This is a genomic window from Sorangium sp. So ce327, from assembly GCF_051530205.1.
Taxonomy (GTDB): Bacteria; Myxococcota_A; Polyangia; order Polyangiales; family Polyangiaceae; genus Sorangium; species Sorangium cellulosum_B.
The window spans coordinates 2,420,518-2,478,188 of record NZ_CP150330.1 but is presented as its reverse complement, the minus strand read 5'-3'; the positions used below and the strand labels follow the sequence as shown (position 1 = coordinate 2,478,188).

Sequence of the window (57,671 nt, the reverse complement as noted above, 5' to 3'; positions counted from 1 at the left end):
CTCCCGTCGCGGGTCGACTGGAACACGAGCTTCCTGCCGTCGGGCGACCAGTAGGCCTCGGCGTTCTCGCCGCCGAAGGTGAGCTGCCGGAGCTCGGCGAAGTGCTTCTCGCGCGGATCGGCGGCGACGCTCTTGCCGGCGCGGATGCGGAAGGGAAGCCACTCGGGCTTCGCCGTGGTCGTCGCCTCCGGGATCTGGCCGAGCGGCTCCTTCGGTCGGGGTTCCGAGGAGGCGCAGGCGGCGAGCAGCAGACAGGCGAGCGGGGCGGGCAGCCTTCGTTTCATGGCGGCGCGACCATAGTACGAAAGCGGCGAGCCGTCGCGGGGAGGCGCCCGCAGCGGGTCAGCCCGAGGCGACGGAACCCCGGACCGGCTACTCCCGGAAGACGGTCACCGTCGTCGGCGTCGTATGGCCACCGCCAACGCAGTTCGGGAAGCTGCCGTCCGACGTCGGAGCGCCGCAGATGTCGTCGCAGTCGCCGAGGACGTCGACGATGCAGCCCTGCGTGTCGACGCCCGCCCCGCCGCACACGCGGCTGATGAGCGTCGAGCCGGGCGACTTGCACGCGAACCGGCGCTGCTCCGGCGCGAAGAGGTCGCCGAAATAGGCCCCCTCCCGTTGAGGGAAGGCATCCCGCTCCGCTTGATCCGAGTCAAGGGCCTTGTGCTTGCCACGCATCGAGAGGGGCACGCTTTGCCCGACATCGTTGATCCTGGCCAGCATGCAGGCCGAGACCCAGCCTTGGCAGTGAGCGTTGCACTTCCCATGAGCTCGGCCCCACTCGAGCGCAAGACCGATGCTCCCCTCGAAGGTATAGGTCTCGCCGTCCAGGGAGACCTGCACGGATTGCCCCGCCGGGAGCGCGCAGCTCGCCACGTACGTCAAGAACTCGCGGGCCAGGGGATCGCGCAGCGCCCTCATGACATCACTGCTGCTCGCGACTGCGTCGCTCGTCAGCGGGTTGCCAGTGAGCGCTTCCGTAGCAAGCGAGTCTGTCGCGAACGCACTCTCCACGAGCGCTTCCTTCGTGAACGCATTCCGCGTCACCATCTCTTGCTCCGCCGTGCCGCCGGCTGCCTCCAGGGGGTCAGCCTCGCCGATACAGGCCGGGAGAACGCACGATAGGCCCAGGAACGAGATTGCGAGTTTGAAACGGTATTGCATAGCCCCCTCCTCACAAATGAAACACGCATCAGGAATTTCCTCAACGACTTTTACGGAGGAACCCTAAAATTCCGCGCCTGCGGTGACGTCGTGAGAACGGCGAGGAAACGGTCGTTCAGGCGCGCTCGTGGGCAGCGCACGGCTCCTGGAAGAGCCGCGAGCAGGGAATCCCACGTGCGACGGAGCGCGAGTTCATGGAGCGTCTCGGTCGCCGAGCCAGCGCGCCGCGAGCGCGAGCGTCTCGCCGTTGTCGAGCGCAGACAGAAACCGTTCCCGGTAGCGAGGATTCGAGATCTGCCCGGCACGGGACATCACGCTGTCGCGTGCCCGCGCGATCGCGTCGAGCGCCTCGGCCTGCCGGCCGCTCGCGAAGAGCGCCTCGGCCCGCACGAGCCGGATCAGCGACTCGCCCTCCTCGACCGCGCCGAGCGACTCCAGGAGGGAGAGCGCGTCGCCGGAGAGGGCGAGCGCCTCCTCGGCGCAGCCCTTCCGGAGCAGGACCCGCGCGGAGAGGGCCCACGCCGCCGCGCGCATCGGGGGCGCGCTTCGCAGGAGCTCCGCAGCCGCGCGGGCCTCGGCCTCGGCGGCGCCGAGATCGCCGCCGAGCAGCGCCGCCTTCCCCAGGTAGGCGCGGGCGATCCCCTCGGCTCGCGGATCGCCCAGCCGCTGGAACGTCGCGATCGCCTCGGCCTGGACCCGCCGGGCCTCGTCGAGATTGCCGCGGGCGCTCATCACGTTGCCCAGGTTGGTGCGGGCGACCGCGGCCAGATCCGTGAGCTCCATCTGCTCCGCCGCGCGCAGCGCGGCGCGCAGCGCGGCCTCGGCCCCCTCGTAGTCCCCGAGCTCCATGGTGATGGCGCCCAGGTTCACCCGCAGCGAGCACGCGTTGCGGCGATCGCCGCTCCGCTCGAACACCTCGAGCGCCGCCTCGATGCCGTCGAGGCAGGCGCCGAGATCGCCGGAGGTCATGGTGCGGATGGCGCGCGCCTCGTAGAGCCTGGCGAGCACCTCGACGTCGAGCGGCCGCTCCTCCTCCCCGCTGCGCTCGAGGGCCTCGATGATCCCGTCCGCCACCGCGTAGCGGCCGCCGAAGGCGAGCCAGTTGGCCCCCTCGACGAGGCAGACGTCCCTCCCGGTCAGCGCGCCCTCACGGGGCGACGCGCCCCGCGCCGTCGCTACCCAGGACTCCACGCGATCGAAGGCCCCCTGCTTGCCAGCGGCCGTGACCACCCAGGTCACGGCGGAGTACCAGGACGGCGAGCCCGGCTCGAACAGCGCGACGGCGTCGAGCGCGCGCTGCTCGGCAACGGCGAAATCGCCACGCCACACGCGGGCCTCCGCGTCGACGAGGAGCAGCCCGCCCGCCTCTGCCTCGGTCGCGCCGCACGCGAGGCCGCGCTCAGCGCGGCGGATCGCGGCGAGGAGATCGTTGCCGCGCAGCGCCTGCTCCGCCGCGCGCCGGTACCACGCCGCCGCGCGCCCCGGCTCGGCGCCGCGCTCGAAGTGCTCCGCGAGCTGCGCCGCGTCGCCCTTCCCCTCCCCTTCGAGCCACTCGCCCGCCAGCCGGTGGCCGAGCCGCCGGTCGTACTCCGTCAGCGCCCCGTACGCCGCCTCCCGCACAAGGCCGTGCCGGAAGCTGTACTCGGCGTCGTCGGCGCCCGCGTCGATCGGAGGGCCAGGCTCGGGCGCCCCGGCACGGCGCGCCGGCGGGGCCTCGCGCGCGGGCCCGCCCCCGGGCCCGCGCGCGGACGACGCGGACGACGTGGAGGAGAGGCTCTCACCAGGCGCGCCGCCCCGGCCAGGCGGCCGCCTCGGGGTGATCACCTCGCGCTCGACGAGCTCGGCGAGCCGGACCGCCACCTCGGCGTCGGCGCCGCCGAGCAGCGCGGCGACGCCGGCGGGCCGGAAGCTCTGGCCGAAGACGCTCGCCGCCCGGAGGACACGCCGCGCCTCGGGATCGAGCGCCTCGAGCCGCGCCTGCACCATCGCCAGCACCGTCTCCGGCAGCGCGGCCCCTCGCCCCTCGGCGGCAGCGCGGATCTGCTCTTCCAGGAAGAAGGCGTTGCCGTCGGCCCGCTCGATCAGCGTGCCGATGATCTCCTCCGTGACGGCGCCGCCGAGCGCCTGGCGAGCGAGCCGCTCGCTGGCGCGGCGCGAGAGCCCCGTGAGCTCGATCTCCTGCACGCCGCGGCCGGCCCACAGCTTCGGGAACATCTCGCGCACCTCGGGCCGGCCGAGCGCCAGCACCATGAGCGGCGCGTCGCGCAGGTTGCGGAGGGCGCTGTTGATCATGCCGACCGTGGGCAGGTCGCCCCAGTGCATGTCCTCGAGGACGAGCAGCACCGGCTGCGCCGCGCACTCGGCGCGCAGGAACTCCTCCCACGCGAGGTGCAGCTGATCGCCCATGAGCACGGAGCTCCGCCGCGCTGCCCTGAGCGCCTCGCTGGCCTCGTCCGGGAAGGGCGTCCCCACGAGCTCGCCAAGGAAGGGCGCGACGTGGGCGCCGCGCTCGCCGTGGTGACCGACGCGCTCGCGGATCCTGCGGTGCACCGCCGCGGCCGGCGCGCCGTCGGCGACGCCGAGCGCGCGGCGGAGCACCTGCGCCAGGAGGCCGAAGGCAGAGCCGGCGCTCATGGGGTCGCCGCGCGCGATCCAGACCGCCATCGGCTCGTCCCGCGCCCGGAGGCGCCGGAGCAGCTCGACGCGCAAGCGCGACTTGCCCATGCCGGCGGGGGCCGTCACCAACACCGCGGACGGGGTCTGCTCCTCGATGCACTGAGCGAAGGTCGCCTCCAGGAGCGACAGCTCGCGGTCACGGCCCACGCACGGCGTCGGCTTGCCGAGGAGGCGCGGCACCGCCTCGAGGTCGTCGCACTCGCCGCGCAGGAGATGGCCCGCGTGATCCGACCCGAGATCGAACCGCGCGCCGAGCAGGCCGGCCGTGACCTCGTCGATGCGGACCACGCCGAGCCGCGCCTCGTCGCCGGCGAGCAGCGCGGCGGCCTGATCGATGAGCTTGCCGATGGGAGAGCGGGCGGTGATCTCGGCGCGCCCCGAGACGAGCGCGACGGGCGCGCCGCCGAGCAGCACCTGCATCGCGAGCGCGCACCGCGCCCCCCGGGCGGCGAGATCGGTCGGCGCGACGAGGCCGGACAGCACAACGACGGGAGAGCGCGCCTCGATGATCTCGAGGCGGCCCTGGTGGCGCTCGGCCAGGGCGCTGAGCGCGCGCACGCGGAGCGCGTCCTCGCCCTCCGACCGGGTAGCGTCGCTGTCGAGCGCGCCGTCGCGGGCGAGGAGGAGGCAGATCATCCGGCGCTCGCCGGTCGTCAGCTCGGGCGTCGGGCCGCCCATGGGCACGGGGAGGCCGCGCCGCGAGGCCGGCGCGAGATCGCCGAGCGACCCGAGCTCGGCGGCCACGGCCGCGCCGTCGCGGGGGCGGTCGCGCGGGGCCTTGGCGAGCATGCGCGTCACGAGGTCGTCGAGCGCGGCCGGGACCTCGCCGCGGAGCTCCCTGAGCCGCGGCGGATCCTCGAGGAGGACCTTCACGAGCACGGAGAGGCCGTCGTTGCCGACGAACGGGGGCCGGCCGGTGAGGCAGCGGTAGAGGATGCAGCCGAGGGCGAAGACGTCGGCGCGGGCGTCGATGGCGACCTCGCCGCGCGCCTGCTCGGGGGCCATGTAGCCGGGGGTGCCGAGCATCACGCCGGGCATGGTGAGCTCCTGGCCGGCGTCCGCGACGCGCACGACGCCGAAGTCGAGCAGGGTGACCTCGTCGACGGAGCCGCCGACGAGCAGGAGGTTGCTCGGCTTGAGGTCGCGGTGGACGATGCCGAGCCGGTGGAGGGCGCCGAGCGTGGAGGCGACGCGCACGCCCAGCGAGCGGCTCTCGGGGACCGTGAGCGGCTCGCGGAGCAAGCGCTCGGCGAGGGTCTCGCCGGAGAGCCACTGCATGGCGAGGTAGAGCTCGCCGCCCTCGGTCGTGCCGTGGGCGACGTACCCGACGACCCCGGGGTGACGGAGCGCGGCGAGCGCGTGAGCCTCCCGGCGGAAGCGGTGCGACTCCTGCGGGCCCGTGCGCTGGAGGATCTTCAGCGCGACCGGCTCGCCCGTGAGCCGATCGCGGGCGCGGAAGATCTGCGCCATGCCGCCGGAGGTCGCGTGCCCTTCGATCTCGAAGCGGTCGGCGACGATGTCACCAGCGCGCATCAGCGGTACCCCCGAGACGACTCAGAGAGCCGCAGCGCTCGCCTGTGGGGTGCTTCGGACGAGCTCATCGCAGCGACCGAGGATATCCAGAACTGCAGCGCTCCCCGTCAGCAAATTGTGCTGTAAGCAAGGCAACGTCAGGAACCGCAGCGCGGTGAGCTCGCGGCGAGGGCGGATCCGAGGTAGTGCGCCTCACCACAACGAACAGCGATGTGCCCGACGTCTGCCCGAGTCGATTAGCCCTGCGGGTGTCCGTCCTTGGCGCCGGAGAGGACCTCATCGACCAGCCTCACCCAGGCGCGCTTTCCGTCGAAGACCGCGACCAGCTCATGCACGGGGGCGGCGCCGGCGGCGACCAGCTCGACCGCATAACGGCGATCACGGACTTGCCGCGCCGCGGCGAGGAGCGCCTGCTCCGGGGTCTCGCCTCGCTGTGGCACCTTGAGCTCCAGCACGATGCCTGGACGGCCCGGCGCGCGCGGCCGCACGAGCAGGTCCGCGCGGCCGAGGCCGGACTCACGGTTCGAGCGAACGTCGTAATCACCCTCGAGCTGCACGAGGAGGCCAAGGATGAAGCCGTGATAGAGAGAGGTTGTCCTTCAGGGCGGCAGAGAAGAAGTTCCGGAAGAACAGCGTCACCTCGTCGAGAAAGCCGTTCAAATAACCGGACTGGGTGGGGGTGTCATCGTCGTTGATCAGGGCTTCCCGAGGAAATACGCGAGGGTATAGATGTTAAGTGTCCTTTCGAAGCGGCGCCGCCGCAGGAGCGCTTGGAAAGTCGTCTGCTGAGCTCATCGGCCTCGCATGTCCGGCGTCCGCGCCGGCCCGATCGCGCCCTTTCCCGGCGCCGCCGCTGCTCCGCGTGGCCGGCCGCGCACCGTCGATCTACCCTACCCAGGTGCGATCCCACGTTCTGGCCGGCTGCCTCGCGGTCCTGATCCCCGCGGCCGCGACGCTCGCGATCCCGCGCGCCGAGGCCGCGGATTTCGATCCGTCCGGCCGCGGCAAGCGGCCCAGACCGAAGGCCCCGAAGCCCGGCGGCGGCAGGCCTGGCCCCGCCGCGCGGCCGCAGCCCGCGAAGCCGCCGCAGGCGAAGCCGGAGCCGGCAGAGACCGGCGACGGGAAGCGGGGCGGCCCGTCGAGCGACGCGCTGATCGCGCGCTACACGGCCATCGTCATGAGCCAGCCGAGCGCGCCCTTCCCGCTCCAGCGCCTCGCCCAGCTCTACCGCGAGCGCGACGGGAACCTGAAGAAGCTCGTCGAGGAGTTCGAGCGCCGCGCCGCGCAGCCGGGGGCCGACGCCTGGGCCTCGAAGGTCGTGCTCGCCGGCGTCTACAAGCAGGACGGGCGCTACGACGACGCCATCAAGACGTACGAGGCCGCCATCGCGGACCGGCCCGGGGAACCGGCGGCGATGATGGCGCTCGCCCAGCTCGAGGCGGATCGCGGCGACAAGGCGCGCGCGCGCGGGCACTACGAGAAGGCGCTGCCGCTGCTCAAGGTCCCCGCGGACGTCGAGCAGACCCGGCGCACGCTGCTCGCGCTCTGCCTCGACCTCTCCGATTTCGAGGCGGCCAAGGCGCAGCACGACGCGCTCGTGAAGAACGCGCAGGGCTCGCTCTTCGTGAAGGCCGAGCTCGGGCGCGAGCTCTCCGCGCGCGGGCACCACGCGCGCGCCGAGGCCGAGTTCCGCGAGCTCGTGAAGGCCGCGGCCGGCGACAACAGGGCGCTCGCGCCGGCGCTGCGCGATCTCGGGCAGGCGCTCGCCAAGCAGAAGAAGATGGACGAGGCGCTCGCCGTGCTGAAGCGGGCGCTCGCCATCGCCGGCAGCGCCGCCGGGGTGCGGGCCGAGATCCTGCTCATCATGACCGACGCGTTCCGCGCCGAGGGCAAGCTCGCGGAGCTCATCGCGATCCTCGAGGCCGAGAGGGGGCAGGACTTCCAGCGGCTCGCGACCCTGGGCGCCCTGTACGAGGAGACCGGCGACGTCGACAAGGCGATCGGGATCTACAGGAAGGCCCTCGCGCTCGACGGCAAGCACATCGACACGCGGCTCCGGCTCGTCCACCTGCTCCAGACCGCCGGCGAGCTCGACGCCGCGATCCGCGAGTACGAGCTCCTGATCAAGGCGGCCCCGGGCAACGCGGACTTCGTCTTCGAGCTGTGCGAGACGCTCATCCAGCGGGGCGACCGGCCCAAGGCGCTCGCGCTGCTCACGCAGCTCGAGGGGCGCGTCGCGGACGAGGCCGAGACGCTCGCGGCCGTCGCCGATTTCTACGAGCGGGTGGAGGAGAAGGACCGGGCCCTCAAGGTGCTCCAGCGGCTCGCCGCGGCCGCGGGCGGCGATCCGAGCCACCTCGTCGACCTGGGCGACCGGTACTTCCAGGCCGGCGACAAGAAGAAGGCGCTGGAGACGTGGGCGCGCATCAAGCAGGTCGTGCCGAGCCGGGCGCGCGCCGCGGCCACGCTCGGGGAGGTGTACCTCGACCACGACATGGTGGCGGAGGCGCTCGCCGCGCTCCGGGAGGCGGCGCAGCTCGAGCCCGCGAACAGCCGCTACAAGAAGGCGCTCGCGATCGCGCTGGAGCGCACGGCGAGCGCGCTCGGCAACGCGGGGCCGCGCTACACGGAGGCGCGCGAGCTCTGGGAGCAGCTGCTCGCCGGGGCGGGCAACGACAAGCTGCTCGCGCGCGAGGCGCGCACCCACATCGTCAGCCTCTGGTCGCTCACCCACGAGCTGCCGAGCCGCGTCGCGCCGCTCGCCGCGCGCTTCAACGCGACCCCGCCCGACCTGGAGGCGGGGCGGCTGCTCGCGGAGGTGCAGCGCAAGCTGCACCGGCTGCCCGACGCCGAGGCCACGCTCCGGCGGCTGGTCCAGGCCGCGCCGGGCGACGAGGACTCGCTCCTCGCGCTGGAGCGCGTGCTCGTGCTCCAGCAGAACCTCCTCGGCGCGATCGACGTGCTGGGCAAGCTCGTCGAGGTGAACCCGAAGCGGGCCCGCGAGTTCTACCAGCGCATGGCGCAGTACGCCGCGGAGCTGTACCGCGACGACGACGCGATCCGGTACGCCGCGCGGGCCGTCGAGCTGTCGCCCGAGGACGCGAGCGGCCACCAGAAGCTCGGCGACATGTACCGCCGGCGGCAGGACTTCCAGCGCGCGATCGCCGAGTACCGGCAGGCGCTCGCGAAGAACGACCGGCTGTTCCCCGTGTACTTCGACCTCGCCGAGCTGCTGCTCACCGCGGGGCAGGCCGAGGAGGCCGACCGGCTCTTCCGCCGGGTGGTGAGGGCGTCGAACGACGAGGAGCTCGTCGCGCGCGCGGCGCGGATGTCGATGCAGGTGAACCTCGGCAGGGGCTCGCTCGAGGTGCTCGAGCGCGAGCTCCTGCCGGTCGCGGTCGGCAACCCCCAGAAGCCGCTCTACCGGCGGCTGCTCGTGGAGCTCTACGGCGCGATGACCTTCCCGCTGATGCAGAAGGTCCGCGGCGAGGGGCGCGCGGCGAGCGCGGCGGCGCGCGCGGAGCTCGCGAAGATCGGCGCCCGCGCGGTGAAGCCGCTGCTCGACGCGCTCGCGGACGAGAAGGAGTCGCAGCAGAAGGTCGCGATCGAGGTGCTGGCCTACGTCGAGAACAAGGGCGCCGGGCCGGCGCTCTACAACTTCGCGGTAGGCCAGGCCGACAAGGGCCTGCGCGCCCGCGCGATGATCGCGTGCGGCGCGCTGCGCGACCCGGCCATGCTGGAGCGCTACGAGCAGATGCTCGCGCCGCGGGACGCGGCGGCGAGCGTGCTGCCGAACGACGCGGTCGCGGTCGCCGCGACGTGGGGCGTGGCGCGGCTCGCGGCGGGCGGCGGGCGGCCGGCGGCCAAGGCGGTGGCGCTGCTCGCGCGGCTCCTGTCGTCGCCGGCGCCGGAGGTGCGGGCGCTCGCGGCGGTCGGCCTCGGGCTGACGCACGACCGGAAGCACGCGGCGGCGCTGTCCGCGGTCGCGAGGGCGCCCGAGGCCGGCTCCGTGCCGCGCGCCGCCGCGGTCCGCGCGCTGGGCGAGCTCGCGGGCGGGGGCGAGGGGCCCGCGCTGTTCATGTCGCTCGCCGACTCGAGCGAGCCGGAGCTCCGCCGCGCGGCGCTGATCACGCTCGCGCGGCTCGGCGGCGGCGGCGCGGGACCCGGAGGCGGCGGCGCCGGCGAGGCCGAGGCGGTCGCCGCGGGCGGGGCCGCCCAGGCGATCGCGGCCGGCGCGTTCTCGTCGGACGAGGGGCTGCGCGCCGCCGCGGTGTCGGCGGCGGTCGCGCTCACGCGGCGCGCGTACCCGCGCGCGCGCGAGCCGCTGCCGGTGCCGGACGGCGCGCTGACGGTGAAGGACGTGCTCGCGGGGCTCGACCCCGATCCGCCCGGCCCGGAGGATCGCGCGGCGGCGCTCGTGGCGCTCGGCCCGGCGCTGCAGAAGGCCGCGGTCGCCGCGGTCGCGACGTCGCCCGAGCGGGCCCTGGTCGTCGCCGACGCGATCCTGTCGCGCGGCGCGGCCGTGTCGGGCGGGGCAGGCGGCGATCCCGGCGCCGGCGGGGGCGTCGCGGCGCTCGGGCTCGCGCCGTTCACGGACGGGCGCGCGGCGCTCGCCCCGGAGCCGAGGCGGCAGGTGGAGGCCGCCGTGGAGGGGATCGCGGCGGCGGTCGTGAGCGGGTTCGTGGCGCTCGTGCGGCACCCGGCGATCGAGGTGCGCACGCGCGCGGTCGAGCTGCTCGCGACCCGGCCCGAGCCGGAGGCGCAGGCCGCGGTGGTCGACGCGCTCGGCGATCCCGAGGAGAGCGTGCGGCGCGCGGCGCTCGCGGCGCTCGGCGCGGTCCGGCACGCGCCGACGATCGCGGCCGTCTCGGAGCTCCTGCGGACCTCGTCGAGCTGGCCGCTGCGCGTGCGCGCGGCGGAGGCGCTGGGTCGGCTCGGCGCGCCGGGCGGGGGCGCGGGCGGCGGCAGGCCGAGCCAGGTAGCCGAGACGCTCGGCGGGGCGGCCCGCGCCGACGCGTACGCCCTGGTGCGCGAGGCGGCGGCCCGCGCCCTCGCCTCCGCGGACCGCGCGGCGGCGGCGCCGGTGCTCCGGCAGCTCGCTGCGAGCGATCCCGAGCCGCGCGTCCGCCAGACCGCGGTCGAGCTGATGCGGAGCGCCGCGCCTTGAGCCGCGCTTCTCCGCCCGGGCCGCGGCGCCGCGCGCTGCGGCTCGCGCCGCTCGCCCTCGCCGGCGCGATGAGCGCCGGCGGGGCGGCCGGCTGCGACGACCTGAGCCGGTTCTCGACGGCCGACGGGGAGGCGTACTGCGGCGCGATCACGCTGGGCGGCGCGTTCCGCGCCGGCCTGAGCCCGCGGGTGCAGATGCGGCTCACGCTCGACGCGGACGCGCTCGACGGGGCGGAGCCGCCCGGCGCGCTGTGGACCTACGAGGCGCCCGACGGGGCCACGGCCGAGCGGCGCCTCCTCGACGGCGCGCCGCTGCGGCCGATCGGCGCGCTCGTCCACGATCCGCTGTCACGGCTGGAGTTCGGGGAGGGCCGGGAGCGCAACGCAATCTACGCGGTCGACGCGTCGGAGCCCGAGACGGAGCCGATGCTCGCGGTGCTGTCGCTGCGCACGGACGCGTCGGTCGAGGTGCGCCTGCTCCGGCCTGGCCGGGCGCCGCTCGCGCCGGGCGAGGCGGATGCGGCGGGGCAGCGGCAGGTGTTTGGCAATTTCAGGCTGACGCGGCGGACAGGGACATGCGGGTTCTAGGGATCGAGACATCGTGTGATGAGACGGCGGCGGCGGTGGTCACCGAGGGAGGCGACGTCCTCTCCGACGTCGTGCGCAGCCAGGTGGCGCTGCACGCGCCTTACGGGGGCGTCGTGCCCGAGGTCGCGGCGCGCGATCACGCGCGCGCGGTGGTCCCGGTGGTGCGCGAGGCGCTCTCGCGCGCGGGCGTCTCGGTGGCGGATCTCGACGGCGTCGCGGTGACGTCGCGGCCGGGGCTCGCCGGGGCGCTGCTCGTCGGCCTGCAGGCCGCGAAGGGGCTCGCGTGGGCCGCGGGCAAGCCGCTCGTGGGCGTCGATCACCTCGTGGGGCACCTGCTCGCGGTGTTCCTGCGGCGGGGCGGCGCGCCGCTCTCCGACGAGCGCGAGCGGCCGTCGTTCCCGTACGTGGCGCTGCTCGCCTCGGGCGGGCACACGGCGATCTACCGGGTGGATGGCCCGGCGATCGGGGCGATCCGGGAGCTCGGCGCGACGCGCGACGACGCGGCGGGCGAGGCGTTCGACAAGGTGGCGAAGCTGCTCGGCCTCGGGTATCCGGGCGGGCCGGTGGTCGATCGGCTCGCGGCCGGGGGCGACGCGGCCGCAGCGGCGGACGCGGTGCCAGCGCTGATGGCGCGCAAGGAGTCGCTGGAGTTCAGCTTCTCCGGCATCAAGAGCTCGGTCGCGCGGCACGTGGCGAAGCGGGGGCGGCCGGAGGGGCAGGCGCTCCGCGACCTGTGCGCGGCCTTCCAGGGGGCCGTGGTCGACGCGCTCGTGCAGAAGACCGTGCGGGCCGCGCGGGCCGAGGGGATCGGGCGGGTGGTCCTCGGCGGCGGGGTCGCGGCGAACCAGGGGCTCCGCGCGAAGATGGCCGCGGCGTGCGAGCGGCGGGGCCTCGCGCTGTTCGTGCCGCCGCTCGCGAGCTGCACGGACAACGGGGCGATGATCGCGTATGCGGGCGCGCTGCGGCTCGCGGCCGGGGAGCGTGACACGCTGGATCTCGCGCCCGAGACGAGGACGGCGCTGCCGCGAGTGACCCGCAAGGGCGGTGGCGCGAGGTGATCGGGACAGGCCGGTAGCGGGAGCGGCGCGCGGGCGCGGAGGACGCGGGTCCTGTGTGCGTGGGGACATGGCGTCCGATGGCGGACGATGAAGTAATGGCTCGTGCTGGGGATTACCTCGGACTTGTACGCTGCGGCGAGCCGTGGTCTGATGCGTTTCTCAGGATTCAGGCCGGTCCGCGCTCGCCGTTCTTCCGGCCGCGCGGGACAGGACAGGGCGGGATAGCCCGCCCGGCGGGTCGCGAGGATTGTAAGCCATGCAGGTTGTTCTACCGATAGTGCTCGGGTTGATCGCGGTGGCGTGCGGCGCAGGCGCCGTGTTCCTGCTGATGCAGGCCACGCAGCTGAAGCGGAAGCTTCAGGACGCGAACCAGCACATCGAGGCGCTCCGGCAGGCCAAGGGCCAGCTGGATCAGCTGCGGGCGCAGTACGGGCAGCTCCAGCAGGCGCTCGAGATCTCGCGGGGCGAGGACCGGCAGAAGGTCGACTGGCTCGACGCCCAGCAGAAGGAGATCGACTGGTACAAGAGCGAGCTCGAGAGCCGGCCGAAGATCACGCAGAAGCGGTACAAGATCCTGACGCTGGGCATCAAGTGGACCGGCAAGACGTCGCTCACGCTCAAGTGGGCGAATCCCCTCGTGGATCTGGGCACGCTGCAGGGGACGAAGATCGAGCGTTACGAGCGGACCGTCAGCCACGTCCTCACGAAAGAGGTGTTGACGGAGCACGTGTTCGAGGTCGGCGACTGGGGCGGCGAGCACATCGTGGACGCGCAGCAGGAGCTCATCATGGAGGAGGTCCATGGGCTCTTGATGGTCGTGGATCTGGCGGGCAAGGACGGACAGAAGGTCGAGCCGTCGCGGATCCAGGAGCAGCTCCGGGAGTTTCAGCCGCAGTCGCTGCAGTTCTTCTTCAGCCCGAAGACGCTGGCCTCGTGCAAGGCGGTTGTGCTCTTCATCAACAAGTCCGATGTCCTGTCCGGGACGCCGGCCGAGGTGGAGCGGGAGGCGCGCGGGTATTACAAGACGCTCATCGACAGCCTGGAGCGGTACAAGAACAACATCGACATTCGCGTGCTCGTCGGGTCGGCGAGCTACGGGCACAGCACGCATCACCTGTTCTCGCACTTCGTGGAGAAGATCCTCCCGAAGAACGCGTATGATCCGCAGCTCCTGCAGCGGATGAAGCAGGACATCAGCGGGCATTCGGCGCTGTCGCGGACCGCGGCGCTCCCTGCCCCGCCGGTGCCGCAGCAGGTCAGGCCCAATGTACGGTAACGAGGGCGCTTCGGGCTATGTGATCCCGCGGTACCGCGCGCCGGCGGACGCGGCGTGGTATCACGTGCTGCACGGGAACATCCCGGGGCACCAGATCGACTTCATGTACTGCCCGGAGGTGCCGCAAGGGCCCCTCACGACGACGCAGTTCAGCCACCTGGCGCGGCTGATGAAGTACATCGAGCCTGCGACGGGGGCGACGCACGCGTTCGCGATTGGCAATCTGTCGAGGGATGACACGCAGCACGAGCCTGGCCACGGGGCGGTGGGGCTCATCTTCGGCTTCCGGATCGGCGGGGCGGTCGACCACGCCGGGCGGGGGAACCCGCCGTTCGCGCACGGGATCGTCGCGGTGGATCGGGACCTCGGGTACACGACGCTGCTCGAGGCAGCGGCGACGTTTTACCGGCACGTGATGAACGCGACGGAGGTCAACTCGTCGGCGGGCATGTTCTACCGCGAGTACGTGAGCGCGGTGCGGGAGGCGCCGGAGCGGGTGGCGCACGTGCTGGAGCGGTATGTCGAGGAGTTCGGGGATCTGCCATATCTCCGGCGGAGCGGCGCGACCTGGGACTGGGTGGCCGACGAGGGGGCGCAGCCGAAGCGGGTGGTGATCGTCCACAAGCCCGACGAGCCCTTCGGGTCGATCGCGCTTGCGGCGGCGAAGATCGCGACGGTGCTGTACCGATCGAACATCAAGTGGACGTCGATCACGAGCGGGCGGGAGGCGGATATCCCGGGCGGCGTATCGGTGCGGTTCGTGCGGGAGCGCGATGTCACGATGGAGGACCGGCACGGGATGCTGATCCGGATCGAGGAGGTCGCGGAGGACGAGGGGGAGATCGCGCGGGGGATGTTCGGGGCGCGGCCGCTGGCCGAGGTGGAGGAGAAGCCGCAGTTCGGCGGCGGGTGGCGCGAGCGGTTCGCGGCGCAGCAGGGCGGGACGGGGCCGGTCGGCGTGGCCGCGCATGGCGTGGGCGGCGCGGGACAAGAGCGGCGGGCGCCGGGGTCGATGCCGCCGTCGCAGCGGGGCGTGGCGGGGCCGGCGGGGCCGACGTCGCAGCAGGTTGGGCCGAAGGGGACGCTGGTCATCGATTCGGAGAAGCTGCTGGGGAGCGCGGCGCTGGCGGCGGGGGTCGAGGCCGGAGGCACGGGGCCCGTGCGGATGGGACAGGCGGCGGCGGGGAACGCCGTGCCGGCGCAGGCGGCGGGCGGCGTTGCGGGGCGGGTGGCGAGCGGCGGGGCGTGGAGCGCGCCGGCGGGGCCGATGCCGTCCGCCGGCTTGGAAGAGCGCGACGAGATCCCGGTCATCGTGGAGAAGCCGGCGTCGTCGCGGACGTGGATCTGGGCCGTCGCGGGGCTCGGCTTCGTGGCCGTGGCGGGGATGGTCGCGGTGCTGGTATCGCAAGGGGCGCCCGGAGGGGGGACGGCAACGCCGGAGGCAACGGGGCCGGGCGTGGCGCCGCCTTCGGGGAGCGCGGCGGCGCCAGGGCCAAGCGCCGAGGCCGGCGCGGCGCCGACGGGGTCGCCCGCCACGACGGCGCGGCCGGAGGCGACGGCGAAGCCGCAGACGGGGCAAGAGCAGCCGGAGCAGGGGGAGCCGCTGCCGAAGACGCAGCCATCGGGGCGGACAAGGAATACCAAGGTAGGTGGGACTGCGCCGGGGCGCTTGGACGCGAAGCCCAGAGGGGGTAAGGTGCCGCCCTCGAGCACTGCTGTCCCGCCTCTCCCCGAAGGGAAGCCTGAGTTCTGATGACTCCGATGATGAGGAAGCAACCGCTGCTGTGGAGCTGGAGCGTGGCCGTGGCGTTGATGACGCAGGCGGCGGGCGCGCAGCAGCCGGCCACCGCGGCCGCCGCCGGCGAGACCGACGCGCTGACGGACAAGGCGCGACAGCTCTACGAAGAGGGGAGACAGGCGGCGGCGGCGGGGAAATGGGCCGATGCGCACGCGTCGTTCCTCGCGGCGTGGGCGATCAAGCCACATTACCAGATCGCGTCGAATCTGGGGGTCGCGTGCCTCAAGCTGGGCAAGCACCGCGACGCAGCGGAGTACCTGGCGCGGTATCTGCGCGAGGCGCCGGCCACCAAGGTGAACGAGCGGCAGAACGCCGAGGCGTCGCTGAAGGAGGCTCTTGCGAAGGTCGCATCCGTGACGGTGCAGGTGACGCCGGCAGGGGCGGAGGTGACGGTCGACGGGGCGGTCGTGGGCAAGGCGCCGCTCGCGGATCGGGTGTTCTTGGTACCGGGCGAGCACGAGATCGGGGCGAAGCTCGAGGGGTACGCGCCAGCGACGCGTCCCATCGCGGCGGTGGCGGGCCGTGCGGAGACGGTGGCGGTGCAGCTGGAGCGCGCGCCGGTCGCTGGCTTGGGAGCGCGTCCCTTCGTGCTGGAGCCGGCGGCGCCGGTGGCGCCGCGCGCTGAGCTGCGGACGCCGTTGCTCGTCACGGGCGGGGTCGTGGCGGGCGCCGGCATCGTGACGGGCGTGGTCTTCGCGGTGCTCGCCGGCAATCGAGCCGATCACGCGGAAGAGGTCAGGAACGAGCTGAAAGCCGAATGGGGCGACGAGAAGAGATGCCCCGAGGGGGACGTTACCAAGTGTAGCGACCTTAAAGACGCAGTATATGACGAGATCGACCTGGGCAACGTCGCATTCTGGAGTCTCGTGGCGGGGGGAACGGTCGGGGTTGGCACGCTGGTCTATGGGCTGGTGACGATGAACGCTGAGCCTCAGAAGACGGTCCCGGGGACACGCGTGGCGCCGCTCCTCGGACCGGGCACTGCCGGGCTTTCGTTCAGCGGAAGGTTTTGAGCTTACGTACTCGAAGGGAGAAGGCCGTACTATGCGTCGTCGCGCCCATCTTGCTGCTGCGATCTTCCTGGGGACGATGGCCATGGGAGCGATAGGGCCTCAATGCGGCCACCCCCCGTGCCTTGACGTAAGTGGTGAGCTGCTGGATGACTGCCAGTCGGACGGAACGGCAGGAGGGCCGCCGGATCCGCCGCCGCAGTGTGTGCCAGGAGAGGGCGAAGGGTGGAAGGCCGACGCGTTGTGTGGTGGGATCTTCGTGAGGCTCGACGGAAACGATGAGAACGCGGGGACGCCGGACGCACCGGTGAAGTCGTTGGGGAAAGCCATCGCCCTCGCGACTGCCCTCCCCGATGCCACGAAGAAGAACGTGTACGCGTGCGCCGAGACGTTCGAAGAGAAGGTCGAGATCCAGGCGAATGTGACGCTGTTCGGTGGACTCGACTGCGAGAACGGCTGGGGATGGATCGGCGATCAGAAGCGGACGACGCTGACGGCCGATGCTGGGACCATCCCTCTCACGATGCATGGGGGCGGAGTGGTTCGGATGGAGGACGTGCATGTCCTTGCTGAATCGGTTCTGACATCCGGAGCGTCGTCCATCGCGGCCGTGGCCGATGGTGTCACCGTCTCGCTGGCGCGCTGCACGATTGAGGCAAGTGATGCCGCGCCTGGCGCCGATCAAAGCCAGGACTCGAACAGCGCCAAGCGCGGTGACGATGGGAACCCAGGTGACGGTGGGTGCATGGCCGCTTTTACCGCGGGCGGTGCCGAGCCATTCAACGACTGCGAAGAGGGGGTCGCGGACTCCTTCGGCGGAGCCGGCGGAACAGGACAACCGAGCAGCGGTGCCAATGGCACCGATGGCTTACCAGATGGCCCGGCCAATGGCGGAGACGGGCAGACGTCAGGAGGAACTTCCTGCATGAACGGCCGGGATAGCGACCCTGGCGCCTCCGGCGATCCAGGCGCTGGGGCCACGGCTCTCGGCACCCTCTCACAAGATGGCTATATCGGCGAAGCCGGCGAGACCGGCCGGCCCGGAACCACGGCGCGGGGTGGCGGCGGCGGTGGCGGCGCTCGCGGTGTTCCCACCAGTCCCACGACCCCGCCACGTTCCTGCCCCGACCCCAATGCCAAGGGAGTCGGCGGCGCCAGCGGCGGCTCGGGCGGCGCGGGCGGCTGCGGTGGTAAGGGAGGCCTCGGAGGCGGCGCCGGCGGCGCGAGCATCGCGCTCATCAGCCTCGACTCCACCCTCCAGCTCCACGACGTCACCCTGAAAACAGGCCTCGGTGGCAAGGGCGGCAACGGCGCTCTAGGACAGCCCGGCGGCGCCGGCGGCATGGGCGGCATGGGCGGCAAGGCGCTATCGGGCGGCTCCGCATCCGGCCTTGACAACGCCTGCGACGGCGGCAACGGCGGCCGCGGCGGTCAGGGCGGTCGCGGCGGGGGCGGCCGCGGCGGTCACTCCATCGGCATCGCCTTTCGCGGCACGCCGCCGCCCATGGACGCGAACGGCCTCCATTTCGAGCTCGGCGAGCCCGGCCTCGGCGGCGAGGGGGACGGGACCAGCGGCGACGGCGACCCCGGAGCCAAGACGCCGACGCTCGATTTCGCCTCCCCGTGACGCCACCGTGCCCCGCGGTGGCCAGGTCTCATGTCCTTGCCCGCACGCGTTCTTTCCCTGGGGACAAATCGTGAGCAAGAGTGCGGCGATGAACCACCGCTCGGCAGCGGCCAGCCTGCTCCTCCTCGGCGTCCTATGCACGTCGCCAGCGGCGGCGCAGGACGGTCCTGTACTGGCACAGAACAAAGCAGCCGCCGTCGCGCTCGCCGAGCAGGGATGGGCCCACTACGAGGCGCAGCGATACGCCGAGGCGCTCCTCGCGTTTCGTCAGGCCGAGGCGAAAACGCACGCGCCCCCGTTCCTGCTCATGGTGGCGCGCTGTTACGTCAAGCTCGGCCGCTTCCTCGAAGCGCGCGATGTGTATCGGCTCGTCGTGGACGAGAAGTTCACGCCCGGCGCTCCGTCTGCTTTCGCGGAGGCGAAAGCCAGCGCGACCAAGGAGCTCGCCGAGCTCGAAGCACGCACCCCGACCGTGGAAATCACCGTCACGGGGACCGTTCCTGCCGGGCTGGAGTTGACGCTCGATGGCCTCCCCGTCCAGCTCGATACCCCTGTGCAGCGCGATCCCGGCGATCACCCCCTGGTCGTCCGCACGCCCGGGCGCCGTCCCTTGACCAAGACGGTTCACCTGACCGAGGGAGCGAGGGAACACGTCAAGCTTGATCAGGCCGCGATCGGTGCGCTGCCGATTGCCGAGCGACCGGAAGGCAAGCGAGGGCCTGCCCCAGACGTGAAGGGGCGCCCCCACGCATCTGCGTCTCCGGCAGCGAGGACGCCGCGCGGCAACTTCCGGACGCCAATTCTTCTGGGCGGAGGGATCGCGGCTGGTGCTGGCATCGCGGCGGGGGCGATCCTCACGGTGATGGCCAGCTCGCGGGCGAGCGAGGCCGAGGACGAGAAGAAGGCGCTGTTCGATCAAGGATACAACGAGTCATCCTGTCGTGGCATGACCATGCCCGGGTGCCAGGATCTCAGGGATACGATCTATGCCAAGGTCGACCTCAGCAACGCGGCGTTCTGGAGCTTCGTGGCGGGGGGAGCGATCGGGGCTGGCACGTTTGTGTACGGGCTCGTGACGAGCAAGCCTGTGGAAGCGGCGCCGAGCGTGCGGGTCGCGCCGCTTCTTGGACCGCGCATTGCCGGACTCTCGCTGAGCGGACCGCTCTGAGCTCTCATTCCCGGACAGGAGGTGTTGGCAACATGCGTCGTCGCTTTTGTCTGGCTGCTGTGCTCTTTCTGGCAACGATGGCCCTGGATGCCAGCCAAACCGGGTGCTTTCCCTATTCTATGAGCAGCGATTGCGGAGATGTCCTTGCCTGCAGCTCGGTGAGCGGCGGAGAGGGAGGACAGCCGCCGCCATCGACGTGCGTGCCGCGCGACCGTGCGGACTGGAACGCGAGCGAGACGTGTGGCGTGTTCGTGTCGGTCCAGGGGAAGGACAGCAATCCTGGAACACCGAGCGAACCGGTCAAGACGTTCGAAAAGGCGATTGAGCTCGCCCTCGCCGAGCCTCGGGCGAGGCGCGTCTATGCATGCGCCCAGACGTTCAACGAGGCGGTCGAGATCGAGGACGACGTGACGCTGTTTGGTGGACTCGACTGCGAGAACGGCTGGGGATGGATCGGCGATCAGAAGCGGACGACGCTGACGGCCGAGGCCGGGACCATCCCTCTCACGATGCATGGGGGCGGATCAGTTCGGATGGAGGACGTGCATGTCCTTGCTGAATCAGTTCTGACATCCGGAGCGTCGTCCATCGCGGCCGTGGCCGATGGTGTCACGGTCTCGCTGGCGCGCTGCACGATTGAGGCAAGTGATGCTGCGCCTGGCGCCGATCAAAGCCAGGACTCGAACAGCGCCACGCGCGGTGACGATGGGAACCCAGGAGAAGGTGGGTGCATGGCCTCTGTTACCGCCGGCGGTGCCGAGCCAGTCAACAACTGCGAAGATGGGGGCGAGGTCTCCGTCGGCGGCGCTGGCGGAGTAGGACAACCGAGCAGCGGTGTCATCGGCAGCGATGGCCTACCGGGTGGCTCGGCCAATGGCGGAGCCGGGCAGACGGCAGGGGGAACTCTCTGCGCCCGCGGCGAGGCCGGCGCAGATGGCATGCCCGGCGGGCCAGGCGCCGGGGCCACGGCTCTCGGCACCCTCTCACAAGGTGGCTACACCGGCGTATCCGGCGTTTCCGGCATGCCCGGAACCACGGCGCAGGGTGGCGGTGGCGGCGGTGGCGCGCGCGGTGTTCTCAGCAGTGGCTCCCCCGGGCGTTCCTGCCCCGGCGGTGCCAGGGGAGTCGGCGGCCCCAGCGGCGGCTCGGGCGGCGCGGGCGGCTGCGGGGGCAAGGGCGGCCTCGGGGGTGCCGCCGGCGGCGCGAGCATCGCGCTCATCAGCCTCGACGCCATCCTCCAGTTCCATGACGTCACCCTGAAGACGGGCGGCGGAGGCAAGGGCGGCAACGGCGCTCCAGGACAGCCCGGCGGCAACGGCGGCGCCGGCGGCGTGGGCGGCAAGGCACCACCGGACTCCTCCGGCCTTGACAACGCCTGCAACGGCGGCGGCGGCGGCCGCGGCGGTCAGGGCGGCCGCGGCGGCGGCGGCCGCGGCGGTCACTCCATCGGCATCGCCTTTCGCGGCACACCGCCGCCCATGGACGCAAACGACCTCCATTTCGAGCTCGGCGAGCCCGGCCTCGGCGGCGAGGGAGACGGAAGCAACGGCGACGGCGCCCCCGGAGCCAAGGCGCCGTCGCTCGATTTCGCCTCCCCGTGACGCCATGTCCCCATCGATGGCCCCTCGTGCGTCTCGCGCTCCCCCAATGGCCCCGCGGTCGCGCCAGCGGCGTCGCTCGGCGCGGCCCGCTTCCAGATGTGTCACCGCTCCACCGAGAGGAGCACAGACACGCTGTCAGCACCCCTGACCTCAGCATCAGCCGCGCGCCGGAGCTTCCGTCCGCAACGCCTGCATCGGGAGAATCCCGGTCGCCACCGCATCGCCGCCTGCCCCGCGCCTCCCTCCGCCAGCCGCCGCCATCCGATCCACCCTCGCTCGCCTTCATCCTCTTCCTCCCCCGCGCCCGGATCCGCTAGCCTCTTCCCTCCTCCCGAACTCCCGCCCATGCACCTCGGCGCCGGCTCCGTCCTCATCGACAAGTACCGCCTCGAGCGCCCGCTCTCCCGCGGCGGCATGGGCTCGGTCTGGGTCGCGCACCACCTGCAGCTCGGCACGCCGGTCGCCGTCAAGTTCATGGACCCGGCCTACGCCAGCTCTCCCGCGTTCCGCACTCGCTTCGAGCGCGAGGCGCGCGCGGCCGCCCAGCTCAGGACCCCGCACGTCGTGAAGGTGCAGGACTTCGGCATTCACGAGGGCGTCCCCTACCTCGTCATGGAGCTCCTCCAGGGCGAGGACCTCAACGCGCGCCTCCTGCGGCGCGGCCGCCTCCCGCTGCTGGAGGCGCATCGCATCCTCGCCCAGACCGGCAAGGCCCTGCGCAGCGCGCACGACGCCGGCCTCGTCCATCGCGACCTCAAGCCCGCCAACCTCTTCCTCGCGCGCGTCGACGGCGAGGACGAGGACATGGTGAAGCTCCTCGACTTCGGCATCGCCAAGGAGACCACCTCGAAGCTCGTCGCCGACGCCTCCACGACGGGCGAGGTCATGGGCTCGCCCCACTACATGAGCCCGGAGCAGCTCCGCGCCGAGCGCGACGTCGACGCGCGCAGCGACCTCTGGGCGCTCGGGGTCATCCTGTTCCGCATGGTCACGGGATACCTCCCCTTCCCCGGCGATGTGCTCGCGCAGGTCATGACCAGGATCCTCGTCGACCCGATCCCCTCCGCGACCCAGCTCGCCCCCGGCCTGCCCCCGGCCATCGACGCCTTCTTCCACCGGGCGCTGGCGCGCGATCGGGCCCACCGGTTCCAGACCGTCCGCGAGCTGGTCGACGAGTTCGCGCGCATCGCGGGCGCGCCGAGGTTCGCGTCGTCCGTCTCGGATGCGCACGGACCGTTCCCCCTGGCTCCCACCGGCTTCGTTCCAGGGGCGGCGACGCCCCTGCCCGGAATGCCACTGGGGCCGGGCGGCACGACCCCCGGCGGGCCGCTCGCCTCTTTCCCGGCACCGCTGGCGGGCTCTGTCTCGGCGGGCACGCTGACTGGTACGATCGATCCCGCCAGACCGTCCGGTGGACGGCGCTCGGTCGCGTGGACGACGTGGCTCATCGCCGCGGGCGCCGCGGCTGCCGTCAGCGGGCTCGGCGTGACGCTCGGAGCGTACTATGGCGGGCAGGCCGAGGCTCCGTCTCCCGCAGACGCCCCGGCGACCGCCGAGCTCGCGGCCTCCGGCCCGGAGATCACCACCCGCGACGCCCCGTCCGCGCCCCCTGCGAGTCGCCTTGCTGCAGAGACGTCGACCGCTGCACCTCTCGTCGTGCCGTCTGCGCCGGCGACGGATGCGGGTTCGGACACCGCCTTAGAGCCATCAGCGCAGGACCCCACGCCGCCCAGCGAACCGGCGGCCGTTCGCGCCGGCGCGCCGGCAGCGGGTCGCACGGGCGCGCCGAGCGACGATCGCGGCCCTGTTGCGCCAGCCGCCGGGACACAGTCCCCGAGCGGCCCCGCCCCCCACAGCACATCCCCTCGGCGGCCGTCTCCGCCGACAACCCCCAGCCCACCGCCGACGTCGAAGCAAGCGAAGCCGCGCTGGGGGATCTGAAGGAAGTCGAAGGGAGGGGAGCAGCGGTCTCCGGCGCTCCGAGAGCACGCTTCTCCCTCCAGGAAGCCCCTGGGCCGAGGCCGTCGCCGCGCAGCACGGCGGCAGGGCGGCGTGCGGCGGAGCCGCTGCACCATCACGCCCTGCGTGGAACGGGTGGACAAAAGCTTCCGTCACGGCGCGGAAGAGGTACGGTTCGCGCTCCAGGGTGGGTAAAGTACGGCTGTACGCGTCTTCCGAACCGCAGCTCCCTGGAGCACCGCTGGACTCCTTATGACGACGAACCGCCCGCTGCTGTGGACCTTGAGCATCGCCGTCGCCTTGCTGGCACCTGCCGCCGGAGCACAGCCGGCGCCCCCTCGGACCGAGGCGCAGGAGAGCGACGCGCTGACGGACAGGGCGCGCCAGCTCTTCGAAGACGGGGTGAAGGCGGCCAACGCGGGAAAGTGGGCCGACGCGCACGCGGCGTTCCTCGCGGCGTGGGTGCTCAAGCCGCACTACCAGATCGCCTCGAACCTGGGCGTGGCCTGCCTCCGGGTGGGCAAGCCCCGCGATGCGGCCGAGTACCTCACGCGCTACCTCCGCGAGGCCCCCGCGACGAAGGTCCAGGAGCGGCAGCGCGCGGAGGCGTCGCTGCAGGAGGCGCGGGCGCAGGTCGCGGCGGTCACGGTCCGCGTCGCGCCGGACGGGGCCGAGGTGACCGTCGACGGAGCCAGCGTCGGGCGAGCGCCGCTCGCGGATCCCGTGTTCCTCGACCCGGGCCGGCACGACGTCGGCGCGAAGCTCGACGGGTACGTCCCGCAGGCGCGCTCGGTCGAGGCGACCGCGGGTGGGACGGAGGCGGTGGTCCTGGATCTGCAGCGCACCCCGGCGCTCGACGCGACGCGCGCCGGCGCGGAACAGAGTGGCTTGCCGGCTCCCGAGGTGCGGCGGGGCGGCGGGAGGACGGCGGTGCTCGTCACGGGTGGGGTCGCGACCGGCGTTGGCGCCGCGGCGGGCGTGCTCTTCACGGTGCTCGCAAACAACAGGGCCGGAGATGCCGAGACGCAGAAGACCGCGCTGCTCGCCGGAAATCGGAACCCGTGCACCGCCCGGCCCGCTCCAGCGGCGTGTACAAAGCAAAGCCAAACGGTCGACGAGAGCGCGCTCTACAGCAACGTGGCGTTCTGGAGCTTCGCGGGGGCCGGGACGGTCGGCCTCGGAACGCTGGTCTATGCCCTCGTGAGCGGCCCCGAGGCGCGCGTGCAGGTGACGCCCAGGGTGGGAATCAACGACGTGGGTCTCTCGGTGGGGGGGGCGTTCTGACGACCGGGATCTGAACTCAAGACGATGGAGAATGACTGATGCCTCGGACTGCCCGTACCGCCGCGCTGCTCGTCCTCGGAACGGCGGCCGCCGGCCTCGATCTGGCTGGCTGCTTCCCGTACTCGAACCACGACGATTGCAAGCACAAGCCCATGTTCTGCAGCGAGAACGGGGGGGACGCCGGGGGCGCGGGAGGCGTGGGCGCCGGAGGGACCGGGGGCGCCGCGGGGAGCGGGGGCGCGGGCGGGAGCGGGAGCGGAGGTGCTGGGGGGAGCGGAGGAGCTGGGGGAGGGCCGCCGCCCCTGGTGTGCGTGCCCAGCGAGCAGGGCTGGACCGCGGATGCAAGCTGCGGCGTGTTCGTGTCGGCCACGGCGAGCGACGGCGGGAACGGGACGCCCGACGCGCCGGTGAAGACGCTCGCCGAGGCCATCGCGCTCGCCATGCAGATCGAGGACGAGAGCGCGCGGCGCGTGTACGCGTGCGCCGAGGAGTTCGAGGAAACGCTCACGGTGACTTCGAGCGTGACCGTCTTTGGCGCGCTCGATTGCACCGCGAACTGGCGGTGGGGGGATGAACCGAAGACCACGCTGAGGGCGACGCCCGGAGCCGTGCCGCTGACGATGCGCGTCATTGGCGGGGCGGTGCACCTGGAGGATCTCCATATCCTCGCTCCGTCGATCGCCGAGAAGGACGCGGGGACCTCCGCCATTGCAGCGATTGCCGATCACTCCAAGGTCGACCTGGTCCGGTGTGTGCTCCAGGCAGGGGATGCATCCTCCGGGGCCTCGGTGGCCGCACCTCCCCCTCCGCGCGAACAGGCGCCCGACGGCAGCGACGGCAATCCCGCTTGCTCCGCTACTACGGTGACAACACCACTGCCGGAGACGAATGATTGCAGCACCACCCTGGATACCACCGACGACTCGCGCGGCGGTCGGGGTGGAAATGGTCTGGATGTCCGCGGGACGTCCGGTGACATTGGCTTTCCAGACGAGAAGAACAACGACAATGCCGGGGGATACAATAGTTCAAGCGCGACGTGCAGCGCGGGCAGGAGGGGTAGCGACGGCGACCCTGGCGTAGCTGGCGCGGGGGCACGCGGCATCGGCCAGCTCTCCAGCACCGGCTACGCCGGTAAACCCGGCGGTGATGGCCAACGCGGGAAGACCGCCCAGGGCGGCGGGGGTGGCGGAGGCTCTCGCGGGAGCACCGAATGCTCCACGATTAATGGCAACGGCGGCAACGGCGGCGCCAGCGGCGGCAACGGCGGCGCAGGCGGCTGCGGCGGTGCAGGCGGCAAGGGCGGCGCTCCAGGGGGGTCCAGCATCGCCGTGGTGAGCCTCAGCTCGATACTCACGTTCCATGAGGTTCACCTGATCGCCGGCGATGGCGGCCGAGGCGGCAACGGCAACACCGGCCAGATCGGCGGGTTGGGTGGGAACGGCGGGGCGGGCGGGGTGGGCCAGAATTTTGGCCCCAACAATTCCATTCGTAATGCCTGCGCCGGCGAGAAGGGAGGCCAGGGAGGCACCGGCGGCAAGGGCGGCGGCGGTCAGGGCGGCCATTCCCTCGGCATCGCCTTCCTGGGCACGTCGGACACCATCCCGTCGCTCGACGGCGCCACAATCGAGTTCGGCGCGGCCGGCGCCGGCGGCGAAGGCAGCGCCGTCGCGCAGGACGGCGCCCCGGGGCTAGCGCTCCTGCTCCTGGACTTCGCGTCTCCACCGCCTACGTCAGAGCCGTAAGGGCCCCCCAGCCTCTCCGCCTCGGTCTGCTCCTCGCCCGCGCAGCGCTCCGACGGCCCTCTGCGACACGCTGAAACTCAACTCGACCGCCCACGGCTCCCATGCACCGCTCCGCCATGAGATCCCGCCGACGACTCCCCCTGGGTCTGCTCCTCGTGCTCGCGCTCCCGGCCGTGCCGGCCACTGCGGTTTCCCAGCCGGCCCCGTCGACCGCGCAGACCAAAGCGGCGGCCCGAGCCCTCGCCGATAAGGCCTGGGAGCACTTCAACGCCGGCCGCTACGAGGAGGCGCTCGCAGCCTTCCGCGAGGCGGACGCGCAGGTCCACGCGCCGCCGTTCCTGCTCTTCGCGGCGCGCTCCTGCGAGCGGCTCGGCCGCCTGCTCGAGGCGCGCTCGCTCTACCAGCGCGTCGTGGACGAGCCGCTCGCCGCCAGCGCTCCACAGGAGTTCCAGCAGGCCCAGGCGGAGGCCCGGGTCGAGCTCACCGCGCTCGCATCCCGCATCCCGACCCTGGAGATCGCGGTCGCGGGCGTGGCGCCGGGCGCGGTGGAAGTGACGCTGGACGGCGAGCGCGTCGTCCAGACCGGGCCGGTGGAGCGCGACCCCGGCGAGCACACGGTGACCGCGACCGTGCGGGGCCAGCGCCCGGTGACGAAGACGATCCGGTTGAGCGAGGGGGGGAAAGAGCGCGTCACCCTCGATCTGGCGCCGCCCCCCGCGCCGGCGGTCGCGACACCAGCCACCTCGCGCGACGCGCGCGAAGACGCAGGGATGGATGTGCGCGGCGCCGCGCTCGTCGGCGGCGGGATCGCGACGGGCGCGGGGGTGGTCGCGGGCGTCGTGTTCACGCTCGTCGCCAACGCCAAAGCGAGCGACGCGAAGCGGCAGTGGCGCGTGGTCGATGCCATAGAGGGCGAAGCCGTCGACTGCAGGTACCCCGCTGGCTTCAACCAGACGCAGGAGTGCGGCGAGCTGAGTTCGCTGGTCGACGATCAATATCTCTTCAGCAACCTGGCCCTGTGGAGCTTCGTCGGCGCAGGCGCCAGCGCGATCGGGACGCTCGGCTACGTCTGGCTCGCTGCGGCGCCGAGCGAGCCGGAGCACCAGGTGCGCCTCGCACCGCTCGTGCTGCCAGGCGGCGGCGGACTCGTCGCCGGCGGCGCTTTCTGAGTCGAGGGACCCATGAACCCACCCATCAAGAGAGGGATACGGCTGGCTGCGCGCGGGGCCTCGACGCTGGTCCTGGCGTCGTTCGCGGTGGCGAGCCAGACAACGAGCTGCCTCGGCCCCGACTGCAGCGAGCTGCATCGATGTGGAGACGAAGGCGGGAGGGGTGGCGAGGCAGACAACGGCGCCGGGGCTGGCGGCGCCGCTGGAACCGGCGGAGCAGGGGCGGGCGGCGCCGCTGGAACCGGCGGAGCAGGGGCGGGCGGCGCCGCTGGAACCGGGGGTGCCGCAGGCGCAGGGGGTGCAGGAGGAGGGCCGCCGCCCCTGGTGTGCGTGCCCAGCAAGCAGGGCTGGACCGCGGACGCGCGCTGCGGCGTGTTCGTGTCGGCCACGGCGAGCGACGGCGGGAACGGGACGCCCGAGACACCGGTGAAGACGCTCGCCGAAGCCCTCGCGCTCGCCGCGCAGAGCGAGGACGAGAGCGGGCGACGCGTGTACGCGTGCGCCCAGACGTTCGAGGAATCGCTCACCGTGACGGTGGGGGTGACCCTCTACGGTGGCCTCGATTGCGATGCACACTGGCAGTGGGGGGAGGCGAACAAGACCACCCTCACCGCGGCGTCCGGGGTTGTGCCCCTGACCATGCGCGCCGAAGACGAGACGGTGCGCCTGGAAGATCTTCATGTCATCGCTCCGTCGATCAATCCGGCCGACGCGGGAACCTCCGCCATCGCAGCGATCGCCGAGAGCTGCGCCGTCGACCTGGTTCGGTCCATCTTCGAGGCGGAAGATGCGGCGTCCGGTGCCCCAGGGGCGTCCCCTCCGCCGCAGCCCGCGCGCCCCCCCCAGGGCAGCCAGGGGAACACTGCGTGCTCGTCGTACAGTGTAATGACCGTTGCGCCGCTGCCCAACGCGTGCGGCACAGAGGGCACCTCCGACGACTCGATCGGGGGGCGGGGCGGGAATGGCTTCGAGACGCGCGGAAGCGATGGCAATAGCGGTTCTCCCGGCGCGGAGAACTATCCCAACGATGGCAAATACGTTGTCGTAAACGAGAGGTGTACCGGGGGCCAGGAAGGCAGAGCGGGTGGTCCGGGCGCAGCAGGTGCAGGGGCAGACGGCATCGGCCAGCTCTCCAGCGCCGGCTACACCGGGTTGCGCGGCAGCGATGGCCAACGCGGAGCGACTGCCCAGGGTGGCGGGGGTGGCGCCGGCATCCTCGGAAGCACCGATTGCCCTGATGTTAACCAGCGTGGCGGGGCCAGCGGCGGCAACGGTGGCGCTGGCGGCTGCGGCGGTGCTGGCGGCAGGGGCGGCTCTCCCGGTGGGTCGAGCATCGCCCTGGTGAGCATCAACGCAACGCTCACGTTCCGTGAGGGCGTCCAGATGATCGCCGGTAATGGCGGCAGGGGCGGCGACGGTGCCGCCGGCCAGGACGGCGGACCTGGCGCGTATGGCGGGCCGGGCGGGATGGGTTCGAGCACGTACCACGCGCGCGAAGGCTGCAACGGCGGACCGGGAGGCCAGGGAGGCTCCGGCGGCCGGGGCGGCGGCGGTCAGGGCGGCCATTCCCTCGCCATCGCCTTCCAGGGCACGCCGGGCAGCGCCCCATCCCTCGAGGGCGTGGAGGTCCAATTGGGCCGGGCCGGCGATGGCGGTGCTGGCAGCGATGGCGACCATATCGGCGATGCCGGTGAGGCCAGCATGCTTCTGGATTTCTCGTCTGAGCAATCGCCGGCGCCATGACGTCCTGCCGGCGTCGCCTCCTCGCTCCGCACCGCGCCCGCGCTCGGCGTTCCGAGCGCATTCCGTGGTGGTCGCCCGGCAACGCTGGCTCCGGTGGTCAGGGCATGACCCTCGCCCACGTCGGCACCAAGGCGGATCGCGAGTAATCCGCTGGAGCTCAACTGGAGCTTCTACCGCTCCCATACGACCCCTTTCTCGAAACCTTCGACCGCTTCTCGACCGGTTCGCACCGGGCGCTCCCCGCCCCCTCGGCGTCCCGCCGCAGCAGCACACCCGGCGGGGGAGCCGCCCGAGAGATCCGCCCCCCAAACGCTCCACCGGCGCCGTACGCAAAAATCGTTCCCTACCGCCCGAACCCGACCCATCTGGTGAACTGGCTTCCATTCACCGTCGCGCGCGGTGTATCGTTCCAGGTCACGAGGGGGAATGAGCGTGGTTCCGACCGATGACGCGGAATCAAGTCGAGGGGCCGTCGCTCCTCGCGGTGTTCCGCGCTCGAATGATCGCCTTGGGATGCCGCCACGAAAGTCGGAGCCACGGTCGCGCCCGCCATTCCATCGAGCCGAGGCCCTTCCTCGGCAGCGGCTCCGCTGTCGCGAGCGCGCTGGCCGGATCTCACACGTGAACAACGACTTCGGATCCGCAGCCGCCGCTCCTCGCTCGTAGACCGTCCGACAATCCCGCCCCCACGCAATGACTCCTATGCGACAAGGATCTATTGAATCCCTACCGATCACCTCGCATTGCCCTTTACAGGCGACCTCGTTCGTATGGCAGACAGCCGACAGACGCCGTTCGCTGACCCTCATCTGCAAAGCGACTTACGAGCTGTCCCCGGGGCAGTCGCCCCTCGCGCAAGAGCAGGACGAGATCTGCGCCGAGGATGTCCCCTGGGAAGGCGACGAGCGGAACAGCCTGCGAGCTCCCAGCGATCTGGTCCCCTTCAAGCGCCGCGCGGACGTCCTGGTCACCGGGCACGTCTATGCACCCCACGGACAGCCTGTCCGCTCTCTGATCGCGCGCCTCTCCGCAGGCACGGTGAACAAGGCCATCGCCGTCTACGGTGAGCGCAGCGTGCAGCCGAGCGGAGAGCTCTCCCAACCCGCCGAGTTCACCCGGTTACCGCTCTGCTGGGAGCGCGCCGCGGGTGGCCGCGGCACGAGCAACCCTGCGGGCATCGCGCCCGCTCCGTTCGGGCCCGCCGGCGGTCCGAGTTGGGCGCCCAACTTCCAGCAGCCCGGGATCTACGTCGCCAGCGCGCACGTTCCCATCCCTCCCTCGGGGATGGGCCCCATCGCTCCTGGGTGGCCTGACCGATCGGAGCGGCTCGGTCGCTCCGCGGCCCTGTGGGATCATCGCAACTGGCACGCTCACCCGCTTCCGGACGACATAGACGCGGCCTACTTCAACAGCGCGCCGCCCGACCAGCAGGTGGACAGGCTCGCGCCGGACGAGCGCATCGCGCTGGAGAACCTCCACCCCGAGCACCCGCGCCTCGTCACGCGGCTCGACGGGGTCGTCCCGCGCGTCGTCCTCCGGCGGCCGCAGCAACCCGAACGATGGCTGGATCTCCGCTGCGATACGCTGTGGATCGACACGGACCGCGGAGTCTGCTGCGTCACGTGGCGCGGCTCGATCCCGTACGAGGCCGCTCGGGGAGCGGAGATCCACGTCACCGCCGACGGCGGTCGCCTCGCCCCTTCCGCCGCGGAGAGCACGGTCTTTCTCGGCAAGAGGGACCTCGATGCGGCCCTGGATCGCGATGAGGGCGCCTCCCCGGGCGGCGTGCCGGAAGCCGCGGTCGAGACGACCGCGATCGGCAGCGCCGCCTCGATGGGGGCGTCGCCCCTCCCCTTCGCGCCTGCCGCTCCTGGGATGCTCGCGGGGATCGCCTCATCGGTCGAACATCGCGAACACCGCGCGGCCGAAGCTGACCCGACAGGTACCGTGCTGGCGCCGCTCTTCGTCAGCACCAGGGAGTTGCCTATCGGGTGGACCGGCGGTCAGGGAGCGCCATCGCCCGCGTGGACGGCCGTGGCGCCTGAACCGACCATGGAGGGTCCGATCGATGCGGCGCCCGAGCAGGAACCGCCGTCCGAGAGCGACGCACCGACGGAACGCCCACCTCCGCCGGCGATGCTGGCGGCGATCGCGCTCGCCGACGAGCAGGCGCCAGCGCCGGGCGACGTCGCAGAGCCGGCCGGGCTCGACGCCGAGCCGGAGGTGTTCGCGATCGAGCGATGGGCCGAGATCTCGGCCGAGATCGACAAGGCGCATCGGTCTCGGGCCGAGGTGCTCGGAGCCCACCAGCTGACAGAGCGCGACTTCACCGCCGTCGAGCGGCACTGGAAGGCCGCCCTCGAGGCCGAGGCGGCGAGCGCCGGCTTCTCGCTGCGATTCAAGCACGACGGAGCGTATGTGGGCGCGCTGGAGCGCCTCCGGGAGCGACCGCTCTCGGTACCGGAGTACGCGCGGATCCTTGCTGCCGGCGGCCGCCGTCAGGTGGTCGAGACGCTCCACGATCTCGAGATGCCCGAGGCGGCTCACCTGCCCATCGTCCGGCTATGGACCGCGAGGCTGGCGCGCGATCCGAAGCTGTCGATCGAGATGATCCAGGCCGTCGCAGCCCTCCGCGAACGAGCGGCGAGCCCGGCGACAACCACGCCCTGAGCAACTGCGGAAGGTACCATGTCCCAGGCCGCCAAGTTCTTCGATCCCGTCCTCGGCATCGACATCCACCTCGTCATCGTGCCGCCCTCGCCGGCACCGGTGCCGCTGCCTCACCCGTTCATCGGGATCGTGTTCGATCCGATCGGGCTGTTGATCTCGGCCGGAATGACCGCCGTCTTCGGCGGCGGCGGGCCCGTCTTCGTGAACAGCGTCCGGATCGGGAACACCGGCACGGACTGCATCGCCATCCCGCATTTTCCGATGCCGCCAGGAGTCTCGTTCCACCCGACGGATGTTCCCGACAACGAGGGGACCCTCGTCACGGGCGCGAAGACCGTCACCTTCGAGGGCTCGTCCGAGGGGCGGATGGGCTCGATGGTCGCGAGCTGCAACTTCCCTCTCAACTTGCCGACGTCGCTGTGCCTCGCCATCCCGCTGGGCGCGCCCGTGGACGTCGGGGGCCCCGAGGCTGTGGACTGGTTCGCGGCGGTGACGCGCGGGATCCGCACCAAGTGGTTCTCCGGCGCGCTCCACAAGGCACTGAACGCCGCCCCGAACTCCAGGTTGAGCAAGCTCATCTGCTTTCTCACCGGCCACCCTGTCGACGTCATGACAGGCGAGGTCCTGACGGATGCCGTGGATTTCGAGCTGCCTGGCCCGCTGCCGTTGAGGTTCGAGCGCAACTACTACAGCCGTGATCGGTATTGCGGCTCGCTCGGTCAGGGCTGGCACCATCCCCTCGACGCGCATGTGACCGAGGAGGGCATCGAGGTCCGGGTGCGCCTCGCGGACGGCCGCGAGCGCACCCACGACCGCCTGCTGCCAGGACAATCGCTGTGGGACGACCTGGACCGGTACACCCTCGCTCGCCATGAAGACGGCTATCGCCTGACCACGTGGGATGGGATCGCGCATGACTTCCGTGCCGTGCCCGGCGGCGCTCCTCGCGGGCAGGCTGGCGATCGTACCTTCCTGCTCGTGCGCATGTCGGACCGCTGCGACAACGCGATCCAGCTCTACTACGAGCGTGGCGTCCTGCGGCAGATCATGGACAGCGCCGGCCGCAGGATCGAGGTCGAGCACACCCGGGAGGGGCGCCTGTCGCGGATCTCCTGCGACGGCGTACCGCTCATGCGCTACGCGTACGATGGGTCCTGCTTGGTCGGCGCGACCGACGCGCTTGGCCACTCGTTGCGGTACAGCTACCGGGGCGGCGTGCTCGTCCGTGAGACCAACAAGAATGGGCTCTCGTTTTACTTCGAGTACGACTGGGAACACCCCGAGGGTTGGTGCCTACGCACCTGGGGCGACGGCGGCATCTACGATCGGCGCATCACCTACGACAAGGCGCGCCACACGACGATCGTGGACGACGGGCGCGGCGGCCGCACGCACTATTTCGGCAACGCCGCGGGACTCGTGGAGCGCGAGATCGACCCGACGGGCGTCGAGAAGCGCTACGAATGGGACCACCACTGCCGCAAGGTGGCAGAGGTCGACGGTCTGGGCCATCGGACCGAGTGGGTGTACGACGAGCGCGGCAACACGATCCTGGAGAGGAACGCGCTCGGGGAGGAGTCGAGGCGGTCCTTCAATGCATTCGGCCTCCCGGAGGCCGTCGTCGATGCGGCCGGAAGCCGCTGGACCATCGGCTACGATGACCGGGGAAAGCCGAGCAAGATCACCGATCCTCTCGGCCACGCTTGCCGCTACCACCACGACTGGCGTGGCCGACTGAAGAAGAGCGAGGACGCTCTCGGACAGGTGTTCGAGCTCTTGTATGACGATCGAGGCGGTTTGGCGCAGACCAGAGATCGGGAGGGGGGCTGCGCCCGCTATGCATGGGATGGGTTTAGCCGGCTCCTGACGTACACCGATCCTGTCGGCAGAAGAACCGTGCTTTCGTGGGACGCGTGCGGTCGGCTGGTCGAGCTCTGCTTTCCTGACGGTGGCGTCGAACGGCGGGCGTACGATGCCGAGGGCAACCTCGTCGAGCGGACCGACACGCTCGGCAACACCACCCGTTACCGGTACGCCGGATTCAACAAGCTTGTCGAGCAGATCGATCCCGAGGGGCACTCGGTCCGCTACCATTACGACGTGGAGGAGAACCTCGTCGGCCTCACCAACGAGCTCGGTGAGACGTACCGCATCGACGTCGATCTGGCCGGTCGCGTGGTGCGCGAGGTGGACTTCGACGGCCGGACCCTGGTGTTCCGGTACGACCGCGCGGGCCGGTGCGTCGAGACGATGAACGGCCAGCAGAAAATCACCAGGGTGGAGCGGGACGCCCTGGGCCGCATCACCCGCCAGTTCCTGCCCGGCCGCCCGACGCTTGAGCAGCCGCTGCCGCCGCCCGAGGAGGTGCTGTTCGTTTATGATGCGCGGGGCGACCTCCTGCGGGCGAGGAACAGCGACGCCGATGTGCTCTTCGAACGAGACGCGCTCGGCCGCGTCGTGGTGGAGCGGGTCGACAACATGGCCGTGGAGAGCCGGTATGACGCGGCGGGGAGGCGCGTGCTGCGACGCACGAGCGCCGGTCACGTCACGGGCTACGATTTCGACGGTAACGGGCTCTTGTGCGGGCTCGCGGTCTTGCCGGACGAGGCGTGGTCGGACTTCAATCCGGTAGCACTTCACGCAGGCGTGCGGCCCGAACGTGCACCCTGGTCGATGCGCATCACCCGCGACGCGACGGGTGCCGAGATCGAGCGAAGGCTACCCGGGGGCGTCGTGGCGCGGTGGGGGTACAATGTTTCGGGCCGGCCTGCAGTGCAAGAGGTCGTGCACATGGACACGCCGGTGCTTCGTCGCGAGTACACGTGGCGCTCCGACGAGCAGATCGCGGCCATCGCGGACGAGCAAAAAGGCATCACCCGATACGAGCACGACCGACGCTCGTATCTGGTCGCAGCCCACCGGTCCGATGGGACGACGCAATACCGGGCGCCGGATCCGGCGGGCAATCTCTATCGGACGCCGGATCGTTCGGACCGCGTCTATGGCCGCGGCGGCATGCTCAAAAAAGCCGACGGGGTAAGGTATGTCCACGACGCCGACGGAAACATGACAGAGAAGGTCCTGTCCGATGGGCAAACGTGGAAGTACCGTTGGGACGGTGCTGGCCAGCTCCGCGAGATAATCCAGCCTAATGGAGAGGTCGTCTCATTCGCGTACGATGCGCTGGGACGGCGGGTGTGCAAGACATCCGGCGGGCAAACGACCACATACTCGTGGGATCGCAACGACATAGTTCACGAACTGCGGGCAGACGCAAGCGTGACCACGTGGGAATTCGAGCCGGAGACGTTCGCGGCGCTGGCACAATTTGAGGGTAACCGGTGTTATGGTGCTGTCACCGATCATCTCGGCACGCCAGTCGCCTTGTTCGATGAAGCTGGCGAGGTCGCTTGGCAGGCGCACCTCGACATCTACGGAACAGCGCAAACCGACATCACGCGCACACGGTGCCCTTGCCGTTGGCCTGGACAGCACGAAGACGAAAACACCGGACTACACCTCAATCGATTTCGTTATTACGATCCCGAATCAGGCAGATACATCAACAAGGATCCAATCGGCCTTTCCGGGAGCTTCCACCTATACAGCTACACACAAGACCCACTCACATGGATCGACCCACTAGGACTAAAGAAATGCGGAGCCGGCGGCTTTCGACACGGAATAGAAGAAGAAGAGATAAAAAACATCAACAGATTACTAGGGGGGATCACTGAAATCAACGGCCACCTCTCGTCGGTCCTAGCAGCCGCAGAGAGAAGAACTGGATTCTGGAACAAGGCAGCCGCAATGGTGCGAGAGATTGCGGGACGTCACATGTTCAACGACGCCAACAAGCGCACCGCACAGGCCGTCGTCGAGGAACTAGTAAAACGAAACGGCATAGTCACCGGGGTAGGCTCAACCGAAATGAGGAACATCATTCATCAGGTAGCAACCGGGAAATTGCGGGAAGTAGAAACCATCGCACGCGCCCTGAGAGGATTTTGAGCGATGAAAGATCACCTATCGCACATGCCAGCTTTGGCAAAGGCGTTGGGAATGCCGACTTTCAGAGACGACGGCGGCCTGGACGCTCTACTTCCATATTTCGAAAAAATGCGACAGGAAGGAGCTGTAGTGATACTAAAGCTCGACGGTCAGCGGCGCGGAGACGACGCCGACGCCTACACTGCTCTAGTCAGCGGGGGCCACCTAGGCGACGACTATATCCGAACCGATTCAAAGTCCTTAACTGACGCAGCAATATTCATCGTAGTCGAATATGCTCGTCAATGCTGGAACCTCAGTTAAATCAATTACACTCAACACATCGCGGCGCACGGAGCACACCGACAATCATGTCACAACACAACAGACAGGAGACCACCCACCAAACATACGGGTCCCATACAGTCTTCGCGCGCTATCAACCGAATCGGCAGTGATTGTCTACACAATGAGCACAACCGACTTCGCCTTCGCCTTCGAGTCCGCCGCCGGCCCCACCGGCCCCTTCTCGCACCTCCGCGTGGTGGCCTTCTCCGGCCGCGAGGCGATCTCGGCGCTCTATCGCTACACGCTCGTCCTCTACGCCCGCGAGCCCGCCGATCCGGTGGATCCCGACGACATCGTGGGCCAGCGCGCCACCCTCCGGCTCCTCACCCACACCGAACCGCTCGTCCGGTACGTGCACGGCGTGATCACCGAGGCGGAGGAGATCGGCCCGGTACCGCACGGCATGCTCTACCAGGTCACGCTGGAGCCGCCGCTCGTGCGCATGGCGCACCGGACGCGCAGCCGCATCTTCCACGAGAAGACGACCCGTCAGATCCTGGAAGCCGTCCTCCTCGGCGAGCCCCTGATGTCCGCGGGCGACACCCCGTTCCAGCCGGGCGACTCCCTCGACGCGCCCTTCGCCCCCGCGGCGGAGCAGTTCGCCCTTCGCGTCCGCGACCTCCGCCGCATCACCGACGTCTCGACCCGACCCTACTGCGTCCAGTACAACGAGAGCGACTTCTCCTTCCTCTCGCGACTGCTCGAAGAAGAGGGCCTCCGCTACCACTTCGAGAACAGCGAGTCGACCTGCCTGCTCGTCCTCTCCGACACCGACGGCGGCGCCCTGCGACCAACCCCACCTCTGCGGCTCGGCCCCGACCTGCTCGGCCGCGCGCTCACCTCCATCCAGCTCGGCCGCCGACTGCGCGCGTCCAAGGTATCGCACACCGATTACAACTGGAAGAAGCCGGTCCTCGCCATGAACGTCGACATCCCCTCCAAAGGCGCCGGGAGCGACCTCTTCGAATCGACATACCCCGGCCTCTATCCGGACGCCCCGGACCAGGGCAAACCGCTCGCCGGCGCGCGCCTCGGCCGACTGCAGAGCGAGGCGCGGTATGCGCTGCTCTCGTCCACCAGCCGCGTGCTCTCCGCGGGCGCCGTGCTCGGCGTGGAGCACCCCGAAAACCGCTACGACGGCGAGTACCTCGCCACCTCGGTCGACGTCCGCGGCGAGTCGCTCGGCGAGCTGCCGCCAGGCTCGCCGGTGGCCCTCTCGGGTGTCCCGTACTCCGCCCGGATCGAGTGCGCGCGCCGCGGCAAGAGCGGCTCCCCCGCCGAATCGGGCTTCCGGCCGGCACGCACCACGCCCAAGCCGCGCATCGTCGGCTCGCAAACGGCGTTCGTCACCGCGGAGCCGTCCACGAAGGGGGCCGAGATCCACGTCGGCGGCCCTCCAGGCGCCGAGATCGGGTGCGTGCGCGTCAAGTTCCACTGGGACCTCGAGGCCGAGCGCCACACCAAGGAGCCCTCGTCGTGCTGGCTGCGCGTCAGCCAGATGTTCGCCGGCGCCGGCGAGGGCGGCGTATGGCACCCCCGCGTCGGGACCGAAGTGGTCGTCGAGTTCCTCGACGGCGACCCCGATCGGCCCATGGTGACCGGGCGCGTGTACAACGGCAAGAACCGGCCGCCCGCCTCAGGCAGCGGCGCGCCCACCGTCAGCACCTTCAAGTCGACGTCCAGCCCGGGCGGCGGCGTTCACAACGAGCTCTCATTTGACGACGCGGCCGGGCATGAGCAGGTCAAGCTGCACGCCGGCAAGGACTACAACGCCGAGGTCGGCCACGATCGGAGCGAGGCCATCACCAACAACAGCACGTCGAGCGTCGGCGTCGACCGCGCCGAGTCCACCGGCAGCAATCGTACGAGCTCCGTCGGGCTGAACAACACGGAGACCGTCGGCGTCACGGAGAGCGTCTCCATCGGCCAGATCCAGAACGTCTCCGTGGGCACGCTCCAGACGATCGGGGTGGGCGTCCATCAGAGCCTCTCGGTGGGAGTGAGCCAGATGGTCAACGTGGGCATCGCGCAGACCGAGAGCATCGGCGTGGCACGCTCCGTGACGGTCGGCGTCAGCGACTCGCTGACCGTCGGCGCCAACCAGTCCATTCACGTCACCGGCCATCGGGGCGACACGGTGATGGGCACCGTGGAGGAAAACGTCATCGGCGCGAAGACGGTCAACATCGTCGGTCCCAGCGTCGAGACGGTCACGGGGCCCCGCTCCCTCACGGTCACCGGCCCAATGAGCCACACCGTGACCGGGCCGGTGTCGCGGATCGGCGCACTGACGATGGACGAGAACGTCGGCGTCAACGCGACCGTGAGCGCCGGTGTCAACCTCACTCTCGCCGGCGGCGCGCAGGCCGCCCTCAGCGCGCCCGTCATCTACGTCACCGCCGCGGGCGAGGTCATCATCTCGGGAGGCGGCGCCTCCATCAAGCTCAGCGGCGCGGGCGTGGAGATCTCGGGCGCGGCGGTCAAGATCTCCGGCGGCAGCGTCGACGTCACCGGCGGCGTCATCAAGCTGAACTGAGGCGGACCATGGACCCGATCACCGTGGCGACGAGGCGCTTCCTGCGCGATCTCGATCGCCTCTGGAAGCAACGCCCGGACCGCATCGCGAGGCTCGTCGCCAGCTCCGGCGACCGGGGCCACGTGGTCAAGGCGATGCGCCTCGCCGAATACGACCCGTCCAACCGGAGACCTCTCTTCGTGTACGACGCTGCGTTCGAAGCCGTCGAGCCCTACTTCGCGGGGCTGTGCGATCGCATCTCGACCGACTACGAGCTCGTCCGCAGAGGTGTCGCCGACGAGGGCGTCACGCTCGCCCGCTTCTCGCCGCCCGCCCGCGCACCCGCGCTCTCACCCGAGGCGCACGCGGTCACGGTGCTCACCGCTGCATCCGAGCGACTGTCATCCCATCTGGACGGCGCGCTCGTCGCCCTGCTCCCGAGATCGATCGCCAACACACCCGCATGGCGCGGGTCGCTCGAGCGGTTGTCTCGGTCGGCGCGGCCGCCCTCCTTGCGCATCGCCGTGCTCGATGCCGAAGAGGGCCCGCTCTCGAGCGTGCTCGGGCCGGAGGGCGCGCGATTCTCGTTCGACCTCGATGAGCTCTTGGATTTCGTCGAGCAGCAGTCAGACCGGAAGTCGGAAGGCCCCCCGGTCCCTCCCGGGCCAGCCCTGACTCCGCAGCAGCGCGCGGACTTCGAGCAGGCGACGGGCCGCACGATGCCCGTGCCCGAGACGGCTGCCGCCATCCAGGCGTGCTTCCTGGAGGGCGCGCGCGCCGCCGCAAAGAACGACTTCAAGGCGACGGCCGAGGCGTATCGCCGCGCTCGCGACCTGTGCCACAGCGAGGGCCTCGCGGCCCAGGAGGCCGGGGCGACGTTCGCTCTCGGCGGCGCCTACCTGGCCGCGGGCGCCCGCCCCATGGCCCAGGCCACCTACGGCCAGGCGGCGTTGCTCGCCGCGCATCAGCAGCTGTGGAGCATTGCATGCCAGGCCAAGCTCGGCGAGGCGGGCGTGGGATGGATGGCAAGCGACTTCGTACGCGCGGCCCGCGCATACGCCGAGGCGGCCTCGCTTGCCGAGCGCGGGGACATCGCCCAGCTTCGCATCGAGGCGCTGCGGATGGAGGGCCTATGCCATCAGCACCGCGGCGCCGAAGCCGAAGCAATTCAGGCATGGCGCAAAGCCGTCGACGCGGGCACGGCCGCGGATGAACCAGCGCGCCGCGCGAGCACCTTTCGCGAGGTGGTGACGACGCTCGCGGACCTGCTCGAGCGGCGCGGCCTCCGGCCGCAGGCGATGCACCTCCGTGCCCTTCTGGGCGCCATGGACGTCCAGGAGCCGAAGGGACACGCCTGATCAGGCAAGCACCAGCGGTGCGTCGAAGGCGACATGCGCCCTCAGTTCCTCGGATGCCTGGCTCCCCCGCGCGCAACACCGCTCAGGGAGCGTAGGGATCCTTCTTCTTCGCCTGGTCCCGCAGGCAGTTCGTCCGCATGAACCCTGTCTTGCCCGCGCACGGATCCACGGGTTGCCGCCGGGCGGCCGGTTGCTGCGCAGACCGCGACGGCGCGGGCGCGGGCTGCGCCGGAGGCTGACTCCTGGGCTGCGCCGCGACGACCGCCCGCGCCGACGCAGGCGCCGCAGCAGGCGGCGACGCCGCGACCACCGGCGCCGCCGCCTCCACCGCCGGCTGGCTCCGCTCCACCGACGCCGGCTCCACGCCCGCCGGCCCCGCGTCCGGCGCGCTGTTCGCGCCGCCGGCATCCACCGGCTCATCCACCCTGGGCGGCTCAGCCGCCACCGAAGCCTGAGGCGCAGCGGTCGCCGGCGGGGGCGGCGGGTCCGGCGGCCTTGCGGCGCTCGCGGCGCTCTCGATCCCGGCCTCCGGCAGCGCATCGATCCCGGCTGCGCTCTCCGTGGGCGCTGGCGCGCGCAACGCGACGAAGAGCGCTGCGCCCACCAGGCCAGCCGCGCCGGCGGCGAGCGCCGCGATAGCCGGGCCTGGAAGGCGCTTCCAGCCTGCCTGCCGCCGCGGCGGCGTCCGCGGCGCCTGCAGAGGCACCGGCGTTGCGCGCGCTGCCCAGGGCGACGGCTGCGGGCCTCGTCCTGCCTCCGGGCCGGGCACGAGCGGCGCGGTCGTCGATTTCCCCGGCTCACCGTGGCCCCATGCGGGCGACGCGCCCAGCGCCGCCTCGGCGCTCGCCATGGCCTCCGGCTCGAGCCTCTGGGTCAGCTCGGCGTTCCACTCCCGCTCCGGCGCCCCGCTCGCCATCGGCGACACCGGCGCCCCGCTCGCCATCGGCGACACCGGCGCCCCGCTCGCCATCGGCGACACCGACGCCCCGCTCGCCATCGGCGACACCGGCGCCCCGCTCGCCATCGGCGACACCGGCGCTCCTGCCGGCGCCGCGCCGGGAAACGCGGGCGCCGCCATCGCCGCCACCTGCGCACCGCCCCCGCCCCCGACGGCGACGCCCGCCCTCGCGCCCGCCGCCGTGTACCCATCGAGGAGGTCCGCGATCTCCGCGGCCGACCCGATCCGCTCGTCCCGGTGACGCGCCATGCACCGCGCCACGAGCTCCACGAGCCCCGGGTCCACCCGCCGCACGTACCGGGAGATCTTCGGTATCTCGCCCGTCAGGATGCCGGTGAAGACCGCCCTCGCGTCCCCCTGGAACGGCCGCATGCCCGTCAGCATCTCGAACAGCACCACGCCGAGCGACCAGATATCGGCCCGGTGGTCGACGTTCGGCTCGGCCCTCACCTGCTCCGGGCTCATGTAGAGCGGCGATCCCACCGCGCCGCCCGTCGCCGTGCGGATGCCGTCGTTCACGGAGAGGTTCTTCGCGACACCGAAATCGAGCACCTTCACCACCGGCTCGTCCGCGTCCGCCTCGCGGTGCAGGAAGATGTTCGCCGGCTTCAGATCGCGGTGGACGATGTGCAGCGCGTGCACCGCCGCGAGCCCCCTCGCCACGTCTCGCCCGATCGACGCCGCCACGTCCGCGTCGAGCCGCCGCCTGCGCACGAGCAGCTCCGCGAGCGTCTCTCCGGTGAGCAGCTGCATCACCAGGAAGGGCTCGCCGAACTCGGTCTCCCCCATGTCATACATGTCGATGACGTTGCGGTGCCGCAGCGCCCCGCCGTTGCGCCCTTCGCGCTGCAGCCGCCGGCGGAGCTCGGCGTCCGGGCGGTGAATCAGCTTCAACGCCACCTCGCGCGACGTGGACAGGTTGAGCGCCGCCCACACGACGCCCATGGACCCCTCTCCCAGCCGCCGCACCAGCTTGTACTTCTCGGCGATCACCAGTCCGGCAGCGATCTGCGTGAAAGAGGTGGACATCGAGCTCAGCAGGGTGGGTCGAGGCGCTTCGCCGCGGCGGGCGAGGTCGCTTTACCTAGCGTAAACGAGAGGGCGACGCGGAAGGTAGCACGCTCTCCGCCGGGGTCCCTCGGGCGCTCCACCTCGCTGCGCCGCAAGAGATACCCCGCGGCCATCCCGATCCCCAGGAGGAGCGCCGCCGCGACCACGGCCATCGCGATCCACACGACAGGCGAGCGGGCGGGCGCAGGCGGCGGCCTCTTCGGCTCGGGGAGCGGATCGAGCGGCACCGTGCCGCCGAGCGACAGCGCCTTTCCGAGGGGAGCGGCCGGACGCGCGAGCGACGCGCTGGACGCGCTGGCCGCTGATCGATAGGCGGCCGCCTGCTCCGGTGACATCTTGAGGGTCCCGCGGTCCCCCAGCAGAGGATTGCTCGCCATCCGCTCCCGATGCCCCGGTGTCGCCGCCCCGCCCGCCGCCGGCTGCTCCGGCCACGCGCCCGCCGCCGGCTGCCCCGGCCACGCGCCCGCCGCCGGCTGCTGCGGCGACGCGACCGCCCCGCGCGGCCCCGACACAGGCGTGATCGGGTGCCCCTGCGGGGACTGCAGATGCGCCATCGACGCCGGGAGCGGCGTCCCGGTCGCCGGCGTCGGCGACCGCCCAGGAGGGTGTCCCTGCGGGGACTGCAGATGCGCCATCGACGCCGGGAGCGGCGTCCCGGTCGCCGGCGTCGGCGACCGCCCGGGAGCGGCCCCACCCCACGACCCTCGCCCGAGCTGCTGCGGGATCTCGTGCCGCAGCTCCGGCGACGACCCCGACCTGGAGGGCACGCGCTGCGGCGCCGACGGCGTGACGAACGGCTCGAGCGCCGCCGCGACATCGGCCGCCGAGCGCGGTCGCTTCTCGCGATCGCGCTGGAGACACTGCGTCACGAGCGCATCGAGGCCGGGATCGATCTGCCAGACAGACTGGGACACCGCCGGGATGTCGCCGTGCAGCACGTTTCTCAGGAGCTCATGCGCCTTGCCCTCGATGGGCCGCCTGCTCGTGAGCATCTCGAACATCACCACGCCGAGCGCCCAGAGGTCCGCGCGAGTATCGATATCGCTCTGCGCCCGCACCTGCTCCGGGCTCATGTACGCCGGCGAGCCGATGAGGATGCCTGTCGCGGTCTTCACCTGTTGAGGACCCGCGAGGAACTTGCTCACGCCGAAGTCGAGTATCTTGACGATGGCATCGCCGTCGCCAGGCTCGGTGTGGAGAAAGATGTTGGACGGCTTCAGGTCGCGGTGGATGATGCCCCGCTCGTGCGCGGCGGAGAGGCCACGCGCGATGTCCCGAGCGATGCGCGAGGCATCGTGGATCTCCAGCTTGCGCTTGCGCTTGAGCAAGGACGAGAGCGTCTCGCCGGAGAGCAGCGGCATGACGAGGAACGGATCGCCGTTCTCCGTCTCGGCAGCATCGTAGATATCGACGATGTTCCGGTGGCTCACGGCGCCGCAAGCGCGCGCCTCCCGCAGCAGCCGGACGCGGAGCTCCGGGTCGGGCCGCACCAGCAGCTTGAGCGCGACCTCCCGGGAGGTAGCCTCGTTGTGCGCTGCCCAGACGACGCCCATCGCCCCTTCGCCGATCCGCCGAAGAAGGCGGTATTTGCCGCCAATGAGCGCACCTGGCGGCGGCGCGGCAAGAGCCGAAGGGGACTGCATGGGGTGGTCTCGCTGGAGGACGGACGTGGCAGCAGGTCGACGGAGCTTCGAAGAAGTGTCGCAGGTGAGGCAGCGCACCGTCAAGAAAAGCTGCTGGTCGGGCTCGCAGAGCGCGAAGCCGGCTCCGGCGCTTCCGGTGTGGGCACGCGCTCATCGCACGTGATCGCGGCCACGTCGTCGCTGCCCGGGAATCGCGGCGCTACCGTGACGTCATCTCGGGAGGGGCGGCCCGAGCCGCGGAGAGGCCGAGTCTATTTCTTGAGCTTCGCCTCGCACTGCTTCTTCGCCAAGAACCGGAGATGAGCGCACGAGGCCGCGGATGGCGCAGGAGCAGCCTTCGCGGGCTGCGATGTCGCGGGAGGCGCCCCGAGCGTCGAGCTGCCCGGCTTCGCGCCGCTCGCCGTCCCCGGCGCCGTGCCCGCGCCGCCGCCCGGCGCCGACGCGCCGGCCGCGCTGCTCGTCGGAAGGGCGCTCGGCGCCGAGGGCACGGGCGGCGCCAGCGCCGAGGAGCCAGGCGGCGCCAGCGCCGAGGAGCCAGGCGGCGCCTCCGCGGGTGGCGCCGAGGGGTCCTGCGCCGGGAGCTCCTCGGTCCGCGGCGGGGCTCCCCCGCGCTCCGGCGGGGCGACCGTGTCTCCTCCGGCGCGGTCCAGCGACGGCATCGCGCTCCCGGACACTTCCGGCGCGGCGGAGGACGTCTCCGGCGACCTCAGCGAGATGAGCATCCCCACGACGATCAGCGACAGCGCAGCAGCCACGATCGCGAGCGTCGCGGCCGTACGCTTGCGCCTCGGTTCGCCGCCGTGCGGGGCCCGCTCCTGAGCGTCCTGGGCCTGGTGCGCCCCGACCTGATGGACCGACGGGTGGTTCGAGACGAGCGGGGTCGTCGACGAGCTCCCGGCCTGGCGCGGCGCGCCCGTCGCCGTGGACGCGCCCGACCTGGAGTCCGAGGCGCTCGCGCCCGCTTCCGGGCCGAGCCTCGCGGCCGCTGCCGAGCTCCAGTTCGACGGCGCCGCGAGGCCTCCGGGCGGCAGCGCGCCAGCAGGGCCGAGGCCGCCCGGCCCCGCCCCTGGCTCGGGTATCGGCGGCGCGTTCATGCGCACCGTCATCGCCCACGAGCCCTGCTGCGGCGCCGCCACGGGCGCAGGCTGCACCGGAGCGGCTGGCGCCGCGCTCGCCTGGGACGGCTCCGGCGCTGCAAACGCCGCCACCGACGCCGACGGCGGCCGAGGCGCAGCGGCGGCAGGCCCCGCCGCCGGATAGGCCCCCGACCCGGCGCGCGGCCCCGCGGCCCCGGCCGCATCCGCGTTCCGCCGCGTGAGGGGCAAGGTCGCCACGTCCTCTTCCCGCAGCGCGCGCACCACGGACGCCGCGGCCAGGTGCTGGCCCGAGCTGCCCGGACGCCGAGGAACCGCGCCCGCCGCAGGGCCGGCGCCCGACGCTGGCCCCGCAGCCCCCTGCCCCAGCGACCTGTGCGCCTCTGGCGACTCCTGCACCGGAACCGGGGCCCGCGGCCCCCCACCGAGCAGCGCCAGCGGCAGCGCTCCCGCGCCCCCCTCGACGCTCCCCGACCGGTTCACCACCGACGCGGGTTGCGCCACCGACGCAGGCGGCGCCGCGAGCGCCGACCCGGGGTGCGCCACCGACGCAGGCGGCGCCGCGAGCGCCAACCCAGGTTGCGCCGCGAGCGCCACCGTGCCGCCTTGCGACTCCTCCCAGCCGCCGTCCACGTCCTCGTCCGGGGGCGCCCCCCGCCCCTCCGGCGACGACTGCCGCAGCGCCGCGTCCCTGCCCGGACCCGCGCCGCGCTCCGCGTACCGATCGAGCAGCGCCGCGACCTCCGCCGCAGAGCCGATCCGGTCCGCGCGCTCCCTGCGCATGCAGCGGGCGATCAGGTCGACGAGCCCCTGGTCCACCCGCCTCAGGTACTTGGACACGGTGGGGATCTCGCCGGTCAAGATCCCCATGAACACCGCCTGCGCGTCCCCCTGGAACGGGCGCATGCCCGTCAGCATCTCGAACAGCACGACGCCGAGCGCCCAGATGTCGGCCCGGTGATCGACGTTCGGCTCGGCCCTCACCTGCTCCGGGCTCATGTAGAGCGGCGACCCGACCGCGCCGCCCTGCACCGTGTGCAGGCCGTCGTTGACCGAGAGGTTCTTGGCGACCCCGAAATCGAGCACCTTCACCACCGGCTCGTCCATGTCCGGCTCGCGGTGCAGGAAGATGTTCGCCGGCTTCAGATCGCGGTGGATGATGTGCATCGCGTGCGCCGCCGCGAGCCCCCTCGCCACGTCTCGCCCGATCGACGCCGCCACGGGCGGGTCGAGCCGGCGCCGCCGCGCGAGCAGCTCGGCCACGGTCTCCCCCGTGAGCAGCTGCATCACCAGGAACGGCTCCCCGGCCTCGGTCTCCCCCATGTCGTAGATGTCGATGACGTTCCGGTGCCGCAGCGCCCCGCAGTTGCGCGCCTCGCGCTGCAGCCGCAGCCGGAACTCGGTCTCCGGCCGGTGGATCAGCTTCAGCGCCACCTCGCGGGCCGTCGCCACGTTCACCGCCGCCCAGACCACGCCCATCGCCCCCTCGCCGATCTGGCGCAGGAGCCGGTACTTCCTGTCGATCAGCACACCGGACGCGAGCAAGGTCGAGCTCTTCGGCGAGGGCATCATCGGCTTTCCGGAAGCGCGGCGCGCCCCGCCGTCACGGAGCGCGCACGGACGGCCGCGACCGGCAGAGCGAGGCGAGCCACGGCGCACCCGCGACGCCCCCGCCGCCCAGCGCTCGCGCCGCGCGATCCGTCAACCCCCCGCGCCCGTGCGACATGACATCCGGTCCCCAGGTCCACGGGACAGCCTCCTGTCCGGGCATCCTACAGCAGATCTCCCTGGCGCGATACGTTCCCTGCAAGGACGAACGCACGAAGAAAACCGACGAGGAAAGAGGGAGAAGCCCGATTCGATCCATCCAGGACCGGACCCACGCTCGTCGCCCAATCCGACGGATCACTCCGAGGAGGAAAGCGAGGCGCACATGAGCGACACAACCGTCATGAAGGTCTCCTCCGGCCGCTCTCCGACAGGCCAGATGGGACAAAAATACCTGGCCTCCGGGATCCAGGTCTCGATGCGGCTCTGGGAACGCGAGCCGCCAGGCGACGCCAAACAGCCGACCACGCGGGATTACGAGACCGTGGGGTTCGTCATCGCTGGGCGGGCCGAGCTGCTCATCGAGGGGCAGATGGTGCGCCTCGAGCCGGGCGATTCCTGGACGGTGCCCAAGGGGGCGTCGCACGTCTACAAGATCATCGAACCGTTCACCGCCGTGGAGGCGACGAGCCCGCCCGCCGGCGTCCACGGGCGAGACGAGACCGGGGCGACGCCCTCTGGCAAGACCTGAGACCACGAGGCGGGGGTCTCGCCCCCTGGAAGCCCGAGCTCACCCGGACCTCACAGCGCGGTGCCAGCGCCAGACGCGGGCTTCTCCTTGTCCTGCGCCCCCTTGGCGCGCCCCGCCGGCTGCGGCTCGGCGGCGCCACGCGCCGCGGGCTTCTTGTCGTCCCCTCCGCCCGCCGCCGGCTTCTTCTCGCCCTCGGCGGCCTTCTTCTCCTCCGGCCTCGCTCCGGCCAGGTCGCCCGCGCCCGCCGCCCCCGCGCCGCCGGGCTTCCCCTCGGCCGCGCCCGCCTCGACGGGCGCCACCGGCGTCAGCAGCACCGCCGGCTTCACCGGCTCGGCCGCCGCCTTGTCGCCGTCGTCCACCGCGCCCGCGGCCTGAGCCGACGCCACGCGGACCTCATCCTCGCGCGGCTCGACCGGCGCCGGGTCGTCCGGTCGCGAGGTCGGCACGTACACCACCAGCCGATCCCCGGGCATCAGCGGGCTCCGCCGCGAGCGCTGGTTGATCCGCTCCAGGCTGCCGACGCTGAGGCCGTACCGGCTCGCGATCTTGCTGAACGAATCCCCCTCTCGCACCGCGATCTCGATGCGCTTCCGCCCCTTCAGCCCCTCGAAGTGCGCGAAGAACTCCTCCGAGCCGACCTCGATGACGCGCGCGCCGCCCTCGTCGAGCAGGAACACGCCGTCGTGGCGCTGCGACCTCGGGACGAACAGCTGGAGCGTCATCCCCTCATGGAGCGACGCCCCGGGCGCCAGGGTGTTCCAGCGGCAGATCTCGTCGGGCGTCACCGAGAGCACCGCCGCCAGATCCCGCAGCGCGTCGCCCGCGACCACCCGATAGAACACCCGCCGGCGCCCCTCGTAGGAGAAGCGCTGCGCCGGGACCACCACGACCGGCTTCCCCTCCGACGACAGCGGCGCGCCGCTCGCGAGCAGGTGCTCGGCCGCCGCCGCCCCGACGCCCTCCGCCGCCGGGACGAACAGCAGCGCCCCGGGACGCACCGGCTCGCCGGCCCGCAGGCCGTTCAACGTCTGCAGCGTCCACCGCGTCGTCCCCCGGAACGTCGCGATGTCGTCGAGCGACTCGCCCCAGCGGACCAGGTAACGCTCGAGCTTCGGCTCGCGCTCCAGGAGCTTCGGCATCGACTTCGCCGCGCGCGCCCCCGCCCCCGCGGGCACCCGGACCTCCCAGCGCGCCTGCTCCTTCGCGTCCACCGGCGACGGCGGCGTGCGCTTCGCCACGAGCTGCGGGTTGAGCGCCTCGATCTCCGGCGCCGCCGCGCCCGAGGCCGCCGCCACCGCCTGCAGCGACACCCCGGAGCCCAGCGAGATCTTGTCGAACGTCACCGCCGGATCGAGCTCCACGTCGTCGCAGCCGAACACCGCCGGGTTCCGCGCCACGATCGCGATCGCGAGGATCTTCGGCACATAGAGCGCCGTCTCGAGCGGCATCCCCGCCTCGAGCCGCGACAGCTCCCAGAAGTCGTTCGTGTTGTACTTCCGGATCGACGCGAGCAGCCCCCCGTACCCCATGTTGTACGCCGCGAACGCGAGCTCCCAGCCGCCGAAACGCCGCCGCAGATCCGAGAGGTACCGCGCCGCCGCCAAGGTGGATCGCTCTGGATCCAGGCGCTCGTCGACCCAGCGATCGACGGTGAGGCCATAGATGCGCGCGCCCTCCGGCATGAACTGCCAGAGGCCTGCCGCGCCGGCCGGGGAGTGGATGGTCGGGTCGAAGCCGCTCTCGACGAGCGAGAGCCAGAGGAGATCCTCCGGCAGCCCCTGCTCGCGGAGGACGCGGCGGATGGCGGCGCCGTAGCGGCCGCTCTTCTTGATCCACGTGACCACGGCGGAGCGGCCGCGCGGGTCGTCCTTGTAGTACTCGAGGTAGCGCACCACCCGGCCGTCCCAGCGGACAGGGATCTCGGGCAGCTCGAGCTGACGCAGCCAGGAGATGTCGCGGGTCTCCTCCGCTTCCGCGAGCGGGGCGGGCAAGCCCGCGGGCGGCAGGCCGGAGACCTCGAGGCGCGGCTCGCCCGCGCCGAGCAGGAGCGTGCCGTCGACAGGCCACGCGGGCCCGGCGCTCGGGGCCGCGCCGGGAAACAGCGCCAGGTCGATCGCGCGCAGCGTGCGGAGCTCGGGCGACTCGCCGGTGCTCGCCCCCGCCGGCGTCGCTGTGCCGGCGATGACCCGCCGCGCCGCCTCGTCCGGCGCGCCCGGCTCCCCGGGCTTGCGCGTGTTCTTCGCCGCGCCCTTCTTCGACGGCTTCGATCGCGCGGCGGCCTTCGCCGGCGCCTTGGCCGCGCTCTTCGCGCCGCCCTTCCCGCCCGACACGGCCGCCACCCTGACCGGCGCCGGCTTCTCCGCCTTGCCCTCGGCCGGCCCGTCCTTCTTCGCGTCGGCCTTCGCAGGCTCCGCCTTCGCCGGCTCAGCTTTCACCGCATCGGCCTTCGCAGGCTCCGCCTTCGCCGGCTCAGCCTTCGCGGGCTCAGCTTTCACCGCATCGGCCTTCGCCGGTTCCGCTTTCTTCGCGTCGGCCTTCGCCGGCTCCGCCTTCGGCGCACCGGCCGCAGGCGCCGCTACCTCCGAAGGAGGCGCCGCAAGGCCGTCGAAAGCGACGCCCGAGAGGGCGGCCAACCAGCCAAGACATACAAGCCTGCGTGCGGCGCGTCGGATCCGCATGTCAGGGACCGACCTGTCTCACGATGCGCCCGAGGGGTCAACTTTGGCAGCCCGCTGAAACCCAGCCCACCTCAGGAGAGCAGCGCGATGAAATCGCCGATCGCCGTGAAGGGCAGGCTCTCGTTCACGACGCCGGCCCGTACCGCAGCCCCGGGCATGCCGTAGACCACCGCCGAGTCCTCGCTCTCGGCCACCACCGTGCCCCCGGCCGCGCGGACCGCCCGCGCGCCGTTCACCCCGTCGTCGCCCATCCCCGTCAAGATGATGCCCACCGCGCGGCTGCCGCCCACCTGCGCCACGCTCCGGAACAGCCGGTCCGCGCTCGGTACGTACCGATCCCCAGGCGCCGGCGCCCCCACCCGGATCCGGATGTCGCCGCTCAACCCGACCCCGCTGCCCGGCGTCACCGCGATCTCCATGCACATCCTACCCGGGCACACATAGGCCTTGCGGGCCACCACCTGCTCGCCGTTCTGCGCCTCGACCACCCGGAGGCCGCCCTTCCGATCGAGCCGCTCCGCGAACGTGCGGGTGAACTTGTCCGGCATGTGCTGCGCGATGAAGATCGCGCCGGGGAAACGATCCGGGATCCGGTTGAAGATCTCGAGGAGCGCCGTGGGCCCGCCCGTCGACGAGCCGACCGCCACGAGGTGGCGCAGCGAGACGCCGAGCCGCGACGACTCCTGCACCGCGCGCGGCGACGCAGGCTGCGCCGGCCGCGCCGGGGCCGGCGCGGCCGGCATCGGAGACCGGGGGCGGAGGTAGCGCACCAGCAGGACCTTCTGGATGATCTCCCGCCGGATCTGCGCGTCCGCCGTGAACTGCCGGTCCGGCTTCGCCACGAAGTCGACGGCGCCCAGCTCGAGCGCCTTGAAGACGTTCTCCTTGTGGCTGTAGCTCGAGACGATGATGACGGGCGTCGGCTGCCTCGCCATCAGGATGCGGAGGAAGGTGAAGCCGTCCATGCGCGGCATCTCGAGATCCAGCGTGATCGCGTCCGGCCGGAGCTGCGCGGCTTGACGGAGCGCGTCGTCGCCGTCACCGGCCTTGCCCACGACCTCGATCTCGTCGCTTCCGCTCAATATTTCGGCGATGTTGCGCCGGTTGTACGCGGAGTCGTCGACGACGAGCACGCGCAGGGGAGCGAATGTCATGAGCGCAAAACCTTCCGCCGGAGGTTCATTCTACCCCACCCGGAGCGCCATGGGACCAACCGTCGCCTGCGCAGCCTCGACTTCGTCGGCGCCTCATCCGCCCTCCTCCCCGCCGCCCCGCTCCGGGCCGCCCCGCTCGGGCGAGATCTCCGGGATCCCCAGACGCAGCGTGGCCGCCGGCTTGCGGTACACGAGATCCTCCCGAAGGTGCACGAGCTCGAACGCGGTCGTGACGTTCAGGAGCGACTCGGAGTGGCCCAGCAGGAGGAACCCGCCGGACGAGAGGCGCTCGTAGAAGATGTCGATCACGCGGCGCCGCGACTCCTCGTCCAGATAAATGAGGACGTTGCGGCAAAAGATGACGTCCACGCGCCCGACCACCGCCGCGCGCGACGAGTCGAGCAGGTTCAGGTGGCCGAACTGGCAGAGCGTCCGCAGCTCGTCCGCCACGTGGAACCCGTCCGGCCGCTCCACGAAGTAGCGCCGCTTGAGCTCGGGCGGCGTCACGCGGAACGACGAGGCGCCGTACACCCCCCTGCGCGCCGCGATCACGCAGCGGCGGGAGATGTCGCTGCCGAAGATGCGGACCTCGCGGCGCTCCGCGGCGCCCGACTCCCGCGCGGCGATCGCGATCGAGTAGACCTCCTCGCCCGTCGAGCAGCCCGCGCTCCAGATGGACAGCCGGCCCCTGGCGCCCCCCGCCTTGACGATCATGGGCACGAGCTCGGTCATGAGCGCGCGCAGCTGGTAGTCCTCGCGGAAGAAATACGTCTCGTTGACCGTGATGAGCTCGAGCGCCTCGTCGAGCTCGGCGCGCCCGCGGCTGTGGAAGCGCAGGTACTCGTGGTACTGCGCGAACGACGAGAGCCCGAGCTCGACCACCCGCTCGCGCAGCCGGCGCTCCATCGACGTGCGCGCCTCGGGCCCGAACTGGAGCCCGCAGTGCTTGTTGAACAGGTCACGCAGCCTCTGGAACTCGTCAGGCAAGAGGCGGATCTCGTCGTCCCGCCGCCGGTTCACAGCACCTTCCCCGACGGCGGCCCGCCGGTCATCCCCGAGGGGGACGCCGGGGCCTCACCGCCGTCGATCGCCCCGGGCGCGCTCAGCCGCTCCGCGGCGTCGCCCCAGGGAGGATCCGAGCGGAACGGCGCGCCCCCCTGCGCCGCGGCCGCGATGAGATCGGGCTCCCCCGACGCGCGCACCAGCCCGAGCAGCTCGCGCGCGCGCGCCCGCTCGTCGCTCGCGCGGTCCGGGAGCGACGCGTACAGCCGGCCCAGCGCGCGCGCCGCGGCGAGCCGGACCTCGCGCTCCTCGTCGGCCAGGGAGAGGCTCAGCACGTCGAGCGCAGAGACGCCCGCCGCCGCCGCGATCGCGGTCACGGCCGCGCGGCGCGCGCGCACGTCCCCCGCCGACGCGGCGCTCGTGAGGAACGCGATCTCCTCCGGCTCCGCGTCGCCGAGCGCCTCGATCACGATCGCCGCCGCGAGGTGGGTCTCCTCCGTCAGCGCGAGCCCGCGCGCGAGCTCGCGCGCCGTCCCGGGGTAGCGCTCCGTGAGCCCCGCGAGCGCGCTCTCCGCCGCGCGCGCCACCGGCAGCGAGATCGCGCGCGTCTGCGACACGATGAGCGGGAAGTCGACAGCGGCCCCGATCTTCGCGAGCCCGTAGAGCGCGCTGGTCGCCACGAGCGTCGAGGGGCTCCGGACCGACCGCCGCACCGCGCCGAGCAGCTCGGCGAGCGTCGCGTCGATCGCAGGCCGCTCGCCCGAGAGCGCGCCCTCGCGCCCGCCCTGCTCCGCGATCGCCACGGCGCCGTCGAGGAGCGCGGCCGTCGCGTCGTCGACGCCCTCCCAGAGATCCGGGTCGGGATCGATGTGGCGCTCGAGGTAGGACAGCACCGCGGGCAGCGCCTCCGCGCCGAGCAGCCCCAGCGCGCGCTGCGCCGTCTCGACGAGCGCGGGCTCGATCATGGCCTGCACCGCGGCGTCGGCCGCGCCCGGGGCGCGCGCCATCGCCGCGAGCAAGAGCGCCTGGGCGCGCCCGCTCACCGGATCCGCGCCTCCGCCACGCCACGACGGGGGCTCCGCGCCGCCCGAGCCCGGCGCGGCGGAGGCGGCCTGCACGAGGCGGGCGCCCACCTCGGGCGGCGCCGCCCGGAGCGCGTCCACCGCGTGCGACGCGAGCGGCCCCTCGGCGAGCCGCGCGAGCGCCCGGACGAGCTGCGCGAACGCGCCGCCCCGCGCCGTCGCGAGCGCCGCGCAGAGCGCACGCGGCGCCTCCGGGCTCTCCGCGAGCGCCGCGGCGACCAGCGCCGCCGGCCGGAGGATCGGGTCGTCGATGAGCGACGAGAGCACCCGCCACGGCACCGGCGCCTCGAGCCCGTTCAGCCCGTTCAGCGAGGTCAGCCGCACGAAGCGATCCCGATCGGAGAGCCGCTCGTACAGGATGTCCGTCACCCGCTCGCGCGCGATGAGCCCCATCCCGGCGATCGCCTCGATCGCGCTCTGCCGCAGGTTGTCGTCCTGCTCGGCGAGCGCGGCGTAGAGCGGGTCGAGCGCCGCCGGGTCGCGCGTGCGGCCGAGCGCGTCGACGACGAGCTTGCGCTCGTCCCCCGCGAGCGCGCCGAGGGCGTCGACGAGCGCCGGCGTGGCGTCGCGGCCGCAGTAGCCGAGCACCTCGATGGCCGCGTTCCTGAGGCCGACGTCCTCGCTCTTCTGGAGCGCGTCGAGGAGCGCCTCGACGAGGAGCTGCGGGGCCGACGGCCGCTCGCCTTCCACGCCGGCGCCGGGTGACGCCGGCCGCTCCCCCTCGGCGGCCTGTGCCGGCGCGGAGGCGGGCGCGGCCTGGATCAGCCGGTGGCAGGCGTAGGTCGCCTCCTTGCGGACGCGCCAGTCGGGATCGCCGAGCGCGCGGAGCAGCAGCGGCAACGCCTCGACGACGTCGGCCCTGCCGAGCCGCGCGGCCGCCTGGCGGCGCTCCTCGGCGTCGTCCGCGGAGAGCGCCGCCGCGATGACGGCGATCGGCATCGGCGTGCTCCGCACGCTGGGCGAGATGGACTCGGGCTCGGCCGGCCAGGAGCCCGCGTCGCCCGCGCGCGGGCCCTCGAACGGACCCAGATCGTCGAACGCGCGGCTCACGGGGCCTCCAGGAGGGCGCCCGACGCGGCGAGCGCGAGGGCGAGCTCGATGAAGCGCCCGACGTCGAGCACGAAGATCATCCGCTCGTCGTGGGTCGTCACCCCCGTGATGCCGCGCAGATCGCTGCTGCCGCCCACCGGCGGCGTCGGCCGGTAATCGCCGCTCGTCCCGAAGACCTCCGTCACCGCGTCGACCACGAGCCCCACCGTATGCGTCCCCACGTCGACGAGGATCCACTTGGTGCTCCGGGTCGGATCGACCGGAGGCAGCCCGAAGCGCACGCGGAGCTCGATGACCGGCACCACCTCGCCGCGGTGGTTCGCGACGCCGGCGACCTCGGGGGGCGTGTGCGGCAGCGTGGTCACCTCGAGCGGATTCACGATTTCGCGGACCCGCGTGATGTCGATCGCGTAGTGGACGTCGCCGACCACAAAGCCGACGAGGCTCTTCTGCGGGTCGGGACGGCTGCGCTCTCCAGTCAACGGCATCTGAGCCTCCGAGCGCCCGGGCTCTACGAGCCGCCCGGGCGCGGACGAATCGTCCGTTAGGACGCGAGTATGGCCTGCAGGTCGAGCAGGATGATGACGCGCGGCTGCGCCTCGCCCTGGGTGCCATCCGACGCGCTCGCCCCGTGCATGGGCCGGGCGATGCCGGCGATGTAGCCCGCCACGTCCCCCCCGAGCGCCGTCGCGGCGTGCTCGATCTCGGCGTCGGCGAGCCGGTAGACCTGCTGGACCTCGTCGACGAAGAGGCCGAGCGTCTCGCCGTTCGCCGCGTCGACGAGCAGGATGCGCGCCCGCCGCTGCGCCGCGCTCTCGTGCAGCCGCATCCGCCGCCGCAGATCGATGACGGTGACGAGCTGCCCGCGCACGCTGACGATGCCCATCGTCGAGTCCGGCGCGCGCGGCACCGGGGTGAGCGGGGGCGGCTTCAGGATCTCGCGCACGAGCGAGACGGGCGCGGCGTAGGTGTCGCCCGCGAGCGTGAACGCGAGGTACTCGGTCCGCGGGCCGCTCGCCTGCGCGCGCGAGTTCCGCTTCGAGACCGGTATCCGGGCGGGCCTTCGGGTGAGGTTAGCCATGGGTGCTCCGCGGATCGCTGCGCTGCCGGTCCCCGCCGTGGAGGATCTCCTCGATGAGCGCGGGGGCGTCGAGGACGAGCGCGATGCGCTGGTCGCCGAGCTCGGTGGCGCCGGAGAAGCCGCGCACCGAGGAGAGCGACGGGCCGAGCGCCTTGATCACGACGTCCTGCTGCCCGATGAGCGTGCTCACGACGAGGCCCAGCCTGCGCGCGCCGACCGACGCGACGACGATGTACTTGCGCTTGCTGCCCCCCTGGAGCCCGAGCGTCGCGCGGCCGCCGTCGCCCCGGCGCCCGCCGCCCACCGCGGCGCGCGCCGCCGATCCGCCGCGCGCGCCGCCGAGCAGGCCGGCGATGCGCGCGCTGAGCTCCTCCTCCTCGTTCAGGCCGAAGAGCCGCGCCAGGTAGCAGAGCTGGAGCGTGCTGTTGCGCAGCGTGATCATCTCGCGGCCGTCGATCTGGCGCACCGTGGCCTCGTCGAGCGCGACCGCCTCCTGCACGTTGGTCAGCGGGATCGCGAACAGCCGGTCGGCGACCCGGACGATGAGCGCGCTGATGATCGCGAGCGTGATCGGCAGCGTGACCGTCATCTTGGTGCCGATGCCGGGCTCGCTGTGCACGTCGATGACGCCGCCGAGCTTGCTGATGTTCGTCTTCACGACGTCCATCCCGACGCCGCGCCCCGAGATCTCGCTGACGTCGGTCTTGGTCGAGATGCCCGGCTGGAAGATGAGGTTCAGCACCTCGCGGTAGCTCGTCGTCCGCGCGTCTTCCGGGGTCATGACCCCGCGGCGCAGGGCGGCGTCGAGCAGCTTGTCGACGTCGATGCCCTTGCCGTCGTCCTCGATCTCGATGACGACGTGGTTGCCCTTCTGGAAGGCGTTCAGCGCGATCGTGCCGACCGCCGGCTTGCCCACCGCCTCGCGCATGCTCTTCGACTCGATGCCGTGGTCGATGGCGTTGCGCATCATGTGCATGAGCGGGTCGCTGAGCTCCTCGACGATGAGCTTGTCGACCTCGGTCTCGGCGCCCGTGATGACGAGGTTCACGAGCTTGTCGGCGTCGCGGCTGATCTGGCGGACGACGCGCGCGAGCTTGTCGAAGACCTGCCCGAGCGGGACCATCCGGACCTCGAGGATGCCCGCCTGCATCTGGGCGAGGTGCCGGTCGAACGTGCGCTGCAGCCTGTGGAGATCGAGGGAGAGCTCGCGCTCGGTGGGCGCCGCGCGGAGCCGCTCGACGAGGCGGCCGAGCGCGGAGCGGACGAGGGCGAGCTCGCCGACGATGTTCATCAGCCGGTCGAGCTTGTGGATGTCGACCCGCACCGTCTGCGCGACGGAGCGGATGGAGCTGAGCTCCCCCTTGCGGTTGCCGCGCGCGCTCGACGGCGGGCTCGCCGCCGACATCGAGCCGGTCAGGTCGACGGCCCGCGACACGCCGGTCGGCGCGCCGCCCCGGAGCGCCGCGGACATCGACGGCATGCCCGGCGGGGCGACCCGGCCGTGGCCGTTGTTGTTGCGCCGCGGGATCTCCTCGACGGCGGCGCCGGCCTGGTGCAGCGCGCGCTGGAGCTCCTCGAGCGGCGCGCGCGAGGCCATCAGGATGTCGAGCTCGATCGAGTCCTGGTCCGCGCCCGCGCCGGTCGGCAGGTAGGTGATGATCTCGCCGTACGGCTTCGCGGTGATCTTCAGGTCGTCGAGGGCCTGGTCGATCGTGGCGAGGTGGAACTGCACGCGGAGCCGGAACAGGGTCATCCCGCTCGCGATGTTCGTGCGCAGCCGGTGCTCCTCGTACTCGGTGAGCACGGAGAGCAGCCCCGGATCGAGATCGTAGTTGTCGTCGGGGAGGCCGGCCGCGCTCGGGCCTGCGTCCTGGTGCAGCTGGCGCAGGAGGTCGTCGACCTCGGGCATCGGCGCGTCGCGCCCGTCCTTCTCGTTCTGGAGGATGCGCCCGTAGAGCTCGACGCTGCGGAACAGGAGGTCGAGGACCGACGCGCTGACCTCGATGCGCCCGAGGCGGAGGTTGTCGAGCAGCTCCTCGAGCTCGTGCGAGAGGGTGGCCATCCGGGTCGCGCCGAAGAGCCCGGCGAGCCCCTTCAGGGTGTGCACGGCGCGGAAGACGTCGTTGATGACGTCGGGGTCGACCTTGTTGGTCCGGACCGCCTCGTCGAGCGCGAGGAGGTCGCGCCCGAGCCCCTCGACGATCTCCTGCGCTTCCGAGAAGAACTCTTCGCGCGCCCGATCGCCGCTGTCGACCATCAGCCGCCGCCTCCCTCGCCGGAGCCGGGCTGCTTCGTGCGGGCCGCGGGCTCCTCCGCGCGCGGGGAGGCAGCGGAGGCGCGATCGTCGGCGCCGTGGGCGCCGTCAGCGGACGGGGAGGCGCCGGCCTGCGGCGCGTCGGCCCGCGCCTCGAGGCTCGCGACCACCGCGTCGCGCAGGGCCTCTGGCGTGAACGGCTTCGGGAGGAAGCGGTCGGCGCCGAGGCGGAGCCCGCGCTGGATGTCTCGCTCGGTCGCCTGCGTGGAGATGATGAGGATCGCGACGTGCCGGTAGCGGTCGCTCTGCCGGACGAAGCGGATCACCTCGAGCCCGTTGATGTCGGGCATGTTGATGTCGGTGATCACGAGGTCGAACGCGCCGCGCGGCAGGAGCCGGAGCGCGTCGAAGCCGTTCACGGCCTCCACGATGTCGACGTCGCCCGCGAGCCCCAGCACGCGGTCCTCCAGCGTCGAGCGGATGTACGCTCGCATTGCCGGCGAGTCCTCGACGATCAGGATGCGTGCCATGCGGCGACAGGGTAACGGAAATCGGCCCGGGGAGACCAACTCGCTGAGCGCCCGGGGGCGACGCGCGCGGTTTTCGACGCGCACGGGGCTATGTACGGCGGTCTCCCTCCCGGAGTAAACCAGCGCGAGCGCCTCCCTGCACGATCGGCGAGGCGACCGCGCGGGCCGCGCGTCGGGCGAGGCCGCGCGGGGCCGCCGCGCGCGGCGCGGCCGGCGCCTCGGGGTGTGGGGTGTGCCGCCCTCCCCGCGCCGGCGCGGCCGTGCCCGCCCGGCCGGGCGGCCGCGGGAGAGGGGCCGCCTGCGGCAGCGAATTGACATCGCGGCGTCCG

General features: G+C 72.0%; 34 protein-coding genes (1 of these 34 running past the window's edge). 19 read left to right on the top strand and 15 right to left on the bottom strand.

The features are described 5' to 3' along the window. The 4 genes from WME95_RS09295 to WME95_RS09280 all read right to left on the bottom strand — a co-directional run. On the bottom strand, positions 1 to 284 hold the 5' end (the start) of the coding sequence (locus WME95_RS09295; RefSeq protein ID WP_437908057.1) for a TolB family protein. Its footprint begins 889 nt before the window's first position; only the first 284 of its 1,173 coding nucleotides appear in the window; its start codon is at positions 282 to 284; its stop codon lies beyond the left edge, outside the window. An 88-nt stretch (positions 285 to 372) separates the two neighbouring features. Then, the gene (locus WME95_RS09290) at positions 373 to 1,050 is read right to left on the bottom strand and encodes a hypothetical protein (RefSeq protein WP_437908056.1); all 678 of its coding nucleotides are present in this window, start codon (positions 1,048 to 1,050) and stop codon (positions 373 to 375) included. Between the two features lie 306 nt (positions 1,051 to 1,356). Next, complete coding sequence (locus WME95_RS09285) at positions 1,357 to 5,373, bottom strand: protein kinase domain-containing protein (RefSeq protein ID WP_437908055.1); 4,017 nt, start codon at positions 5,371 to 5,373, stop codon at positions 1,357 to 1,359. A 236-nt stretch (positions 5,374 to 5,609) separates the two neighbouring features. Further along, on the bottom strand, positions 5,610 to 5,945 hold the full coding sequence (locus WME95_RS09280) for a PD-(D/E)XK nuclease domain-containing protein (protein ID WP_437910967.1): 336 nt from the start codon (positions 5,943 to 5,945) through the stop codon (positions 5,610 to 5,612). Positions 5,946 to 6,271: 326 nt separating this feature from the next. On the opposite strand from WME95_RS09280, the gene WME95_RS09275 reads away from it, so the two are divergent. From WME95_RS09275 to WME95_RS09190, 18 genes are all read left to right on the top strand, one after another. Continuing rightward, positions 6,272 to 10,540: a HEAT repeat domain-containing protein gene (locus tag WME95_RS09275; RefSeq protein ID WP_437908054.1), complete on the top strand. Its 4,269-nt coding sequence runs from the start codon at positions 6,272 to 6,274 to the stop codon at positions 10,538 to 10,540. Further along, a complete protein-coding gene (locus WME95_RS09270; protein WP_437908053.1) occupies positions 10,537 to 11,127 on the top strand; it encodes a hypothetical protein in 591 nt (196 codons plus the stop codon). Before WME95_RS09275 ends, WME95_RS09270 begins: the two co-directional genes overlap by 4 nt. Next, positions 11,115 to 12,185, top strand: coding sequence for a tRNA (adenosine(37)-N6)-threonylcarbamoyltransferase complex transferase subunit TsaD (tsaD, locus tag WME95_RS09265; protein WP_437908052.1), 1,071 nt, complete (start codon positions 11,115 to 11,117; stop codon positions 12,183 to 12,185). Before WME95_RS09270 ends, tsaD begins: the two co-directional genes overlap by 13 nt. A gap of 256 nt (positions 12,186 to 12,441) precedes the next feature. Further along, the gene (locus tag WME95_RS09260; protein WP_437551052.1) at positions 12,442 to 13,461 is read left to right on the top strand and encodes a hypothetical protein; all 1,020 of its coding nucleotides are present in this window, start codon (positions 12,442 to 12,444) and stop codon (positions 13,459 to 13,461) included. Next, the gene (locus WME95_RS09255) at positions 13,451 to 15,214 is read left to right on the top strand and encodes a hypothetical protein (protein WP_437908051.1); all 1,764 of its coding nucleotides are present in this window, start codon (positions 13,451 to 13,453) and stop codon (positions 15,212 to 15,214) included. Before WME95_RS09260 ends, WME95_RS09255 begins: the two co-directional genes overlap by 11 nt. Before the next feature lie 8 nt (positions 15,215 to 15,222). Continuing rightward, a complete protein-coding gene (locus WME95_RS09250) occupies positions 15,223 to 16,272 on the top strand; it encodes a PEGA domain-containing protein (protein WP_437908050.1) in 1,050 nt (349 codons plus the stop codon). Positions 16,273 to 16,528: 256 nt separating this feature from the next. After that, positions 16,529 to 17,896, top strand: a complete 1,368-nt coding sequence (locus tag WME95_RS09245; protein WP_437908049.1) for a PGRS family protein — start codon at positions 16,529 to 16,531, stop codon at positions 17,894 to 17,896. 373 nt (positions 17,897 to 18,269) lie between these two features. Then, entirely contained in the window at positions 18,270 to 19,064 is a 795-nt protein-coding gene (locus tag WME95_RS09240) for a hypothetical protein (RefSeq protein WP_437908048.1), read from the top strand. A gap of 1,022 nt (positions 19,065 to 20,086) precedes the next feature. After that, positions 20,087 to 20,665, top strand: a complete 579-nt coding sequence (locus WME95_RS09235) for a hypothetical protein (RefSeq protein ID WP_437908047.1) — start codon at positions 20,087 to 20,089, stop codon at positions 20,663 to 20,665. Between the two features lie 345 nt (positions 20,666 to 21,010). Then, positions 21,011 to 22,606 carry a protein kinase domain-containing protein gene (locus WME95_RS09230; protein WP_437908046.1) on the top strand — a complete coding sequence of 532 codons (1,596 nt, stop codon included), beginning with the start codon at positions 21,011 to 21,013 and terminating at the stop codon, positions 22,604 to 22,606. 270 nt (positions 22,607 to 22,876) lie between these two features. Further along, a complete protein-coding gene (locus tag WME95_RS09225) occupies positions 22,877 to 23,908 on the top strand; it encodes a PEGA domain-containing protein (protein WP_437908045.1) in 1,032 nt (343 codons plus the stop codon). Positions 23,909 to 23,946: 38 nt separating this feature from the next. Next, positions 23,947 to 25,653, top strand: a complete 1,707-nt coding sequence (locus tag WME95_RS09220) for a hypothetical protein (RefSeq protein WP_437908044.1) — start codon at positions 23,947 to 23,949, stop codon at positions 25,651 to 25,653. Between the two features lie 116 nt (positions 25,654 to 25,769). Beyond that, complete coding sequence (locus WME95_RS09215) at positions 25,770 to 26,822, top strand: tetratricopeptide repeat protein (RefSeq protein ID WP_437908043.1); 1,053 nt, start codon at positions 25,770 to 25,772, stop codon at positions 26,820 to 26,822. Positions 26,823 to 27,152: 330 nt separating this feature from the next. Then, positions 27,153 to 28,565 carry a hypothetical protein gene (locus WME95_RS09210; RefSeq protein ID WP_437908042.1) on the top strand — a complete coding sequence of 471 codons (1,413 nt, stop codon included), beginning with the start codon at positions 27,153 to 27,155 and terminating at the stop codon, positions 28,563 to 28,565. 702 nt (positions 28,566 to 29,267) lie between these two features. Beyond that, positions 29,268 to 31,235 carry a DUF2169 domain-containing protein gene (locus tag WME95_RS09205; protein ID WP_437908041.1) on the top strand — a complete coding sequence of 656 codons (1,968 nt, stop codon included), beginning with the start codon at positions 29,268 to 29,270 and terminating at the stop codon, positions 31,233 to 31,235. An 18-nt stretch (positions 31,236 to 31,253) separates the two neighbouring features. Continuing rightward, positions 31,254 to 35,246, top strand: coding sequence for a DUF6531 domain-containing protein (locus tag WME95_RS09200; protein WP_437908040.1), 3,993 nt, complete (start codon positions 31,254 to 31,256; stop codon positions 35,244 to 35,246). A gap of 448 nt (positions 35,247 to 35,694) precedes the next feature. Further along, positions 35,695 to 38,109, top strand: coding sequence for a type VI secretion system Vgr family protein (locus tag WME95_RS09195; protein WP_437908039.1), 2,415 nt, complete (start codon positions 35,695 to 35,697; stop codon positions 38,107 to 38,109). A gap of 8 nt (positions 38,110 to 38,117) precedes the next feature. Beyond that, positions 38,118 to 39,446, top strand: coding sequence for a hypothetical protein (locus WME95_RS09190; protein WP_437908038.1), 1,329 nt, complete (start codon positions 38,118 to 38,120; stop codon positions 39,444 to 39,446). A gap of 82 nt (positions 39,447 to 39,528) precedes the next feature. Here WME95_RS09190 and WME95_RS09185 read toward each other — a convergent pair whose 3' ends face one another. From WME95_RS09185 to WME95_RS09175, 3 genes are all read right to left on the bottom strand, one after another. Continuing rightward, entirely contained in the window at positions 39,529 to 41,433 is a 1,905-nt protein-coding gene (locus WME95_RS09185) for a protein kinase domain-containing protein (protein WP_437908037.1), read from the bottom strand. Positions 41,434 to 41,438: 5 nt separating this feature from the next. Beyond that, positions 41,439 to 43,118: a protein kinase domain-containing protein gene (locus WME95_RS09180; RefSeq protein WP_437908036.1), complete on the bottom strand. Its 1,680-nt coding sequence runs from the start codon at positions 43,116 to 43,118 to the stop codon at positions 41,439 to 41,441. 251 nt (positions 43,119 to 43,369) lie between these two features. Continuing rightward, positions 43,370 to 45,784, bottom strand: coding sequence for a protein kinase domain-containing protein (locus WME95_RS09175; RefSeq protein WP_437908035.1), 2,415 nt, complete (start codon positions 45,782 to 45,784; stop codon positions 43,370 to 43,372). A 361-nt stretch (positions 45,785 to 46,145) separates the two neighbouring features. Between WME95_RS09175 and WME95_RS09170 the strand changes: the two genes are divergently transcribed. Then, positions 46,146 to 46,511: a cupin domain-containing protein gene (locus WME95_RS09170; protein ID WP_437551027.1), complete on the top strand. Its 366-nt coding sequence runs from the start codon at positions 46,146 to 46,148 to the stop codon at positions 46,509 to 46,511. 50 nt (positions 46,512 to 46,561) lie between these two features. Here WME95_RS09170 and WME95_RS09165 read toward each other — a convergent pair whose 3' ends face one another. The 8 genes from WME95_RS09165 to WME95_RS09130 form a co-directional block, all read right to left on the bottom strand. Further along, the gene (locus WME95_RS09165) at positions 46,562 to 48,946 is read right to left on the bottom strand and encodes a transglycosylase SLT domain-containing protein (RefSeq protein ID WP_437908034.1); all 2,385 of its coding nucleotides are present in this window, start codon (positions 48,944 to 48,946) and stop codon (positions 46,562 to 46,564) included. A 314-nt stretch (positions 48,947 to 49,260) separates the two neighbouring features. Then, positions 49,261 to 50,343, bottom strand: a complete 1,083-nt coding sequence (gene cheB / locus WME95_RS09160) for a chemotaxis-specific protein-glutamate methyltransferase CheB (protein ID WP_012234234.1) — start codon at positions 50,341 to 50,343, stop codon at positions 49,261 to 49,263. Between the two features lie 93 nt (positions 50,344 to 50,436). Further along, positions 50,437 to 51,363, bottom strand: coding sequence for a CheR family methyltransferase (locus tag WME95_RS09155; protein WP_437908033.1), 927 nt, complete (start codon positions 51,361 to 51,363; stop codon positions 50,437 to 50,439). Next, positions 51,360 to 53,477, bottom strand: a complete 2,118-nt coding sequence (locus tag WME95_RS09150) for a HEAT repeat domain-containing protein (protein ID WP_437908032.1) — start codon at positions 53,475 to 53,477, stop codon at positions 51,360 to 51,362. The genes WME95_RS09155 and WME95_RS09150 overlap by 4 nt, the downstream gene beginning before the upstream one ends. Beyond that, positions 53,474 to 53,965: a chemotaxis protein CheW gene (locus WME95_RS09145; RefSeq protein ID WP_012234231.1), complete on the bottom strand. Its 492-nt coding sequence runs from the start codon at positions 53,963 to 53,965 to the stop codon at positions 53,474 to 53,476. Before WME95_RS09145 ends, WME95_RS09150 begins: the two co-directional genes overlap by 4 nt. 56 nt (positions 53,966 to 54,021) lie before the next feature. Further along, positions 54,022 to 54,558, bottom strand: coding sequence for a chemotaxis protein CheW (locus WME95_RS09140; protein WP_012234230.1), 537 nt, complete (start codon positions 54,556 to 54,558; stop codon positions 54,022 to 54,024). Next, entirely contained in the window at positions 54,551 to 56,815 is a 2,265-nt protein-coding gene (locus WME95_RS09135; RefSeq protein ID WP_437551019.1) for a chemotaxis protein CheA, read from the bottom strand. Before WME95_RS09135 ends, WME95_RS09140 begins: the two co-directional genes overlap by 8 nt. Then, on the bottom strand, positions 56,815 to 57,342 hold the full coding sequence (locus tag WME95_RS09130; RefSeq protein ID WP_437908031.1) for a response regulator: 528 nt from the start codon (positions 57,340 to 57,342) through the stop codon (positions 56,815 to 56,817). Before WME95_RS09130 ends, WME95_RS09135 begins: the two co-directional genes overlap by 1 nt. Positions 57,343 to 57,671: the final 329 nt, after the last annotated feature.

Excerpts from the sequence above, each read along its gene's own strand:
- WME95_RS09195 (WP_437908039.1), top strand. The coding sequence starts at position 35,695 with ATGAGCACAACCGACTTCGCCTTCGCCTTCGAGTCCGCCGCCGGCCCC.
- WME95_RS09140 (WP_012234230.1), bottom strand. The coding sequence starts at position 54,558 with ATGGCTAACCTCACCCGAAGGCCCGCCCGGATACCGGTCTCGAAGCGG.
- WME95_RS09190 (WP_437908038.1), top strand. The coding sequence starts at position 38,118 with ATGGACCCGATCACCGTGGCGACGAGGCGCTTCCTGCGCGATCTCGAT.
- WME95_RS09180 (WP_437908036.1), bottom strand. The coding sequence starts at position 43,118 with ATGCAGTCCCCTTCGGCTCTTGCCGCGCCGCCGCCAGGTGCGCTCATT.
- WME95_RS09205 (WP_437908041.1), top strand. The coding sequence starts at position 29,268 with ATGCGACAAGGATCTATTGAATCCCTACCGATCACCTCGCATTGCCCT.
- WME95_RS09230 (WP_437908046.1), top strand. The coding sequence starts at position 21,011 with ATGCACCTCGGCGCCGGCTCCGTCCTCATCGACAAGTACCGCCTCGAG.
- WME95_RS09170 (WP_437551027.1), top strand. The coding sequence starts at position 46,146 with ATGAGCGACACAACCGTCATGAAGGTCTCCTCCGGCCGCTCTCCGACA.
- tsaD (WP_437908052.1), top strand. The coding sequence starts at position 11,115 with ATGCGGGTTCTAGGGATCGAGACATCGTGTGATGAGACGGCGGCGGCG.
- WME95_RS09215 (WP_437908043.1), top strand. The coding sequence starts at position 25,770 with ATGAGATCCCGCCGACGACTCCCCCTGGGTCTGCTCCTCGTGCTCGCG.
- WME95_RS09225 (WP_437908045.1), top strand. The coding sequence starts at position 22,877 with ATGACGACGAACCGCCCGCTGCTGTGGACCTTGAGCATCGCCGTCGCC.
- WME95_RS09145 (WP_012234231.1), bottom strand. The coding sequence starts at position 53,965 with ATGCCGTTGACTGGAGAGCGCAGCCGTCCCGACCCGCAGAAGAGCCTC.
- WME95_RS09135 (WP_437551019.1), bottom strand. The coding sequence starts at position 56,815 with ATGGTCGACAGCGGCGATCGGGCGCGCGAAGAGTTCTTCTCGGAAGCG.
- WME95_RS09255 (WP_437908051.1), top strand. The coding sequence starts at position 13,451 with ATGTACGGTAACGAGGGCGCTTCGGGCTATGTGATCCCGCGGTACCGC.
- WME95_RS09200 (WP_437908040.1), top strand. The coding sequence starts at position 31,254 with ATGTCCCAGGCCGCCAAGTTCTTCGATCCCGTCCTCGGCATCGACATC.
- WME95_RS09175 (WP_437908035.1), bottom strand. The coding sequence starts at position 45,784 with ATGATGCCCTCGCCGAAGAGCTCGACCTTGCTCGCGTCCGGTGTGCTG.
- WME95_RS09290 (WP_437908056.1), bottom strand. The coding sequence starts at position 1,050 with ATGGTGACGCGGAATGCGTTCACGAAGGAAGCGCTCGTGGAGAGTGCG.
- WME95_RS09130 (WP_437908031.1), bottom strand. The coding sequence starts at position 57,342 with ATGGCACGCATCCTGATCGTCGAGGACTCGCCGGCAATGCGAGCGTAC.
- WME95_RS09220 (WP_437908044.1), top strand. The coding sequence starts at position 23,947 with ATGCCTCGGACTGCCCGTACCGCCGCGCTGCTCGTCCTCGGAACGGCG.
- WME95_RS09285 (WP_437908055.1), bottom strand. The coding sequence starts at position 5,373 with ATGCGCGCTGGTGACATCGTCGCCGACCGCTTCGAGATCGAAGGGCAC.
- cheB (WP_012234234.1), bottom strand. The coding sequence starts at position 50,343 with ATGACATTCGCTCCCCTGCGCGTGCTCGTCGTCGACGACTCCGCGTAC.
- WME95_RS09235 (WP_437908047.1), top strand. The coding sequence starts at position 20,087 with ATGCCCGGAACCACGGCGCAGGGTGGCGGTGGCGGCGGTGGCGCGCGC.
- WME95_RS09185 (WP_437908037.1), bottom strand. The coding sequence starts at position 41,433 with ATGTCCACCTCTTTCACGCAGATCGCTGCCGGACTGGTGATCGCCGAG.
- WME95_RS09260 (WP_437551052.1), top strand. The coding sequence starts at position 12,442 with ATGCAGGTTGTTCTACCGATAGTGCTCGGGTTGATCGCGGTGGCGTGC.
- WME95_RS09250 (WP_437908050.1), top strand. The coding sequence starts at position 15,223 with ATGATGAGGAAGCAACCGCTGCTGTGGAGCTGGAGCGTGGCCGTGGCG.